The 57,671-nt window shown below is 73.6% G+C and carries 44 protein-coding genes (1 of these 44 running past the window's edge); 22 read left to right on the top strand and 22 right to left on the bottom strand.

The window, feature by feature from the left end:
• Positions 1 to 158: 158 nt before the first annotated feature.
• The 8 genes from ACZ3IG_RS31485 to eccD all read right to left on the bottom strand — a co-directional run bounded on the left by ACZ3IG_RS31485 (position 159) and on the right by eccD (position 9,557).
• Positions 159 to 524, bottom strand: coding sequence for a hypothetical protein (locus ACZ3IG_RS31485; RefSeq protein ID WP_467436338.1), 366 nt, complete (start codon positions 522 to 524; stop codon positions 159 to 161).
• Between the two features lie 7 nt (positions 525 to 531).
• Complete coding sequence (locus tag ACZ3IG_RS31490; RefSeq protein ID WP_467436340.1) at positions 532 to 981, bottom strand: YbaB/EbfC family nucleoid-associated protein; 450 nt, start codon at positions 979 to 981, stop codon at positions 532 to 534.
• 36 nt (positions 982 to 1,017) lie between these two features.
• Entirely contained in the window at positions 1,018 to 4,968 is a 3,951-nt protein-coding gene (locus tag ACZ3IG_RS31495) for an AAWKG family protein (RefSeq protein ID WP_467436342.1), read from the bottom strand.
• A gap of 92 nt (positions 4,969 to 5,060) precedes the next feature.
• The gene (locus ACZ3IG_RS31500) at positions 5,061 to 5,507 is read right to left on the bottom strand and encodes a type VII secretion system-associated protein (protein WP_467436344.1); all 447 of its coding nucleotides are present in this window, start codon (positions 5,505 to 5,507) and stop codon (positions 5,061 to 5,063) included.
• Positions 5,508 to 5,626: 119 nt separating this feature from the next.
• Positions 5,627 to 5,950 carry a WXG100 family type VII secretion target gene (locus tag ACZ3IG_RS31505; RefSeq protein WP_467436346.1) on the bottom strand — a complete coding sequence of 108 codons (324 nt, stop codon included), beginning with the start codon at positions 5,948 to 5,950 and terminating at the stop codon, positions 5,627 to 5,629.
• Between the two features lie 50 nt (positions 5,951 to 6,000).
• On the bottom strand, positions 6,001 to 6,339 hold the full coding sequence (locus ACZ3IG_RS31510) for a hypothetical protein (RefSeq protein ID WP_215165128.1): 339 nt from the start codon (positions 6,337 to 6,339) through the stop codon (positions 6,001 to 6,003).
• 170 nt (positions 6,340 to 6,509) lie between these two features.
• Positions 6,510 to 8,102, bottom strand: a complete 1,593-nt coding sequence (gene eccB, locus ACZ3IG_RS31515) for a type VII secretion protein EccB (RefSeq protein WP_467436348.1) — start codon at positions 8,100 to 8,102, stop codon at positions 6,510 to 6,512.
• A gap of 54 nt (positions 8,103 to 8,156) precedes the next feature.
• Positions 8,157 to 9,557, bottom strand: a complete 1,401-nt coding sequence (gene eccD, locus ACZ3IG_RS31520; protein ID WP_467436350.1) for a type VII secretion integral membrane protein EccD — start codon at positions 9,555 to 9,557, stop codon at positions 8,157 to 8,159.
• Between the two features lie 363 nt (positions 9,558 to 9,920).
• On the opposite strand from eccD, the gene eccCa reads away from it, so the two are divergent.
• The gene (gene eccCa / locus ACZ3IG_RS31525; RefSeq protein WP_467436508.1) at positions 9,921 to 13,868 is read left to right on the top strand and encodes a type VII secretion protein EccCa; all 3,948 of its coding nucleotides are present in this window, start codon (positions 9,921 to 9,923) and stop codon (positions 13,866 to 13,868) included.
• Positions 13,869 to 14,002: 134 nt separating this feature from the next.
• Here eccCa and ACZ3IG_RS31530 read toward each other — a convergent pair whose 3' ends face one another.
• Both ACZ3IG_RS31530 and ACZ3IG_RS31535 read right to left on the bottom strand, forming a co-directional pair.
• The gene (locus ACZ3IG_RS31530) at positions 14,003 to 15,184 is read right to left on the bottom strand and encodes a S8 family serine peptidase (RefSeq protein ID WP_467436352.1); all 1,182 of its coding nucleotides are present in this window, start codon (positions 15,182 to 15,184) and stop codon (positions 14,003 to 14,005) included.
• A gap of 41 nt (positions 15,185 to 15,225) precedes the next feature.
• Entirely contained in the window at positions 15,226 to 18,561 is a 3,336-nt protein-coding gene (locus tag ACZ3IG_RS31535) for a right-handed parallel beta-helix repeat-containing protein (protein ID WP_467436354.1), read from the bottom strand.
• Positions 18,562 to 18,843: 282 nt separating this feature from the next.
• On the opposite strand from ACZ3IG_RS31535, the gene ACZ3IG_RS31540 reads away from it, so the two are divergent.
• The 3 genes from ACZ3IG_RS31540 (at position 18,844) to ACZ3IG_RS31550 (ending at position 24,237) form a co-directional block, all read left to right on the top strand.
• A complete protein-coding gene (locus ACZ3IG_RS31540; protein ID WP_467436355.1) occupies positions 18,844 to 19,863 on the top strand; it encodes a hypothetical protein in 1,020 nt (339 codons plus the stop codon).
• Positions 19,864 to 20,086: 223 nt separating this feature from the next.
• Entirely contained in the window at positions 20,087 to 21,250 is a 1,164-nt protein-coding gene (locus tag ACZ3IG_RS31545; protein ID WP_467436356.1) for an exonuclease SbcCD subunit D, read from the top strand.
• Positions 21,247 to 24,237 carry an AAA family ATPase gene (locus ACZ3IG_RS31550; RefSeq protein ID WP_467436358.1) on the top strand — a complete coding sequence of 997 codons (2,991 nt, stop codon included), beginning with the start codon at positions 21,247 to 21,249 and terminating at the stop codon, positions 24,235 to 24,237. The genes ACZ3IG_RS31545 and ACZ3IG_RS31550 overlap by 4 nt, the downstream gene beginning before the upstream one ends.
• A 12-nt stretch (positions 24,238 to 24,249) precedes the next feature.
• Here the strand turns inward: ACZ3IG_RS31550 and ACZ3IG_RS31555 are convergent, their stop codons facing one another.
• On the bottom strand, positions 24,250 to 24,696 hold the full coding sequence (locus tag ACZ3IG_RS31555; protein ID WP_467436359.1) for an Lrp/AsnC family transcriptional regulator: 447 nt from the start codon (positions 24,694 to 24,696) through the stop codon (positions 24,250 to 24,252).
• Between the two features lie 121 nt (positions 24,697 to 24,817).
• Between ACZ3IG_RS31555 and ACZ3IG_RS31560 the strand changes: the two genes are divergently transcribed.
• Both ACZ3IG_RS31560 and ACZ3IG_RS31565 read left to right on the top strand, forming a co-directional pair.
• A complete protein-coding gene (locus tag ACZ3IG_RS31560; RefSeq protein ID WP_467436361.1) occupies positions 24,818 to 25,288 on the top strand; it encodes a rhodanese-like domain-containing protein in 471 nt (156 codons plus the stop codon).
• Between the two features lie 21 nt (positions 25,289 to 25,309).
• The gene (locus ACZ3IG_RS31565; RefSeq protein WP_467436362.1) at positions 25,310 to 25,834 is read left to right on the top strand and encodes an immunity 21 family protein; all 525 of its coding nucleotides are present in this window, start codon (positions 25,310 to 25,312) and stop codon (positions 25,832 to 25,834) included.
• Between the two features lie 277 nt (positions 25,835 to 26,111).
• Here ACZ3IG_RS31565 and ACZ3IG_RS31570 read toward each other — a convergent pair whose 3' ends face one another.
• Positions 26,112 to 27,800 (bottom strand): DUF885 domain-containing protein, encoded by a 1,689-nt coding sequence (locus ACZ3IG_RS31570; protein ID WP_467436363.1) that lies wholly within the window; start codon positions 27,798 to 27,800, stop codon positions 26,112 to 26,114.
• A 153-nt stretch (positions 27,801 to 27,953) separates the two neighbouring features.
• Here ACZ3IG_RS31570 and ACZ3IG_RS31575 point away from each other — a divergent pair, with 153 nt between their 5' ends.
• From ACZ3IG_RS31575 to ACZ3IG_RS31590, 4 genes are all read left to right on the top strand, one after another.
• Complete coding sequence (locus tag ACZ3IG_RS31575) at positions 27,954 to 28,277, top strand: CU044_2847 family protein (RefSeq protein ID WP_467436364.1); 324 nt, start codon at positions 27,954 to 27,956, stop codon at positions 28,275 to 28,277.
• Between the two features lie 121 nt (positions 28,278 to 28,398).
• Positions 28,399 to 30,231 (top strand): VMAP-C domain-containing protein, encoded by a 1,833-nt coding sequence (locus ACZ3IG_RS31580; protein WP_467436366.1) that lies wholly within the window; start codon positions 28,399 to 28,401, stop codon positions 30,229 to 30,231.
• Positions 30,228 to 31,232 (top strand): AAA family ATPase, encoded by a 1,005-nt coding sequence (locus tag ACZ3IG_RS31585; RefSeq protein WP_467436367.1) that lies wholly within the window; start codon positions 30,228 to 30,230, stop codon positions 31,230 to 31,232. The genes ACZ3IG_RS31580 and ACZ3IG_RS31585 overlap by 4 nt, the downstream gene beginning before the upstream one ends.
• Positions 31,232 to 34,081 (top strand): SAV_2336 N-terminal domain-related protein, encoded by a 2,850-nt coding sequence (locus tag ACZ3IG_RS31590; protein WP_467436369.1) that lies wholly within the window; start codon positions 31,232 to 31,234, stop codon positions 34,079 to 34,081. The genes ACZ3IG_RS31585 and ACZ3IG_RS31590 overlap by 1 nt, the downstream gene beginning before the upstream one ends.
• A gap of 51 nt (positions 34,082 to 34,132) precedes the next feature.
• Here the strand turns inward: ACZ3IG_RS31590 and ACZ3IG_RS31595 are convergent, their stop codons facing one another.
• Both ACZ3IG_RS31595 and ACZ3IG_RS31600 read right to left on the bottom strand, forming a co-directional pair.
• Entirely contained in the window at positions 34,133 to 35,431 is a 1,299-nt protein-coding gene (locus ACZ3IG_RS31595) for a GNAT family N-acetyltransferase (RefSeq protein WP_467436509.1), read from the bottom strand.
• Between the two features lie 191 nt (positions 35,432 to 35,622).
• Entirely contained in the window at positions 35,623 to 37,203 is a 1,581-nt protein-coding gene (locus tag ACZ3IG_RS31600; RefSeq protein ID WP_467436370.1) for an alkaline phosphatase D family protein, read from the bottom strand.
• Positions 37,204 to 37,474: 271 nt separating this feature from the next.
• Between ACZ3IG_RS31600 and ACZ3IG_RS31605 the strand changes: the two genes are divergently transcribed.
• From ACZ3IG_RS31605 to ACZ3IG_RS31645, 9 genes are all read left to right on the top strand, one after another.
• Positions 37,475 to 38,023, top strand: a complete 549-nt coding sequence (locus ACZ3IG_RS31605; RefSeq protein WP_467436372.1) for a hypothetical protein — start codon at positions 37,475 to 37,477, stop codon at positions 38,021 to 38,023.
• Positions 38,007 to 38,969 (top strand): bifunctional lysylphosphatidylglycerol flippase/synthetase MprF, encoded by a 963-nt coding sequence (locus ACZ3IG_RS31610; protein WP_467436374.1) that lies wholly within the window; start codon positions 38,007 to 38,009, stop codon positions 38,967 to 38,969. The genes ACZ3IG_RS31605 and ACZ3IG_RS31610 overlap by 17 nt, the downstream gene beginning before the upstream one ends.
• 89 nt (positions 38,970 to 39,058) lie before the next feature.
• Entirely contained in the window at positions 39,059 to 40,198 is a 1,140-nt protein-coding gene (locus ACZ3IG_RS31615) for an acyl-CoA dehydrogenase (RefSeq protein ID WP_467436375.1), read from the top strand.
• Positions 40,199 to 40,251: 53 nt separating this feature from the next.
• Entirely contained in the window at positions 40,252 to 41,388 is a 1,137-nt protein-coding gene (locus ACZ3IG_RS31620) for an SDR family oxidoreductase (protein ID WP_467436376.1), read from the top strand.
• Positions 41,385 to 42,674 carry an aspartate aminotransferase family protein gene (locus ACZ3IG_RS31625; protein WP_467436378.1) on the top strand — a complete coding sequence of 430 codons (1,290 nt, stop codon included), beginning with the start codon at positions 41,385 to 41,387 and terminating at the stop codon, positions 42,672 to 42,674. The genes ACZ3IG_RS31620 and ACZ3IG_RS31625 overlap by 4 nt, the downstream gene beginning before the upstream one ends.
• Positions 42,675 to 42,719: 45 nt before the next feature.
• Entirely contained in the window at positions 42,720 to 43,187 is a 468-nt protein-coding gene (locus ACZ3IG_RS31630; RefSeq protein ID WP_467436379.1) for an aromatase/cyclase, read from the top strand.
• On the top strand, positions 43,180 to 43,764 hold the full coding sequence (locus tag ACZ3IG_RS31635) for a flavin reductase family protein (protein ID WP_467436381.1): 585 nt from the start codon (positions 43,180 to 43,182) through the stop codon (positions 43,762 to 43,764). The genes ACZ3IG_RS31630 and ACZ3IG_RS31635 overlap by 8 nt, the downstream gene beginning before the upstream one ends.
• An 8-nt stretch (positions 43,765 to 43,772) precedes the next feature.
• Positions 43,773 to 45,137, top strand: a complete 1,365-nt coding sequence (locus tag ACZ3IG_RS31640) for an NAD(P)/FAD-dependent oxidoreductase (RefSeq protein ID WP_467436382.1) — start codon at positions 43,773 to 43,775, stop codon at positions 45,135 to 45,137.
• A 61-nt stretch (positions 45,138 to 45,198) separates the two neighbouring features.
• On the top strand, positions 45,199 to 46,440 hold the full coding sequence (locus tag ACZ3IG_RS31645) for a wax ester/triacylglycerol synthase domain-containing protein (RefSeq protein ID WP_467436383.1): 1,242 nt from the start codon (positions 45,199 to 45,201) through the stop codon (positions 46,438 to 46,440).
• Position 46,441: 1 nt separating this feature from the next.
• Here the strand turns inward: ACZ3IG_RS31645 and ACZ3IG_RS31650 are convergent, their stop codons facing one another.
• The 6 genes from ACZ3IG_RS31650 to ACZ3IG_RS31675 all read right to left on the bottom strand — a co-directional run bounded on the left by ACZ3IG_RS31650 (position 46,442) and on the right by ACZ3IG_RS31675 (position 53,162).
• Positions 46,442 to 47,317, bottom strand: coding sequence for an SAM-dependent methyltransferase (locus tag ACZ3IG_RS31650; RefSeq protein WP_467436385.1), 876 nt, complete (start codon positions 47,315 to 47,317; stop codon positions 46,442 to 46,444).
• A 115-nt stretch (positions 47,318 to 47,432) separates the two neighbouring features.
• Complete coding sequence (locus ACZ3IG_RS31655; protein WP_467436387.1) at positions 47,433 to 49,004, bottom strand: ABC1 kinase family protein; 1,572 nt, start codon at positions 49,002 to 49,004, stop codon at positions 47,433 to 47,435.
• 136 nt (positions 49,005 to 49,140) lie between these two features.
• Positions 49,141 to 49,863: a hypothetical protein gene (locus ACZ3IG_RS31660; RefSeq protein ID WP_467436389.1), complete on the bottom strand. Its 723-nt coding sequence runs from the start codon at positions 49,861 to 49,863 to the stop codon at positions 49,141 to 49,143.
• 86 nt (positions 49,864 to 49,949) lie between these two features.
• Positions 49,950 to 50,474 (bottom strand): RNA polymerase sigma factor, encoded by a 525-nt coding sequence (locus tag ACZ3IG_RS31665; protein WP_215173992.1) that lies wholly within the window; start codon positions 50,472 to 50,474, stop codon positions 49,950 to 49,952.
• Between the two features lie 195 nt (positions 50,475 to 50,669).
• Positions 50,670 to 52,478, bottom strand: coding sequence for an NAD(P)/FAD-dependent oxidoreductase (locus tag ACZ3IG_RS31670; protein ID WP_467436390.1), 1,809 nt, complete (start codon positions 52,476 to 52,478; stop codon positions 50,670 to 50,672).
• A 48-nt stretch (positions 52,479 to 52,526) separates the two neighbouring features.
• On the bottom strand, positions 52,527 to 53,162 hold the full coding sequence (locus ACZ3IG_RS31675; protein ID WP_467436391.1) for an HD domain-containing protein: 636 nt from the start codon (positions 53,160 to 53,162) through the stop codon (positions 52,527 to 52,529).
• A 334-nt stretch (positions 53,163 to 53,496) separates the two neighbouring features.
• Here ACZ3IG_RS31675 and ACZ3IG_RS31680 point away from each other — a divergent pair, with 334 nt between their 5' ends.
• Entirely contained in the window at positions 53,497 to 54,039 is a 543-nt protein-coding gene (locus ACZ3IG_RS31680; RefSeq protein WP_467436393.1) for an SRPBCC family protein, read from the top strand.
• Positions 54,040 to 54,166: 127 nt separating this feature from the next.
• Positions 54,167 to 55,036 carry an esterase/lipase family protein gene (locus ACZ3IG_RS31685; RefSeq protein ID WP_467436394.1) on the top strand — a complete coding sequence of 290 codons (870 nt, stop codon included), beginning with the start codon at positions 54,167 to 54,169 and terminating at the stop codon, positions 55,034 to 55,036.
• Here the strand turns inward: ACZ3IG_RS31685 and ACZ3IG_RS31690 are convergent.
• Positions 54,988 to 55,866: an alpha/beta fold hydrolase gene (locus ACZ3IG_RS31690; RefSeq protein WP_467436395.1), complete on the bottom strand. Its 879-nt coding sequence runs from the start codon at positions 55,864 to 55,866 to the stop codon at positions 54,988 to 54,990. The two genes, ACZ3IG_RS31685 and ACZ3IG_RS31690, sit on opposite strands and share 49 nt — an antisense overlap.
• A gap of 203 nt (positions 55,867 to 56,069) precedes the next feature.
• Here ACZ3IG_RS31690 and ACZ3IG_RS31695 point away from each other — a divergent pair, with 203 nt between their 5' ends.
• A complete protein-coding gene (locus ACZ3IG_RS31695; RefSeq protein WP_467436397.1) occupies positions 56,070 to 56,825 on the top strand; it encodes a GntR family transcriptional regulator in 756 nt (251 codons plus the stop codon).
• 149 nt (positions 56,826 to 56,974) lie between these two features.
• Here ACZ3IG_RS31695 and ACZ3IG_RS31700 read toward each other — a convergent pair whose 3' ends face one another.
• Positions 56,975 to 57,671, bottom strand: partial view of an ROK family transcriptional regulator gene (locus ACZ3IG_RS31700; protein WP_467436398.1) — the 3' portion only. Its footprint extends 458 nt past the window's final position; the window shows 697 of its 1,155 coding nt (coding positions 459-1,155); its start codon lies beyond the right edge, outside the window — the gene reads right to left on this strand; its stop codon occupies positions 56,975 to 56,977.

Consider the following 57,671-nt stretch of genomic DNA (forward strand, 5'->3'; position numbering starts at 1 on the left):
GACAGTTCCCGCACCCGCCGCGACAGCCGTCCGTAGGGCTTGCCGTTGGCGTAGGCCTTGTCCTCGTCGGCCTGCAGCATTTTCTCGCCGATCAGCACGAACAGCAGGTTGTTCAGCTGCGGCGAGACCTGGATGCTCATCGGGGGCCGTCGGGTCCGTCAGTGCCTGCCGCCGCTGTGCGTGCCGCCGGTGTTGCCGGTGTCGATGGAGGAGTCGTGGATCGCTTCGAGGTTGCCGCCCTGCGTGCCCAGGATGTTCTTCAGGTTGGCGAGCGTGCCGTCGCCCACGCCGACGATGGCGTCGGTCAGGGCCTTGCCGGTCGAGATCGCGCCCTCCCGCTGCTTCTTCTCCTGCGGGATCATCTGCTCGGCGTAACTGTCGTCCTTGCCGCACCAGTCGGCGGTGGCCGACACATCGGTGATGAACTCGTTGATGATGTCGACGGCGAAGTTGCTGATCGCCTGGATCTGCCGGGTGCCGGACGCCAGGGCCGCGGGGTTGGCGAAGTACGCGTTGTCCGTCATCGTCTCCTCAGTCCTCCGGGTCTTCGCTGATCTCGTCACGGAGCCGGCCCGCGCCACGGCGTCGGCCGTTCTTCGGTCCGTCCAGCACACCGGCCCCGAAGATCTTGTTCCAGTCCACGTCGAAACCGCTCAACTCGGGCGTCCCCGGGTTCGCCTTCGTGAAGGGCTCGAAGGTCGACATGACCCTGCGGGCCATCCGGGCCCGCGCCTCCTGCACCGCCTCCAGCACGCTGGCAGCCAGCTGACCTGCGGGCATCGTACGGTACTTGTCGTCCAGGAAGCTCAGCGCGGTCAGGTCGCCCTGTGCGGAGACGGTCACCTCGACGGCGCGGTCCGCCGAGCGGACCGTCGCCTCCGCGTGCGCCAGTTCGCCCTCGGCGCGTGCCACCGCGGCCTCGGTCGCCTCCAGTTCGGCCATCGCCTTGGCGAGCCGTTGCTCGATCGACTCACTGTTCACCCGGTCACCTCGACTTCCTTGCCGTACTTCACCGTCTCAGCGCCCGATGACCGCGGGCGCGCCGCCCTCGTCGGTGCCCCAGACGTCGTCGTCCTCGGCGAGCCACGCCTCCCGGGCCCGGTCGCCGCTCTCCGTCGACGTACCGCCCTGGCCGGGGCCACCGGGGCCGCCCACCGGGTAGGGAGAGCTGGAGGTGGTCGGCCGGGTGTAGACGATGTCCTCGTCCTCGTCGACGGCCGCCGCCCGCACACCGCGGCCCCCTCGGGCGCTGCCACCGGCCGGGTCGGTGAGGACGGCGCGGGTGCGCTCGCTGGTGCCCTGGCCTCCGCCGGCGCCCCCGCCCATGGGCGGCATGCCCCCGCCCATGCCGCCCATGCCGCCCATGCCCATCGGGTTGAGCGGGGTACCGCTCGCGGCCTGCTGGGTGGTGGCACCGTTGAGGGAGGCGAGGGTCCCGCTGTTGCCCGAGCGCAGTGAGCCGTCCTCGTACGGGGTGCTGTCGTAGTCCTCGTAGTAGTCGTCGAGGGAGGAGTCCGGGCCGCCCGACGAGCTGAGCGAGCCGCTCAGCCCGCCGCTGTTCAGCCCGGCGGAACTGGTCAGGGTGGACGGTGAGTCGAGACCCTCGGTGCTCGGGCCACTCGTGTCCAGGCCCTCGGTGTCCAGGCCCTCGGTGTTCAGCCCGTCCGTGTTCAGGCCGCTGGTGTCCAGGTCCTCGATGTCCAGGCCGCTGGTGTCGAACGGGGACGTGGACAGACCGTCGCCGTTGAGATCGGTCGTGGTGGTGTGACCGGCGGCGTCGGTGGTCGTGAGCTGACCGGTGTCCGGGTTGAGGACCTGCGTGGAGCCGTCGGGGAACTCGGTGGTGAGGGTGCCGTCGTCGTTGAGGGTCGTGGTCGACCCGTCCGGGTTGGTGAACGACTCGCCCGGGTCCAGCTGCTGCGTGGTGACGTTGCCCGACGGATCGGTGACGGTGAGGTCACCCGTGTCCGGGTTCAGCGACACCTCCGAACCGTCCGCGAAGAGGGTGCGCAGGGTGCCGTCGGAGTCGAGCTGGGCCGTGCTGCCCTCCGGCGTGGTGAACGTGCCCGCGGCCGGGTCGAGGTCGCTGGTGGTGACGTTCCCGGCGGGGTCGGTGGTGGTCAGCTCGCCGGTGTCGGGGTTGAGGACCTGGGTGGAGCCGTCGGGGAATTCGGTGGTGAGGGTGCCGTCGTCGTTGAGGGTGGTGGTGGAGCCGTCGGGGTGGGTGAACGACTCGCCCGGGTCGAGCTGTTGGGTGGTGACGTTGCCGGAGGGGTCGGTGACGGTGATCTGGCCGGTGTCCGGGTTCAGTACCTCCGTCGAGCCGTCCGGGAAGGTGGTGCTGATGGTGCCGTCGGAGTTGAGCCGCGAGGTGGAGCCGTCCGGCGTGGTGAAGGTGTCCGAGGCCGGGTTGAGATCGTTGGTGGTGACGTTCCCGGCGGGGTCGGTGGTGGTCAGCTCGCCGGTGTCGGGGTTGAGGACCTGGGTGGAGCCGTCGGGGAACTCGGTGGTGAGGGTGCCGTCGTCGTTGAGGGTCGTGGTCGACCCGTCCGGGTTGGTGAACGACTCGCCCGGGTCCAGCTGCTGCGTGGTGACGTTGCCCGACGGATCGGTGACGGTGATCTGGCCGGTGTCCGGGTTCAGCACCTCCGTCGAGCCGTCCGGGAAGGTCGTCGTCACCGTGCCGTCGCCGTTGAGCTGCGAGGTCGCGCCGTCCGGCGTGGTGAAGACACCGTCGGTCGGGTTGAGCGTCGACTCCGTCACGGTGCCGTCCGGGGCGAGGGTGCTGACCTGCCCCGTCGTCGGGTCGAGGGTCTGCTCGGTGCCGTCCGGGAAGAGGGTGGTCAGCGTGCCGTCGTCGTTGAGCGTGGTGGTCGAGCCGTCCGGGTTGACGAGGCTGGTGCCCGGGTTCAGCTGCGAGGTCGACGTCACGCCGTCCGGTGACGTGGTGGTGACCAGGCCCGTGCCCGGGTCGATGGTCTGGCTGGAGCCGTCGGGGAACGTCGTGGTCAGCGTGCCGTCGTCGTTGAGCTGAGTGCTGCCCCCGGTGGGGGAGTTCAGCAGCGACGACCCGCTCCTCTTGTCGTCGTCCGGGTTCGTCGACGTCACCGGGTTGCCCGTCAGCGGATTCAGCGCGGACAGGACGCTCGTCTCGGGAGTGGTGTTCCCGTTCAGCGTCGTGTCGTCGGTGATCGGGTTCCCGTTGCTGTCGAGCCCCAGGTTGTTGAGGTCGTCGGTGATCGTGCTGCCGTCGGTGTTGCCCAGGTCGTTCAGGCCGTCGCCGAGTGTGTTGAGACTGTCGCCCAGCCCCTCGTTGAGGTTGTCGAACCCGTCACCGAGGTCGTTCAGACTGTCGTTCAGCCCGCTGTTCAGATCGTTGAGGTTGTCGCTGAGCCCGTCGTTGAGGTTCTCGAAGCCGTCGCCGAGGTCGTTGAGGTTGTCGTTCAGGCCGTCGTTGAGGTCCTTGAAGCCGTCGCCGAGGTCGTTGAGGTTGTCGTTCAGGCCGTCGTTGAGGTCCTTGAAGCCGTCGCCGAGGTCATTGAGGTTCTCGTTCAGGTCCTCATTGAGGTCGTTGAAGTCGTCGCCGAGGGTGTTGATGTTGTTGTTCAGGTCATCGAGGTAATCGTTGAGCTTGTCGTTGTTCTTGTTGGCCTCGTCCTCGGCGAGGTCGGCCTCCTGCTCCGCGAGTACCTCGGAGAGCGTCTCGGAGTTCTTGTTGGTGACTTCCTTGGCGAACACGTCCTGCACGTCGGCCCAGGCGTTCTTCACGCTGCTGAGCGCCTCGATGGCCGGCTGCTTCAGCATGCTGTCCGCGTGGTTCGACCAGCTCTCCACGGCTGCGTCGGCGATCTTCGTCCAGGTGGTGTGCTGGGTGAGGTCGCCGTACGGGGAGGTCTGCTTGAACTCCTCGGTGGTCGAGTAACTCGTGTACGTGCCGCCGCCGCTGGGGCTGTAGTAGGTGCTCGTCTTGACGTTGACGTGGGGGATGTTGTTCTCGATCACCCACTCGGTGAGCTTGTCGAGGATCTGCTTGACGTGGTAGTGCGGGTCGTGTTTGCCGTCCTTGGCCCAGTTGGACCACGCCGTCTGGAGGCTGGTGACCGCCTCCTTCAACGCGAGCTGTGCGGCGGCCAGGGCGTCGCTCAGCTCCGATTTCGGGACGTAGCCGCCCAGCGTGCTGTTCTTGGCGGAGTAGTCACGGCCGCCCAGCTGGGAGACGTACCCGTCGTAGTTGGTCTTCAGCTGGTCCAGCAGGTGCCAGAAGAGGCTGGCCGCCTTCCCCTTCCACGCTGCCTGGTCCGAGCCCAGCGAGGTCATCCACTGGTTGACGATGTCCGAGTGGTGCTGGAAGAAGTGCATCGCCCGGTCGAAGGACTGCCCGGTCTCCTCGAACGACTTCAGCTCCACGGCGTTGTCGTCGATGACCGACAGACCGCTGTAACTCCAGCCCTTCGTCGAGTAGCTCGGGGACGACAGCAGCTGGTCCAGGGCGAGCTTGCTGCCCGAGATGTACTGGGCCATCGGCCCGGAGTCCCACTTCACGTGCGAGTAGGAGCCCTCGAACGCGCCACCGCTGGTGATCTGCCCGTCTCCCCACAGGGTGGCGCGGCCGTCGGAGTCGACGGTCACGCCGATCATCACGATCCGCGCCTTCTTCAGGCTCACGCTGTTGTGCGCGCCGTCCCCGCCCGCGTCGTAGAAGGCGAGGTCGTAGTCCTCACCGTTGTTGACCTGCCAGCCGCCGATGGCGGAGTAGTCCGCCTCCGACACCGCCCGCATGCTCTGCCCCTTGATGTCCATCCGGAACAGCTTCAGATCGGAGAAGTCGTCCCCGCTGTCACTGCTGAGCGTGTCGAACAGGGAGGAGCGGGGCGGAATCGTGTAACCGGTGAAGTTGGAGACGGCCTGGGCGAAGTAGTCGTCCGGGTCGTAGGTGGGGGTACCGGAGGTGCTGGTGCCGTCGGCCATGGGGCGGAGCTCCGCTGCTGAGGGGGTGAGGGGAGGAAACGGTGGGGACCGGGCGCGGGCCGGACGGCCGGCGGGGGCCGTCCGGACCCGCGTCAGTCGTCGTTGCCGGTGCCGCTCATGTCGTCGTCGACCGTGTCGAAGATGTCCAACAGCTTCTCGCCGTCGATCGAGGTGAGACTCTCGCCCTGCGTCTTGAGCAGCGTGGTGATCGTCTCGTCCAGAGCGTCGTCGATGTCGTCGAAGAGGGTCTTCTGGCTGGTGAAGATGGAGTCCAGGCTGGTGGCCTGGGTCTTCAGCGCCTCGACCAGCTTGCTGCCGCCGGTCGGGTCCTCGGTGTCACCGCCGCCCATCAGGCCGATCCGCAGGATCTTGGCGGCGCCCGCCGCCGAGCCCGTGCCGGTCTCCGCGACCAGGTTCTTCAGCGACCGGACACCCGCGTTGTCCTTGCGGATGTTCAGCAGGTCGGTGATGAATTCCGCGACGTCGTGGTTCTTGAAGTTCTTGAGCGCCTGCGAGTCCAGATGGGTCAGGTCTGCCATGAAGTGCCTCCGCTGGCGGGAGCGCCGGACCGGGCGTTGCGGCACGGCGACAGTACGGGGAGCTGCCGGTACCGCGCCGGCCGGAGGGGAGCCGGCCGGCGCGGTGGGAACGGGCCGGCTCAGCGGCCGATGGTCACCTCGGACCACATCTGGCTGAGCGAGTTCTCGCTGTACTTGTAGTTGCCGGAGATGTCGCTCAGGAGCTGCGCGTGCGAGGTGAGCAGCTTCTCCATGTTCTGCACCGCGGTGTCCCAGGCGGCCTGCTTCTGGCGGTAGGTGTCGGCGTCGTTTCCGTACCAGGTCTTGGACAGCTCGCTGAGCTCTGCCTCAAGGTTGGAGAGGGTCTGGGCGATCGCCTTGGTCTGCATCACCATGTCGTCCGCCGCGTTCGACATGTGGTTGTAGCTGACGTAGATGTAACCGTCGCTCAGGTTGTCTGCCACGGTCTGCCTCTTTCACACGATGCGGAAGGTGGGGGCGGCCGGACCGGCGGTCAGCCGACCAGCTGGTCGAAGGCCGACTGCGAGGCGTTGTACGCCTGGTTGATCGCGTCGTTCGACGAACCCTGGGTCTTGTTGTGCTCGACGAGGCTCTGGTTCAGCCGGTCGATGACGTCCTCAAGGTTCTTGAGGATGATGTTGCACTGGCCGTCCCACTGCGCGAGGAGCTGGCCGTACTGGCCGCCGTCGCTGCCCTGGTAGCCGGAGCCCAGGGTGGACTTGGTGCTGTCGACGTCCTGGCGGATCTTCATGATGCCGCTGAAGGCCGATTCGAGGGCCTGGATGCCGTTCCGGGTTGATGATTCGCTTGACTGCTGGCCGTCTCCCGCCATCGTCCCACCTTTCGTAAGTCGGATCTCCGTACGAGCAACGTGAGCCTAAAGTGGCTGTAGTTGCCAACACAACAAGCTGAGGAAGATCTGAGGTCACAGACGCACGACTTTCGGAGGGTTTAACCGGCGGGAAACCCGGCCGTACCCTGCCTGGTCAGGCGCCCGGCAAGTCAGCCACCCGCAGCGGAATCTGACGCGGTGCCGGCCCTCGCGGGACCCGTCGGCCCGGCGCCCTTCGCGGCCGCCTTCCCGGCGTCGTCCCCAGGGCTCTTCCCGGCACCGGCACGGGCGTCGGCACCGCTGCCGCCGCCGGCGCACTGGCCGGCCGCCGCCGCGGCCGCCGCGCCCGTTCCCCCGTCCGATCGCGCCGCCGCGGCCGTGTCCAGGTCCGGGCCGGTCGGCAGCAGCGACAGCAGCGTGGACGGCACGCGCACCGCCGACCCGTCGCTGTAGCCGAGCGCGGCGAGCGCCTCCGCGTCCGTGATGCGGTACTTCACCCCGTCGTCGCCCACCAGGAACGTGGTGTCACCGACCGACGCGCCGGCCGCGCCGAGCACCCGCACCAGCGTGCCGTGCCCGGGGCGCATCACCACCCGGTCCACCGCCACGCAGGCCGGCGTGGCCGCCGTCGCGTCCGCCTGCGCGACCGGCGCCAGCGCCGCCTGCTCGACCCGCACCGACGTCACCCGCACCTCGCTGCCGTCGGACTCCACCCGCGTGCACACCGCCTGCTCCGACGGCAGCCGCACCGCGCTCGGCGGGGCGTCCGGCAGCCCGGTCACCGACGGGTCCGTGCCCGTGGTGCCCGGCGCCTGGTGCGCCCGCAGGTCGGAGACACCGATCGCGACGGCCGTCGGGGACTGGCCGCCGTAGACGTCCTCGCGGATGTCCGGATCGCCGAGCAGCAGCGCCGACCGGGTCGCCGTCACGGCGTGCAGACCGTCCTTCTGGAGCACGTAGTCCTGGCTGCCGGAGCCCGCCGTCACCCGGAACACCTGCCCGACCTTCGTCTCGCGCCCGGCCAGCTCAGGCCCCGCCGTGCCCCGGCCGGCGACCCGGGGGGTGGCCAGCTCCGGGCCGCTCACCAGGGCGTCCAGGAACGCCGCCGACACCGGGCGCGGCGTCACCGCGCCGTAGCCCAGGGACTCCGCGGCGCCCGAGTCCTCGTCCAGCTCCAGCCGGCTGCCCTGCCACACCAGGTAGGTCCGCTCGTCCGGCCCCCGCACCACCAGCCCCGAGTCCGCGCCGATCGTGGTGGTCTCCACCGGCGCTCCCGGCACCACCGTCGTCCGCTCACCGGTGCCCGTCGAGCACACCTGCCACGCCGACGTCTCCAGGTCACCGGTGCCCGGCACCACGTCCGGGGCGCCGGTGATGCCCACCGGCGTGCCCACCGGCGTGCCCTTCAGGGACGCGGTGCCCACCGACGTGGTCTCCAGGTCGGCACCGCCGATCAGCATCGCCGACGCGTAGTTGCGCACCGGCCGCAGCCGGCCGTCGGTGTACAGGTAGCGGGCCCCGGTGTCCTTGTTGACGATCAGCGTGTCGCCGCCGCGCCACGCGTCGTTGCCGCCCGGCCGCAGCAGCCCGTAGACGAAGGCACAGGCGGCGACCAGGATGGCGACGATGATGCTGATCAGGGCGCCGCGGGTGGTGCGGCCCAGCGGGCTCTCCGGGGCGTCGGGGTCGGCCAGCAGCATCCCCGAGGTCAGCCGCCCCATCATGAACGTGTGCGCTTGCACCTGGTCGCGCTTGGACCGCACGGTTGCCTCCTGGCTGGTGAGTGGTTCGTTCTCGTCGCGGCGCCGGCCGGCCGGTCAGCCGTTCCAGCCGCGCAGGGCGCCGAACACGCCCAGCAGCCAGAGCGTCAGCGGCAGCAGGGAGATCGCGAGCAGCGAGTGCAGCAGCTCCGCCGCGCGCCCCCAGTACGGCACCAGGCGCCGCCCCGGCACCGTCCACACCGCCACCGTCAGCACCGTCGCCACCACCAGCAGGCCGGCCACCAGCAGCGCCCGGTCCACGCCCCGCAGGTCCAGGCCCCAGCCGAACGCCAGCAGCAGCAGACCCCAGGCGCCGGGCAGCACCAGCACCAGCCGCTGCGCGGTGTTGACCAGCCCCCGGCCGTGCAGGAGCAGCAGCAGCGACAGCACCAGCGCGCACAGCAGCGCCGGCAGGTTCGGCCGGTACGCCAGCGCCACCAGACAAGCCGATGCCAGCACGCCCGTCGCGCCGTACAGCGCCGTCATCCACTCCCCGGCCAGCTCGGTGCGCACCGCCACGTCGGCGCCCCGGTAGGGGTCGATGCCCTCCTGCAACTGGCCGGCGTTGGTCGGCAGCGCCGGCATCCGCATCCCGGCGAACCGGAACGACAGCGCCGGCACCAGACCGCCGAGCAGCACCGTCAGCATCGCCACCGTGCCCGCCGCACCGGCCGGCCGCATGTCGAACACGGTCATGACGGCGCCGCCCACCGCCACCGCGACCGCCGTCAGCGCCGACGCCAGGAACAGCGGCGCGCGCACCGCGGTCACCGCCAGGGCCAGCACCGCGCCGCCCGCCCAGGGCGCCGCCGCGCCCAACAGCCGGGCGCCCAGCACCTGGTGGGCCTGCGGACCGGTCAGCTCACCGCCCGGTACCAGCCAGCCCGCCAGCGCCAGGGCCGGGGAGGCCAGCAGACCGAGGACCGCGCCGGTCGCGCCGTCGCCCACCGCCCGGCTCGCCGAGGCCGCGCCGGCCAGCAGCAGCACCCCGGTGGCACAGGCCACACCCGCCCGCAGCGCCACCGGGCCGCCCGGCCAGGCCAGCAGGGCCAGCCCGGCCAGCACGGCCACGGCGACCAGGACGCGCAGCAGATGCCGCGCCGCCGCCTCGCTCCAGTCGTGCAGCCGGTCCCGGGTGACCGACGCGATGCCGTCCACCAGGTCGTCCAGCCGCACCTCGGGCAACGCCTCGGTGCGCGGCCGCAGATGCAGCGCCTCCCCGTCGGTCAGACCGAGCGAGGCGAGCGTGGCCTCCTCGTCCAGCGGCCGTCCGCCCAGGCGCTGGAGTATCCAGCCGTCGTGTTCGAGGCCGTTCTCCTCGACGTCCTCGCCGGCGTACCGCAGCACCGTCGGCAACAGGTCGGCGACCGGCACGTCGGAGGGCACGGCGAGGTCGATGGTGTGGCGCGGGGCGCGCACGGTCAGATGGCACAGATCGGCCACGGAGGTGTCGGTCATACCGGGGCTCACGTCTCCTGAGCGTCGGGACGGGATGTGGCGTGCGGGTGACGAACCACTGGGGGGTGGGCGTGAAGAGGAGGGACGAGCAGTGAACTGGTGGGGAGGGAGGGGGTGACGTGGACTTACGGAGTTGACGGGGTGCACACTACTGTCACTCCCCGAGGCCGTCGTCAAGGGGAGTCCCGGCAGCGTTCGGGGCACATCACCGGCCGAGCCGTGTCCCGCGCGGCACCGGCCGCCGGTCCCGGAGCCTTCCCCGCGTGCTTCCCCTCCGTACCACCGGGTGCGCGATGACCCGTTAGGAGCCCAGCGTTGAGCGTGGTCCTGTTCCGTCGTCCGGCCCGCCGCCGCGGACCCGACATGCCGAGCGGCGAGTTGACCCTGCAGGAACCGCCGACCCTGATGGAGACCGTGCCGGACACGTCCGCGATCTGGACGTACCTGCCGATGGCCATGATGTCGGTGTCCATGATGCTGATGTTCCTGCGCATGGGCGGGATGGCGTACGGCGCCTTCATGTACATCGCGCTCGGCATCATGGCGCTGGCCGTCGTCGCGATGCTGGTCGGCCAGTACATGCGCAAGGCCGGCGACCGCAAGCAGCGGCTGCGCGGCGAGCGCCGCGACTACCTGCGCTACCTCGCGCAGAGCCGGCGCACCGTCCAGCGCACGGTGGTCGAGCAGCAACTCGCGCTCGCCTGGCGCCACCCCGAGCCGACGGTGCTGCGCTCCATGGTGCGCACCACCCGGCTGTGGGAGCGCCGCCCCAAGGACGTCGACTACGGCGAGGTCCGCGTCGCCGTCGGCGACCAGCAGCTCGCCCTGCGCCTCAACCCCGTCTCCACCAAGCCGGTCGAGGACCTGGAACCGCTGTGCGCGCACGCCCTTCGCCGCTTCATCCGCGCCTACAGCACCGTGCCCGGCCAGCCCATCGCCCTCTACCTGCGCTCCTGGTCCCGGCTGCTGCTCCGCGGCGACCTCGCCGCCGGCCGGGACATGCTCCGCGCCGCCCTGTGCCAACTCGCGGTCTTCCACCCGCCGGAGGAGGTGTGGATCGCGGTCTGCGCCGACGACGAGCACCGCGCCGAGTGGGAGTGGGTGAAGTGGCTGCCGCACAACCAGCACCCGCAGGAGACCGACGGCGCCGGCCCCCTGCGCATGGTCGCCTCCGCCTTCACCGACCTGGAGAACCAGCTCGGCAGCGAGTTCGCCGAGCGGCCCGCCTTCGACCCGGACGCCGTGCCCGGCCGTGACGAGCCGCTGGTCATCGTCGTCGTGGACGGCGCCACCGTCCCCGCCGGCCACCGCTTCGACGGCCCCGGCTTCCGCAACGCCGTCATCGTCGACCTGTCCGCCACCCTCACCTGGCGCCCCGGCCGCACCACCCTCCGCCTCGACGTCACCCCCGACGCCGTCGCCCTGGTGCGCACCGACCGCAGCCGCAAGGAGCAGACCACCGTCCTCGGCCGCCCCGACCGGGTCGGTCCCCGCGTCGCCGAGTCCCTGGCCCGGCTGATCTCCCCGTACCGGATGAGCCTCACCGCCGACGCGGTCGAGCCGCTCTCCGCCGACGTGGAGCTGACCACCCTGCTCGGCATCCCCGACCTGCACCGCCTCGAACCGGACACCCTCTGGCGACGTCACACCGGCTCCGCCCGGCTGCGTGTGCCGGTCGCGGTCGGCGCCGACGGCCGCCCCGTCGAACTGGACATCAAGGAGTCCGCGCAGGGCGGCATGGGCCCGCACGGCATGCTCATCGGCGCCACCGGCTCCGGCAAGTCCGAGCTGCTGCGCACCCTCGTCCTCGGCCTCGCGCTCACCAACTCCTCCGAGACACTCAACTTCGTCCTGGTCGACTTCAAGGGCGGCGCCACCTTCCTCGGCCTGGACGAACTCCCGCACACCAGCGCCGTCATCACCAACCTCGCCGACGAGGCCGCCCTCGTGGAGCGCATGCAGGACGCCCTCCACGGCGAACTGCTGCGCCGCCAGGAGCTGCTGCGCGCCGCCGGCAACTACACCTCCGCCCTGGACTACGAGCGGGCCCGGGCCGGCGGCGCCGACCTCACCCCGCTGCCCAGCCTCTTCGTCGTGGTCGACGAGTTCAGCGAGCTGCTCGCCGCGCACCGCGAGTTCATGGAGCTGTTCGTGATGATCGGCCGGCTCGGCCGGTCGCTCGGTGTGCACCTGCTGCTCGCCTCGCAGCGCCTGGACGAGGGCCGCATGCACCAGCTGGAGTCGCACCTGTCCTACCGGGTGGGCCTGCGCACCTTCTCCGCCATGGAGTCCCGCGGCGTCCTCGGCGTACCCGACGCCTACGAACTGCCCTCCCAGCCCGGCAGCGGCTACCTCAAGAGCGGTGTCGAGGCCCTCACCCGGTTCCGCGCCGCCTACGTCTCCGGCCCCTACCGCCGCCGCCGCGGCGCCGTCGTCCAGGCCCGGGTCGCCAGCCAGGTCGTGCCCTGGTCCTCCGGGTACGTGGTGCCCCGCGCCCCCGCGCCCGCCGCGCCCACCCCGGAGCCGGAGGAGTCGGAGGACGGCGCCACCCTGCTGTCGGTGGCGCTGGAGCGGCTGCGCGACGCCGGACCGCCCGCCCACCGGGTGTGGCTGCCGCCGCTGGACGACCCCTCCCCGCTGGACGCCCTCCTCGGCGGCCTGGAGACCGTCCCCGGACGCGGCCTGACCGCACCCCGCTGGAAGGGCACCGGCAGGCTGCGGGTCCCCGTCGGCCTGGTCGACAAGCCCTTCGACCAGCGCCGCGACCCGCTGATCGTCGACCTCGCCGCGGCCGGCGGCCACGTCGCCGTCGCGGGCGGCTCGCAGAGCGGCAAGTCCACCGTGCTGCGCAGCCTCATCCTCGGCCTGGCCCTCACCCACACCCCGCGCGAGACGCAGTTCTACTGCCTGGACTTCGGCGGCGGCACGCTCTCGCAGCTCACCGGGCTGCCGCACGTCGCGGGCGTCGCGGCCCGGCTCGACACCGAGCGGATCAGCCGCACCGTCGCCGAGGTCACCGCCGTACTCACCCAGCGCGAGCAGTTCTTCCTCGACCACGGCATCGACTCGATGGCCACCTACCGGCGCCGCCGCGCCGCCGGGGAGTTCCCCGACGAGCCGCACGGCGACATCTTCCTGGTGATCGACGGCTGGTCCGCGGTCCGGCAGAACTTCGACCAGTTCATCCCCACGTTCAACCAGATCGCCACCGGCGGCCTCAACTACGGCGTCCACCTCATCGTCGCCACCGCCCGCTGGCTCGAACTCACCGCGCCCGTGCGGGACCAGGCCGCCACCCGCCTGGAACTGCGGCTCGGCGACACGATGGACTCCGTGGTGGACATCCGCAAGGCCGCCGCCGTGCCCCGCACCCCGGGCCGCGGCCTCACCGTCGACTCCAAGCTGCACTTCCTGTCCGCGCTGCCCCGCGGGGACGGCTCGGCCGATCCCGAGACGCTCAGCGAGGGCGTCGCCGACCTGGTCGAGCGGATCGCCGGCGCCTGGGCCGGGCCGCGCGCCCCGCAGGTGCGGATGCTGCCGCACCGGCTGCCCGTCGCCGAACTGCCCGCGCCGGAACTGGGCCAGGGCAACGCCCTCAAACTGGCGCTCGGTCAGGACGAGGAGACCCTCGGCACCGTCTGGCACGACTTCTCCCGCACCCCGCACCTGGTCGCCGTCGGCGACACCGAGAGCGGCAAGACCAACCTGCTGCGGGTGGTCGCCGACGCCATCGTCGCCCGCTACGCGCCCACCGAGGCCCGCATCCTCGTCGTCGACTACCGCCGCGACCTGGTCGAGGCGGTGCCGGAGGAGTACCGGCTGGGCCACGCGGTCTCCGTCGAGGCCCTCAAGCAACTGGTCGGCGGCTCCGCCAAGGCACTCCAGACCCGGCTGCCCGGCCCGGAGATCACACCGGCCCGGATGCGCGGCGCCGACTGGTGGAACGGACCCCGCCTGTTCGTCCTCGTCGACGACTACGACATGGTCGGCGGCGGCACGGTCATCGACCACCCCTTCGCCCCGCTCTTCGAGCACCTCGCCCTCGGCCACGAACTGGGCCTGCACGTCGTCGTCGTCCGCTCCGCCACCGGCGCCGGGCGCGGCCTGGGCGACCAGCTCCTGCGCCGCCTGGACGAGGTCAACACCCCGAGCCTGCTGCTGTCCGCCCCGCCGTCCGAGGGCTACCTCTTCGGCAACGTCAAGCCGCGTGTGCTGCCGCCCGGCCGGGCCCTGCACATCGTGCGGCGCAAGCCGGTGCTGATCCAGACGCCGTTGGCGGCGGGGACGGATGCCGGCCCGTCCGGCGCTTGAGGACGAGGCCGTTCAGGCCGAGGCGGGGCCCGGGGGCGCAGTTCCCGGGGACGGGACGGGACGGGCAGGGGCGTCGGGGGCGAGGAAGGACGCGGCGTCCTCCCGCCCTTCCGGCGTCCTCCCCCCGGCGTCGTTCAGCCGCCCGTTGGACGCCAGCCGTTGCGCCGCCCCCGGGGGATGATCAGCGCCAGCCAGACCACCGCGAGCACCACGGCGAGGCCCGCCGCCGCCGGCCACAGGGCCCGGCGGAACGGGCCGGCGGCCTTGTCCTGCGGCATGCTCACCGACGCGGCCCCGTGCTCCGGGACGGCGGCCGCGGCGGCGGAGGACGACGGCAGGACCGAGGTGACGGCGGCGTACGGGTCGACGCGGGGCACCTCGGCCGGATAGGCGGTGGACCGCAGCAGGCTCGCGGTCTGCGCGGCCGACAGCTCCGGGTGGACGGAGCGCACCAGCGCCGCCGCGCCCGCCACGAACCCGGCGGCCAGCGAGGCACCCGAGCCGATGTAGTGCCCGTCCTTCGCGGGGCCGATGCCGACGACGCCGTCCCCGGGCGCGGCGAGCTGCGCGCTGCCGGTGGTGTACGAGCCGACCGGCCGGTCGCCGTTCTTGTCCACGTCCAGGACGGACAGCACACCGTCCGAGGCGGCCGGGTAGAAGTCCCGGGCGGGCGGAGCCTCGGCGACGCCGCCGGTCGGCACGTCCGGCACGGCGGCGGCCACCAGCAGTACGTCCTTCTGCTCGGCGGCCTCGACCGCCGACCGCAGCGCGGCCGTGTCACCGGCGAACGCCGCCGACACGGTCACCACCTTCGCGCCGCCCTCGACGGCGGCCTTGATGCCCTCGGCGACCCGGTCGGGCGTGACGGCGCCGCGCTCGTCGCTGCCGCGCACCGCGAGGACGCGCGACTGCCGGGCCACGCCCGCGAACTTCACGCCCTTCTCCAACTGGGCGGCGATCAGACCGGCGACGAAGGTGCCGTGCCCGACACAGTCGGTCCCGGCCTCACCGACCGCGGTGACCCGGCCCTTCAGCGCGGGCGCGGAGGTGGAGACGCCGGTGTCGACCACGCCGACGGTCACCCCGTCGCCCGAGGCGAACTGCCAGGCGCGGCCGAGCTGGAGGCCGACCTGCTCCCACGGCACGGCGGTGGCCTGCCGGTCCGAGCCCTCGGTGCAGGGGGCACCGGCGGCCAGCTCCGCCTTCAGCACCGGCAGTTCCACCGTGTCGCCGCCGGCCGCCGCCGCGCTCCCGGCACCGGCGCCGCACACCCCGGCCGCCAGCAGCAGCGCCAGGGCGCCGGCGGCAGGCCGCACCGCCCACGTCGTCCGCGTCGTCCGCGTCGCGCGCACCGCCGTCACGCCCCCGCCGTCCGGCCGGCGGCCGGCGCCGGATCGACGAGGTCCTCCGGGAGCAGCAGCCGCAGGTCGTCGAGGCTGGGCGCGGCCACCCGGCTGAGCCGGCCCGCCTGCCGGGTCATCATCCGCTCCAGCACCTGGCGGGCCGTGCGCGCGTTGCCGAACGACCGGTCGCGCGGCAGCGTGTCGAAGTACTGCCGCAGCACCGGACCCAGCCCCGTCCCGCACTCGTAACCCGCCTGCACCGCGTGCTGGCGGACGATGGTGACCAGCTCGTCGGAGGAGTAGTCGGCGAACTCGATCTTCCGTGAGAACCGCGAGGTCAGACCCGGGTTGGAGGCCAGGAACCGCTGCATCTCGGCGGTGTAGCCGGCCACGATGACGACCACCTCGTCGCGGTGGTCCTCCATCAGCTTCAGCAGCGTGTCCACGGCCTCCCGGCCGAAGTCCGCGCCGGACCCCTCGCGCGGGGTGAGGGTGTACGCCTCGTCGATGAAGAGGACACCGCCCAGCGCCCGCTGGAAGACCTCCGTGGTGAGCTGCGCGGTGTGGCCCACGTAGCGGCCGACCATGTCGGCGCGGGAGACCTCGACGAGCTGACCGCGGGGCAGCACGCCCAAGGAGACGAGGAGTTCGCCGTAGAGGCGGGCCACGGTGGTCTTGCCGGTGCCGGGCGGGCCGGTGAAGACGAGATGGTGGCTGAGGCGCGGCACCGGGAGCCCGGCGGCCTCGCGCTGCCGGGCGGTGGAGACCAGGTTGACCAGGTCGGTGACGTCCCGCTTGACCGCCGAGAGCCCGACCAGGGCGTCCAGGCGGCTCAGCGCGTCGTCGCCGGCGTCGAGGCCGTCCGGACCGGCCTCGGCCTCACGGGCGGCCTCCTCGCTGATGTCCTGCGGCAGCAGCAGCGTGAGATCCTCCTCGGTGACCTGGCTCAGCGCGGCCAGCCGCACCGCCTGCCGGTCCACCATCTCCTCGAACACCTGCCGCGCCGCGCGGCCGTTGCCGAACCCGGCGTCCTTCGGTATCCGCTCGAAGTGCACCGACAGCGCCTTGCGCGTCTCGTCGTTCAGCACGTACTGATGGCGCCCGCACATGCTCTCCACGATCTCCACCAGTTCGGGCACCGAGTAGTTCTCGAACTCGACGGTGCGGGAGAAACGGGACGCCAGACCCGGGTTGGAACCCAGGAAGCTGCGCATCTCGCCGGAGTAGCCGGCCGCCACGACCACCACGTCGTCGCGGTGGTCCTCCATCAGCTTCAGCAGGGTGTCCACGGCCTCCCGGCCGAAGTCGGCGCCGGAGCCGCGGGAGTCGGCGGTCAGGGTGTAGGCCTCGTCGATGAACAGGACGCCGCCCAGGGCCCGTTCGAAGGTCTCGGTGGTCTTGATGGCGGTACCGCCGATGACCTGGGCGACCAGGTCGGCGCGGGAGACCTCGACCAGGTGCCCGGAGCGCAACGCCCCCAGCTCGGCGAGGATCGTTCCGTAGAGGCGGGCCACGGTGGTCTTGCCGGTGCCGGGCGGACCGGCGAAGACCAGGTGCCGGCTCATCGGCGGCGCGGACATGCCGAGCTGGGCGCGGCGCCGGGCGAGCTGGGTCAGGTTGACCAGGGTACGGACCTGTTCCTTGACGTGTCCCAGGCCGATCAGGCCCTCCAGCGCCGCCATCGGTCCGTCCGGCCGCCCGGGGCCGTCCGACTCCGGGACGGTGCCCGCCGGGTCGGTGCCCTCGGCCTCGCCGTACCCCCAGGCGTCGCGGGACTCGTTGCCGGTGCTGGTGAGGTTCTCCACCGCCAGCCGGCCGTCCGCCTTGGACTGCACGAGCCCGCCGCCCTTGTTCTCCCGCACCGTGCAGCCGACCACCGACACCGGCTCGTCGGTCTCCACCCGGATGCCGTCCCGGCCGTTGCCGTTGGCCTCGCACCCGTTGAGGTTGGCCCGGCCGCCGTCGCGGACCAGGAAGCCGTGGTCGGTGGCGGCGGCGGCCCGCACCCGGGTCGCCGTCAGCTCGCCGCCGCCGTCCACGACCACGCCGCAGCCGCCCGCCGAGACCAGCTCGCCGTCGCGCAGCGCCGCCGTGCCCTCGCCGCCGATCTCCAGGCCGGCCCCGCCGGGCGCGTTCACGGTCAGGCCCGCCAGGTAGACGTTGCCGCCCGTGGTGACCGCCGCGCCGGCGCCGCCCGGAGTCTCCACCGCGCAGTCCTCGACGCGGCCCCGGCCGCCGTCGGTCACCGCGACGCCGGTGCCGCCCGCGCCGGTGACGCGGGCCCGGCGCACCAGCGGATTGGCGCCGCCCTTGACGACCACGCCGGTGCCCTTGACGTCGACGATCTCCAGGCGGTCCAGTTCGGCCGCCGAGTCCTCCTCCAGCAGGACGCCCTCCGCCTCGCCGTCCCGGACGGTCAGCGAGGTCAGCGTCGGCGAGGAGGAGCCGGCCACGCGCAGCGCCGCGGTGCGGGCGCCGGTGAGCCAGCAGTCCTCGTACGTGCCGCGGGAACGGTCGGTGACGAAGAGGCCGTGGCCGGCCGTGCGGGAGGTGCGGCAGCGGCGCAGCACCGGGTCGGCGCCGTGCGAGACGATGATGCCCTGGGCGGTGGTGCCGTTGATCCGCACGTCGTCCATCTCGACGCGGGCGGCACTGGTCAGGTGGGCGCCGACCGCGGTGTCGTGGATGACGGTCCGCAGCACGCGCACCGCGCTGCGCTCCTCCAGGGCGAGGGAGGGCTTGTCGGTGGAGGACAGGTCGCAGTCCTCGACGGACACCTGGGCGTCGCCGTTGGCGAGGATGCCGTTGCCGCGCGCGTCGCGCACCGTGCAGCCGCGCACCGTCGCCCGGCCGCGCTCGCCGACCACCACACCGCTGGTGCCGAGGTGCTCGAAGGTGCAGGACTCCAGCGAACTCTCGGTGGCGGAGGTGACGACGACCCCGGCGCCGGTCCGGCTGGAGACCCGGCACTCCCGCATGGCGAGCGACCCCGAGCCCCGCGCGAGCACGGTCGCCCAGGAGGTACCGGAGAGATCGCAGCCCTGCATGGCGACCTGCCCGTGCGAGGCGTCCACCGCCGGCACGTCCTGGTCCTGCCCCTGTACCACCAGGTCGGTCAGCATCACCGCGTCGACGCGCAGCGATATCGCCGTCCCCGTGCGCGGGGCCAGCCGGACGCTGCCGCGCGACTGTTCGGCGACGATGGTCACCCGGGTGGTGACGACGAGGTTCTCCTCGTACGTTCCCGGACGGACGCTCAGCACCGCGCCGCCGCGCGCCCTGGCCAGGGCCTCGGAGATCGTCCGGGCGTCCCCGGTGCCCTCCGGGCAGACCGTCAGTACCTGGCGCACTCCGCTGACCTCCTCGTTTCGGCACCCATAGGTGGCGGCCGGACCCATCATGCCTTCCTCTCACCGGCGATCCCACCCCGGTCCGGTGGGCAATACGCCGGGGCCAGAGGGAGACATGGTGCGGCAGGGGTGCCGTACCCCCGGATTATGGGGCGTTCCGCAACGTCCGTACCAGCGTGAGGGCTTGCCGGGGCAGATAGTTAACGCGGGTGGAATGACGTGTCCCTTGTGAGTGTGCGTGAATGAGGCCGATCACAGGGACCAGCGACGACCGTGGGACGGATGGGACGGATGACGGACCGGACCGAATCAGCGACGAGCGCGGCGGCGGCAGCGGCGGCGGCCGCGGAGGAGAAGACGGCGCCGGCACCCCTGGCGGAGTCACCCGCCGGTGCCGCGGAGCCCGCCGCCGCACCGGAGGCCGTGAGCGGCGGCGGCACGGAACCGGCCCGCACGGAGGCCGCCGCGGCGCCCGCGCCGGCCACTGAGGCGGAGCCGGCCACCGAGGCCGTGGCGGCTTCGGCACCGCAGGACCCGGCCCCCGGCGAGGGAGCCGCGGCGCCCGCGGGCCGCCCTGGCCGTCCCCTGCTGGCGGGCGCCGCCCTGCTGGGCGCGGCGCTGGTGGCCGTGCCGGTCCTGCTGATGAACCGCGACGGCACACCGCAGCGGCCCGGGACGACCGTCGCCGAGGAGGCGGGCACCGTGCTGGGCGGCGCGGAGCGGTCCGAGGACGGCGCGGGGGCGTACGCGTCGTCGAGCGCGTCCCCGTCGAAGCCGGCCGAACCGAAGGAGCCCGCGACGCGGAAGGCGGCGGTGAAGGAGCAGGCCCCGGTGGTGGCGGCCCCGCCCGCCGCCCCTTCCCCCTCCGCGTCGGCGACGAAGAAGCCGGCCGCGACGAAGAAGGCCACCCCCGAGGCGACCAAGAAGACGACCAAGAAGGCGACGAAGAAGGCGAAGCAGCCGTCCCTCCCGGCCGACATCACGGTCACGGCGACCCGGGTGCTGCGGGCCGGCGAGTCCATCGAGGCGAACAAGACGCGGCTGCGCATGCAGACCGACGGCAACCTCGTGGTCTACGACGAGAACAACAAGGCCCGCTGGGCCACGATGACCTTCGGCGACAACTACCAGGCGGTCTTCCAGGCGGACGGCAACCTGGTCGTCTACACCGCCGACAGCCGCCCGGTCTGGGCGAGCAAGACCCAGGGCCACAGCGGCGCGGTCCTGCGCCTCCAGGCCGACGGCAACCTGGTCATCTACTCGGGCGGGGCACCGCTCTGGGCGTCGAAGACCCAGCACTGAGCGCTGACGAGCGCTGTCGGGCGTGGTCGGTCCCCGCGAGGTCCGTGGTGATCGAGGTGTCGGCAGGCATTAGCGTGGTGGGCGCCGGTGCGGGACTCCCGTGCCGGCTCATGCTGATTCCGGGTCGTTCTCACCAGAAACACGGACATACGAGAAACACGACACACGCGAGAAGCACGAGAGATACGAGAAACGCGAGAAACGCGCTGATCAGGGTCGATTCATGAGATTGCTGCACACGTCCGACTGGCACCTGGGCCGGGCGTTCCACCGGGTGAACATGCTCGGCGCCCAGGCCGCCTTCATCGGTCACCTCGTCGACACCGTGCGTGAGCACGCCGTGGACGCCGTGGTCGTGTCGGGAGACGTGTACGACCGGGCGGTGCCGCCACTCGCCGCGGTCGAGCTGTTCGACGACGCCCTGCACCGCCTCGCCGCCCTCGGCGTCCCCACGGTGATGATCTCCGGCAACCACGACTCCGCCCGGCGCCTGGGCGTGGGCGCGGGGCTGATCGGCCGGGCCGGTGTCCACCTGCGGACCGACCCGGCCGCGTGCGGTACGCCGGTACTGCTGGCGGACGCCGCCGGGCCGGTGGCCTTCTACGGGCTGCCCTACCTCGAACCGGCCCTGGTGAAGGACGAGTTCGGGGTGGAGCGGGCCGGGCACGAGGCCGTGCTCGCCGCCGCCATGGACCGGGTCCGCGCCGATCTCGCGAGCCGGCCGCCCGGCACCCGGTCCGTCGTCCTCGCGCACGCCTTCGTCACCGGCGGCCGGCCCAGCGACAGCGAACGGGACATCACCGTCGGCGGCGTCGCCGCCGTGCCCGCCGGGGTCTTCGACGGCGTCGACTACGTGGCCCTCGGCCACCTGCACGGCTGCCAGACCCTCACCGAACGGGTCCGCTACTCCGGCTCCCCGCTGCCGTACTCCTTCTCGGAGGCGACGCACCGCAAGAGCATGTGGCTGATCGACCTGGCCGCCGACGGGACAATCGGCGCCGAGCGGCTCGACTGCCCGGTACCGCGTCCGCTGGCCCGGCTGCGCGGCACCCTGGAGGAGCTGCTCGCCGACCCGGGACTGACCGAGCACGAGGAGGCGTGGGTGGAGGCCACGCTCACCGACCCGGTCCGGCCCGCCGACCCCATGGCCCGGCTCACCGAGCGCTTCCCGCACACCCTCACCCTCGTCTTCGACCCCGAACGGCCGCCGGACGACCCCGACGTCTCCTACGCGCGGCGGCTGGCCGGGCGCGACGACCAGGAGGTCGCCGAGGACTTCGTCGCCCATGTGCGCGGCGCCGGACCCGACGCCCGGGAACGGGCCGTCCTGCGCGACGCGTTCGACGCCGTCCGCGCGGACGCGACCGCGGGGGAGGGGGCGCGGTGAGGCTGCACCGGCTGGACATCACCGCGTTCGGTCCCTTCGGCACCGTACAGAACGTCGACTTCGACGCGCTGTCCGCGGCCGGACTGTTCCTGCTGCACGGACCCACCGGCGCCGGCAAGACCTCCGTCCTGGACGCCGTGTGCTACGCCCTGTACGGCTCGGTCCCCGGCGCCCGGCAGAGCGGCCAGGGCATGGGCCTGCGCAGCGACCACGCCGACCCCGGCACCCGTACCGAGGTCCGCCTCGACCTCACCGTCGCCGGCCGCCGCCTGGAGATCACCCGGCAGCCGCCCTGGGAGCGGCCCAAGAAGCGCGGCGCCGGGACCACCGTCGACAAGGCGCAGACCTGGCTGCGGGAGTACGACCCGGCGGCCGGGACCTGGAAGGACCTCAGCCGTTCCCACCAGGAGACCGGCGAGGAGATCACCCAGCTGCTCGGCATGAGCCGGGAGCAGTTCTGCCAGGTCGTGCTGTTGCCCCAGGGCGACTTCGCGCGCTTCCTGCGCGCCGACGCCGAGGCGCGCGGCAAGCTGCTCGGCCGCCTCTTCGACACCCAGCGGTTCGCCGAGGTCGAGAAGCGCCTGGCCGACCGGCGCCGCACCACCGAGGCCCGGGTGCGCGACGGGGACAGCGCGCTGCTCGCCGACGCGCACCGCATGCAGCAGGCCGCCGGCGACGCCCTGGAGCTGCCCGAGGCGGCACCGGGGGAGCCGGGTCTCGCCGAGGCCGTCCTCGGCGCCGCCGCCGTCGCCCGCGCCACCGCCCGGGAACAGCTGGCCGTCGCCCGCTGCCGCCTCACCGCCGCCGAGTCCGCCCAGGCCGCCGCCGCACGGGACCTGGCCGACGTACGCGAACGCGACCGGCTGCAGCGCCGGTTCGCCGAGGCGCGGGCGCGGGCGGCGCGGCTGGCCGAGCGGGACGACGCGCACCGCGCGGCGCGGGCCCGGATGGAGCGGGCCCGCAAGGCGGAGACGGTGGCCCCCGCCCTGGGGCTGCGGGACGCCGCCGACGCCGAGCACCGGCGGGCGCGGCAGGCCGAGGCACGCGCGCGTGCCCTGCTGCCGGACACCCACACCGAGTCCGGCGCGGCCGGGCTGGCCGCCGCCGCCCGCCGCGCCGCCGAGGAACTGGGCCGGCTGGAGTCGGCCCGCCGCGCCGAGCAGCGGCTGCACTCCCTCGCCGCGGAACGCGCGGAGCTGGACCGCGACGAGCGCGCCGACGACGACCTCCTCGCGGAGGCGGAGAGCTGGCTCGCGGGCTGGGACGACACCCGCGAGACACTCCGGACCGCCGTAGAGACCGCCCAGGAGGCCGCCGCCCGCGCCGAACAGCTCGCCGAGCGGCGCGAACCCGCCCGGCGCCGGCTGCGCGCCGCCCGGCAGCGCGACCGGTTCGCCTGCGAGACCGACGACGCCCGGCGCGCTGCCCTCGCCTCGGCCGAACGCGCCGCCGGGGCCCGTGCCCACTGGCTCGACCTGAAGGAACAGCGCCTCGACGGCATCGCCGCCGAACTCGCCGCCCACCTCACCGACGGCGCACCCTGCGCCGTCTGCGGGGCCACCGAGCACCCCGCGCCCGCCCGCAAGGACGCCGGACACGTCGACCGGGCCGCCGAGGAGCGCGCCCTCGCCGCCCACCAGCGGGCCGAGGAGGAGCGCGCCGAGGCCGAGCGGCGCCTGGGCGCCGTACGGGAAGCGCTCGCCGCCGCCACCGCCGAGGCGGGCGACGCCCCCACCGAGCGGCTGGCCGAGGAGGCCGACACGATCGAACGGGAGTACGCGCGGGCCCGGGCCGCCGCCTCCGCGCTGCACGCCGCGCGGGAGCGACTGCGCCACGCGGAGGGGGAACGCGAGCAGCGGATCACCGCGCAGCGCGAGGCCGCCGTCCGCGGCGCCGCCCGCGTCGGCCGCCGGGAGCGCCTGGAGCGCGAACGGGCGGTACTGGAGGAGGAGGTGGCCCAGGTCCGCGGCACCGCCGACAGCGTGGCCGCGCGCGCCGCCCACTGGGAGCGGCAGGCCGCCCTCCTCACCGACGCCGCCGACGCCGCCCGGGACGCCGAGGACTCGGCGCAGCGGCTGAAGGACGCCGACGCGCGCCTCGCCGACGCGGCCTTCCGCGCCGGGTTCGACACCCCGGCCGCCGCGGCCGGCGCCCTGCTGGACGACGCCGCCCACCGGGAACTGCAACGGCGGCTCGACGCCTGGCAGTCCGAGGAGGCCGCCGTACGGGCGGTGCTCGCCGAGGAGGACACGGCCGCCGCCGCGCACCTGCCGCCCGCCGACGTCACGGCGGCCGAGGCGGCGGCGGAGGCGGCGGCCCGGCGGCTGCGGGAGGCGGCCTCCGCGCGGGACGCCGCCGCCCGGCGCTGCGCCGAACTCGACCGGCTCTCCGCTCGGGCCACCGACGCCGCCCGCCGGCTGGCCCCGCTGCGCGAGGAGTACGAGCGGGTCGCCCGGCTCTCCGCCCTGACCGCGGGCACCTCCGCGGACAACGGACGCCGGATGCGCCTGGAGGCGTACGTCCTGGCGGCCCGCCTGGAGCAGGTCGCCGCCGCCGCGACCGTACGGCTGCGGCGCATGTCCTCCGGGCGCTACACCCTCGTCCACTCCGACGACCGCGCCGGGCGCGGACGCAGCGGCCTCGGACTGCACGTCGTCGACGCCTGGACCGGCCGGGAGCGGGACACGGCGACGCTGTCGGGCGGCGAGACCTTCTTCGCCTCCCTCGCCCTCGCCCTCGGCCTCGCCGACGTCGTCAGCGACGAGACCGGCGGGGCCCGCCTCGACACCCTCTTCATCGACGAGGGCTTCGGCAGCCTCGACGACCAGACCCTCGACGAGGTCCTGGACGTGCTGGACTCGCTGCGCGAACGGGACCGCAGCGTCGGCATCGTCAGCCATGTCGCCGACCTCAGACGGCGCGTCCACGCCCAGCTGGAGGTCGTCAAGGGGCGGACGGGGTCCGTACTGCGGCAGCGGGACGGCTGACGGGCGGCGCGGTCAGCGGCCCACCGGGCGGCGGGGCAGGGGCGAGGAGTAGACGACGCTGGTCGTGACCGAGCCGAGCGCGCCGATCCGCCCGGACACCTCCTCCAGGTGCCGCATCGAACGGGCGGCGACCTTGATGACGAAGCAGTCGTCGCCCGTGACGTGGTGCGCCTCCAGGATCTCGGGGGTGGCGGCGACCAGGTCGTGGAACGGCTTGTAGTTCCCGTGCGGGTAGCGCAGCCGGACGAAGGCCAGGATCGGCAGCCCCAGCCGTTCGGGGTCGACGACGGCCGCGTACCCCCGGATGACACCCGCCTCCTCCATGCGGCGCACCCGCTCGGTCACCGCGCTCGCGGACATGGACACGGCACGGGCCAGCTCGGCGAAACCGGTCCGGCCCTCCCGCTGGAGGACATCGAGGATGCGCCAGTCGGTGGCGTCCGGGGAATACACGGTCATCCCGGAGAAATAGCAGGGGATTCCCCGGCCGGGCAAGCCGGACGCCGGGGATCATGCCTTCTGGGCGCGGCTCGGCGCCCGTAGATTTCCGGCCAGGAACCCATCGGAAAGAGGCCGGACCATGACCGTCACCCCCGCCGTCCCGCGGACAGCCCCCGCCCCGCCCGCCGAGGCCGCCGCCTACTTCCGCGCGCGCCTCGCCTTCCACACCGACGTGGCCGACGTGGGCGCCGCGCTCGCGGCCGGCGGGGATCCGGGGTTCGTCGTCGTGGACTCCCGGTCCACCGCCGCCTGGGACCAGGGCCACGTACCGGGCGCCGTCCACCTGCCGACCGCGCTGGTCCCCGGCCGGGCCGCCCGGCTCCTCGACCGGGACGTACCGGTGGTCACCTACTGCTGGGGCCCCGGCTGCGACGGCGCCACCCGCTCCGCCCTCGCCCTCGCCGAACTCGGCTACCGGGTCAAGGAGATGCTCGGCGGCTTCGAGTACTGGGTGCGGGAGGGCCTCGCGTACGAGACCTGGCGGGGCACCGAACGCCGCGCCGCGGACGGCCTGACCGTTCCCACCGACGCGGCGGACTGCGGCTGTTGAGGGACGTGTAGGTTCTGCCGCATGGTGCGATACGCGGAGCCGGGCACGGCGGGGACGGTGGACTGGGTCGAGTCGGGCGGCGGACCGCTCATAGCGGTGCCGGAGACGGTCCTGCCGTTCTGGGCCGGCGCCGACGGCGAGGAGACCGCCTCCGACTACGACCGGGCCTGCGAGGTCGACGGACAGGCCGGGCTCCTCCCGGTCGGTGACGCGGCGGCGCTGGTCCTCGGCGACGAACCCGCCGCGACCGCGTTCCTGCCCGAGCACGGCACCTTCGTCCGCTGGTGCGCGGGCGACGACGAACGCGAACTCCTGGCGAGCGTGCCCGCCGCGCTCCGCACCGCCGAGTGGGGACCGGAGACGGTCTGGCGGGTCCCCGGCCCGGTGGTGCTGTTCGACGCGGCCTGGCCGGGCGGCGCCTGCGAGGGCACCGACCACGTCCGCATCCCCCTGGAACCCGGCCGCTACGGCGTCCGCACGGCCCACACCCAGCCCGGCCCGGAGACCTGGCTCGGGCTGGTGCGGCTGCGCCCGCTGACGGACTGACCGGATCACCGGCACGGCGACCCGCGAGCCGGCCGGTGTGCCGGCCCGGCCGTCGGGCCGGCGCCGGCCACGCGGCGGCACGGCGGCCCGGCGCGCACGAGGCGGTGGTGCCGTGCGGCACCGCCGCCTGCCGCACGGCACCGCCGCTGCCGCACGGCACCACCGCCTGTCGTACGGCACCACCGCTGCCGCACGACACCGCCGCGCCCCGGGACGCGGACCGCGGCGGTCACCGGGCCGGCCGTCGGCCCGGAGGGCGGTTCCCGGCGCCGCGGCCCTACAGCCCGGCCAGTTCGTCCACCAGGTCGTCCAGGCCCAGCGAGCCCTGCGACAGCGCGGCCATGTGCCACGCCTTCAGGTCGAAGGCGTCGCCGTGCCGCTCGCGCGCCTTCTCCCGGCCCAGCAGCCAGGCCCGTTCCCCGAGCTTGTAACCGATCGCCTGGCCCGGGATCGACAGATACCGGGTCAGCTCGCTCTCCACGTAGTCCGCGGGCCGGCTGCTGTGCGCCCCGAAGAACTCCTGCGCCAGCTCCGGCGTCCACCGCTCACCCGGGTGGAACGGCGAGTCCGCGGGGATCTCCAGCTCCAGGTGCATGCCGATGTCGACGATGACCCGGGCCGCCCGCATCATCTGCGCGTCCAGGTACCCGAGGCGCGTCTCGGCGTCGGTGAGGAAGCCCAGTTCGTCCATCAGCCGCTCCGCGTACAGCGCCCAGCCCTCGGCGTTGGCGCTGACCATGCCCACCGACGCCTGGTAGCGGGAGAGGTCGCCCGCCACGTGCGCCCACTGCGCGAGCTGGAGATGGTGACCGGGAACGCCCTCGTGGTACCAGGTGGAGACCAGGTCGTACACCGGGAAGCGGGTCTGTCCCATCGTCGGCAGCCAGGTGCGGCCCGGCCGGGAGAAGTCCAGCGACGGCTCGGTGTAGTACGGCGCCGCCGCGCTGCCCGGCGGGGCGATGCACGACTCCACCTTCCGGACCCGCTCGGCGAGTTCGAAGTGCGTGCCGTCCAGCGACTCGATCGCCTGGTCCATCAGGTCCTGCAGCCAGTCGCGGACCTCGTCGACGCCCTCGATGTGCCGGCCGTGCTCGTCGAGGTGGGCCAGCGCCACCCACGGTGTGGCGGCGCCCGGCAGGATCTTCCCCGCCTCCCGCCGCATCTCGCCCAGCAGCCGGTGGTACTCGGCCCAGCCGTACGCGTACGCCTCGTCCAGGTCCAGGTCGGTGCCGTTGTAGTAGCGCGCCCAGCGGGCGTAGCGCTCGCGGCCCACCGTGTCCGGGGCGCCCTCGATCCCCGGCGCGTACACGTCACGCATCCAGTCCCGCAGCTCCACCACGGCCGCGGTCGCGCCCCGGGCCGCCTCGTCCAGCTCCGCCCGCAGCGCCTCGGGCCCGGCGGACGCGAAGTCCTCGAACCAGCCCCGGCCCGCACCGGTGTCCGCCCACTCGCCGAGCTGCCCGACGAAGGTGGCGGTCGGCCGCGGCGCCGCGAACAGCTTGCGCTCCAGGCCCAGGGCGAGGGACGCGCGGTAGCCGGCCAGTGCCCGGGGAACCGCGCGCAGCCGCTCGGCGATCCGCGCCCAGTCCTCCTCCGTGTCGGCGGGCGTGACGGTGAACACCTCCCGCACGCTGTGCGCGGACGTACCCAAGTTGCCGACCGCGCGCAGCCCCTCGTCGGCCTCGTGCACGGCCAGTTCGGCCGTCAGCCGCTCGCGCAGCAGCCGCGCGCAGCGACGCTCCACGTCACTGTCGCCGCCGGGCCGCCGCTCCGCCTCGTCGAGCCGGGCGAGCGTGGCCCGCGCCAGTTCGGCGAGGGCCTCCTGACCGGCGGGCGAGAGATCGGGCAGGCGGCCGGCGCTCTCCGGTACGCCCAGATACGTACCGGTGACCGGGTCGAGGGCGATGAGCTCGTCGACGTAGGCGTCGGCGACCTCGCGGGGCAGCGGGCTCTTGGTCTCTGACATGCGGACATCCTCGTACGGATGCCGGTGCCGCGTCAGCCCGACAGAGGAGGCCGGGCCGCCGCCGGAAGCCCTGCGCCCGCGTGCCGCCCGACGCTATGGTGTGAGGAGCGACGGACGACGCCCCGTGCGTGGTCGCGTGCGGACGGGGGGACGATGCGACAGCTGGTGGAAGTGCGACTGCCGGACGGCGACGTGGTCTGGGCCCATGTCGAACCGCCGTCGGGACCACAGGACTCGGGTCTCCTCGGCAGCGGCGTACAGGCGCTGCGGGGCTTCGACCACACCCTGCGGTCCGTGGCCGCCAACGTCCGCCGGGCCGTCGCGGACGCGGCCCCGGACGGGGTCAGCGTGGAGTTCGGAGTCGAACTGGCGGTGGGCAAGGAGGGCCTGGTCGCCGCCCTCGCCGGTACCAGCGGCAAGGCGGCGGTCAAGGTGACCCTGTCCTGGGACGGCGGGCCGCAGGCGCCCGGGACCTGAGCATGACGACGGTCACGCCGCCCGGCCCCGACCAGGGCGGCGAGAGCTGCGTCCGGACCGGAGAGCAGAGATGGCGGCTGCGGAACGACTGACCCACTGGGCACAGAAGTGCCTGGTCAGAGTGGACGGTTGGAGACCGGGCAGCGGCTTCTTCGCCGCTCCCGGCTACGTCGTCACCTGCGCGCACGTGGCCGGCTCGGAGGCCGGAGCCGCCGTCAAGGTGCAGTGGGGCACGGCCCAACTGGCCGGCAAGGTCGTCGCCGCCTCCCCGGCCCCCGAGCGGGGCGGCCTGTGGCCCTACCCGGACCTGGCGATCGTCCGGCTGACGGATCCGCCGGCCGGTCACCCCTGTGCCTGGCTGACCGACCGGTACCCGCTCGGCGGCAGCTCGCTGACGGCGGTCGGGTACTCCGACACGTACCGGACCGTGGCCGAGCCGCTCACCTCCACCTTCGCCTACCAGGGTGACCAGACGCTCGACGGCGGGCGCATGCTGCGGCTGAAACGGGACGAGGTCACCGGCGGCATGTCGGGAGGACCGGTCCTCGACCTGGCCGCCGGCGGGGTCTGCGCCGTGGTCAAGGCCACCCGCTTCCCCGACACCGACATGGGGGGCCTGGCGACCCCCGTCGGCGCGCTGCGCCTGCTGGAACCGGCGGCCTACCGCGCGCTGATCCGCGCACACGACCTGTTCCACGCCCGGGACCGCCGCTGGCCGGCCGGTCCGCCGTCGCCGGCCGCCGCGCCCTGGCCGGCCGGCCTTCCCCGACGGACCCAGTGCCACCTGTTCGGCATGCTCGCCTCCTCGCCCCCGCCCGCCCCCGAGGAGCTGACCGCCGGTTTCCACCGGGCCGCCGGCCGCTTCGCCGCCGCCCCCGACCTGCCCCTGCGCGAACACCGGGACGTGGTGACGGAGCTGGAGGCGCTGGTCGCCCAGGGGCCGGTGCCCCGGGCCGTGCGGTACGTGGCGGCCCTCGGCCGTGCGCACACCGGCGACCTCGGCGTCCGCCTGCGCACCTGGACCGAGCTGCTGAGCGGAATGCTCGCGTGCGACCCCGAGGACCTGGCCGAGCCGGACGAGCCGCACCCGTCGGCCCCGGCCGTACGGCGGTCGGTCATGGTCCGGGTGCGGCCCTCCGCCGTCGACCGGGACCGCTACCACCTGGCGATGTGGCGCTACGAGGGCCCGGACGCCGTCTTCCCGGCCGTCCCGGAGACCGACGCCCTGCCGCTCCAGGAGGTGCTCGATCTGGCGCGCGCACGCGTCCCCGGGGAACTCGCCCTGCTCGGACGCACCGGTGACGACAAGGCGATGGTGGAGTTCATCGTCCCCCAGCAACTCCTGGAGCAGGAGTACGACCAGTGGCGGCCGTGGTCCCGCCGCCCCTGGTCGCGCCTCGGCCGCAGACATCCCGTGATCGTCCGGGACCTGGAGCGGTTCGAGGACGAGGAACTGCATCCCCCGTGGCGCCGGCGATGGAGCCGCCTCACCGGCCGCACCCCGGAGCCGGCCCTGGCGTGCAACGGGCACCGGGGGGACCACGAGATGCTCGAAGGCTGGCTGGAGAGCCGTCCCGACCTCGCGGCCCTGGTGCTGGCCGGCTCGATCCGCCTGGCGCCCTCCACGGCCGCCCTGGAGGTGGCGCTGTCCTGCGGAGTGCCCGTGGTGCTGTGGCAGCGCTCCCGGGAGGACGACTGCGCCGGCGCCCCGCCCGGCCCCACCTCCTCCTTCGGGTGCCGTGCCCGGGAGCACTGCCCGTCCGCGCAGGGCTTCGCCGAACTGCGCCGGGCCCTCGGGCAGGCCCCGCCGGACCAGTGGCCCGACCGCATCCGGCAGCTGCGCAACGAGGCCGTGGCCGGCGAGGCGGACGAACAGCACGCCCAGCACCTGGTCCTGCTGTGGGACGACCCCGGACGGCAGCTTCCCGACGCACCCCTGCGCTACGCGAAATGAGGTCAGGCTCGGTGAACGACTGGATGATCTACCGGGGCGGCGAGGAGCCCCACGAGGGCGTGGCACGGCTGCCGGAACCCCCGCCCTGGCGCGCCTTCTACGACGACGAGCCGACCCCCTTCGACCGGGACGCCGACCACGGCCTGTCCCGGCGCTGGCCGCAGCGGGCCGCCGCCTACCGGCCCGACGAGCAGACGCTGGAGATGGTGAACACCGCCCTCTACCTGCGCCGTCCCCTGCTCGTCACCGGCGACCCGGGGGTGGGCAAGTCGAGCCTGGCGTACGCGGTCGCCCGTGAACTGCGCCTCGGTTCCGTCCTGCGCTGGCCGATCACCAGCCGCAGCACACTGAAGGACGGCCTGTACCGGTACGACGCGATCGGCCGCCTGGAAGAGGTCAACAGCGGCGCGGAGCCGGCCCCGGACCGCATCGGCCAGTATCTGCGGCTCGGCCCGCTCGGCACCGCCCTGGCCCCCTACGCACTGCCCCGGGTGCTGCTGGTCGACGAGATCGACAAGGGCGACCTCGACCTCCCCAACGACCTGCTGGACGTCTTCGAGGAGGGCACCTACGAGATCCCCGAACTCGCGCGCCTCGCCGACGTCGTCGACACCGTCGGCGTACGGCCCGCGGACGACGGCGCCCGGGTGCGGGTCACCGGCGGCCGGGTCCGCTGCCGGGCCTTCCCCTTCACCGTCCTCACCAGCAACGGGGAACGGGACTTCCCGCCCGCCTTCCTACGCCGCTGCGTACGCCTGCACCTTCCCGCGCCCGACGAGGAGCGGCTGCGCGCCATCGTCCACGCCCACCTCGGGCCGGACGCGGCCGGCCACGCGGAGGCGCTCATCGCGCGCTTCCTCGACCGGCGCGGCACGGGCGAACTCGCCACGGACCAGCTCCTCCAGGCCGTGTACCTCGCCCGGCACGCGGCCGGTACCACCGACGCCGGCCGCGAGCACGTCGCGGACCTGGTGCTTCAGTACCTCAACCGGGCCCACTGATGAGCGTCGGGAGGTTCCGGTCGGTCCTGACCTCGCTGGGCCTCGACCCCACCCCCCGGGAGCTGGCCGAGATCCTGTGGCTGGCGGCCCAGCTGCCCCCCGGCGCGGCCCCCGCCGCCGCGCCGGGGGACACCCGGCAGCCGCCCGAGCACCGCACCGCCGCTCCGTCCGGGCCGGAGACGGAGGACGCGGCGGTCACAAAGGCCCCGCCACGGGTTCCCGTCCACGCGGCGACGGTGCCCGGCACCGCCCCGGCACCGGACGCCCCGGCCGGCCGCCCGGTACGGCTGCCGGTCGGCTCGCCCGTGCCCGAGCTGCCCCTGCTGCGCACCCTGCGGCCGCTCAAACGCCTGGTGCCCTCCCGCGTCTTCAGCGAACTGGACGAGGAGGCGACCGCCGAGCGCGGCGCCCGCCACCTCGCCGCCCGCGGCCACGGCGGCCTGGTCCCCGTGGTGCGGCCGGCACCGGAACGCTGGCTCGACGTCGTCCTGGTCGTGGACAGTCACGCCACCAGCCGGATGCTGTGGGCCTCCCTCACCGACGACGTGCACCGGCTCCTCGTCCGGTCGGGGGCCTTCCGCCAGGTGCGCGTACGGTATCTGCACCTCGGCCCCGACGGGCCGCTCGGCGTGAGCGCCGAACCCGGCGCCGGGGCGGGGCCGTTGCGCGGCACGTCCGAACTCCGCGACCCCTCGGGCCGGCGCCTCGTGCTCGTCCTCACCGACGCGGTGGCTCCCGGCTGGGGCCACCCCCGCGTGCACGAGGCGGTCCGGCAGTGGGCCGCCGTCGGTCCGGTCGCGGTTCTCCAGGCGCTTCCGGAGCGGCTGTGGCCGCAGACCGCCCTCCCCACCGTCCCGGCCACCCTCCGCCGCGCGGAACGCTCCGCGGCCAACGCCGACCTGGTCTACACCGGACACCGCCGCCGCACCCGGGTCCTGCCGCCCGGCAGCACACCCGTCCCCGTCCTGGAACTGACCCCCCGGTGGTTCGCACCGTGGGCCCGGCTGGTGGCGGGGACGGGCGACGGCGGGGCCGATGCCGCCGTCCTGCTCCTGGGCGAGGCCGTCCGCGCGGGCCGCGCGCCCGACTCCCGGCCGCCGCGGCAGCGGCTCCGGGACTTCCAGGCCGTGGCGACGCCCGAGGCGTTCCGGCTGCTGACCTGCCTGGCGGCGGTGCCGCTGACCGTGTCCGTCATGCGCGTCGTCCAGGCCGCGATGCTGCCCGGCAGCGCTCCCTCGTTGCTGGCGGAGGTTCTCTTCAGCGGTCTCCTGGTGCCGAGCGGGCCGGACCGGGACGGTCCCGCCGAGGAGCGGCCCTACGACTTCCTCCCCGGGCTGCGCGCCGAACTCCTGGCGGGACTGCGCGCGCACGAGGTGGACACCGTCCTGCGGGAGACCTCGGGCCTCCTCGAACGCAGTGCCGCCGGCGCGCCGGGCCGGGTCACCGGCCTCGTCCCGGACGCCCGGGGCCACGCGGGCCTGCCGGAGGACGGCCTGCCCTGGGCCCGGCTCCGCGCGAACGTCCTGGCCCGCGCGGGACTGCCCGGCTCCGCCGAGCCCCGCGGCCCGTCCCGCCCGATCCCCACTCACCGGCCCGACCCGTCAGTCCCCTCAGTCCCGTCAGTCCCCTTAGTCCCGTCAGTCTCGTCAGCCCCGTCAGCAGCCCCGTCAGTCCCGTCTGACCTGTCTGACCCGTTCGCCCCTTCGGGCCGTCGGCTGTCCGGCCCCTACCGGCTGGGCCGGTACCTCACCTCGGCGGACTTCTCCGAGGTCTTCCTCGGCCTCGACGACCAGGGGCACGACGCGGCCGTGAAGGTCCCGCCGACCGACTCCGACGGACAGCAACTGGAGCTCTTCCGGGACCTGGTGGAGACCGAGGCCGAGGCGCTGCGGCGGATGGCGGGCACGTACGCGCCGCGGCTGCTCGGCGCCGGCCCCCGCGCGGACGAGCCGTGGCTCGCCATGGAACTGGTCCGGTCGGTGTCGGGACACCCGGCCCTGAACCTCAATCACCGCCCCTGGGCGGAGAACGGACGTCCCGACGACCCGGTCGCCCTGCTGTACCTCGTCCGCCGGCTGGCCGAGGCGCTGGACCGGGCGCACTCCCGCGGCGTCGTGCACGGCAACCTCTCGCCCCACGCCGTCCTCCTGGTGCCCGACAGCGTGGTCCTCATCAGCTGGATGTACGCACAGCACGACGGCCTGCCCCATCCCCACGCCCGGTACCGGCCGCCGCGCGAACGGTTCCTGCCGCCCGAGGGGTACTCCAGGAGACGGCCCCTCGACGCCTCCTTCGACATCTACGGTCTCGGCGCCATCGTCGCCCACGAGCTGCCCCGCCGCCGGCGCACACCGCCCGGCGACGCCGTCCCTGGACCGGGCGACCCGGAGCCGCGCCGGGTCCTCGGCCGGCTCCTCGGCCGCTGCCTGGCCGAGCAGCCGGACCTGCGTCCCACCGCGGTCGAACTGCTGGAGGAGATCGGTGCGCTGGGCCTCGGGACCGAGCCCCGCGACCCGGTCCCCGGGGACGAGGGGGCAGGGCGCCCCGGCCGCGCCGCAGACGCCTCGGAGACCGGCCGGGTGCGGGTGCCGTGGGACATGCCGCTCGGAAGCCCGGCCGCCCGCACCGAAGCGGCCCGGGACCACTGGAACGAGGGACGCCGCACGGTGGCGGTCACTCTCCTCCAGGCGCTGGTGGCCGATCTCTCACGGGAACGTGGACCCGGCCACCCCGCCACCCGCACCGCGGCGGACCTGCTGCGCTCATGGCAGGAGCAGGAGCAGGAGCAGGAGCAGGAGCAAGAGCAGGAGCGCCAGCCGTGGTGGCGCCGGTGGCTGCCGGGCGGCTGAGCGGCCACCGCGCCGGTGACCGCGCGCCGGTGACCGGGCGCCGGTCCGCCGCTACTCCCGCCCGATCCGCTCCCCGTACGGCCCCCGCGCCGCCACCGCCGCCGGGTCCAGGCGGGCCGTGATGACCAGGGTGCCCTCCTCGATCTGGTAGTCGAGGGGCAGGCCCAGGCCGCGCATGGTGGCGACCATGCCGGTGTTGGACGCCTGCGTCACGGCGTAGACGTGCTCGCAGCCGGTCTCGGCGGCCATCGTCACGAGCCGGCCGAGGAGTTCGGTGCCGATGCCCCGGCGCTGCCAGGCGTCCTCGACGAGCAGGGCGACCTCGGTCTCGTCGCCGTCCCACAGCAGGTGGCCGAGGCCCACGACGCGGCCCGAGGCGGTGCGCACGGCGAGGGTGCGGCCGTAGCGGGGGCTCAGGAGGTGGTTGAGGTAGCGGTCCGCGTCCCGGACCGGTCCGTGGTAGCGCAGTCCCAGGGTGCGGGCGGAGCACCGGTCGTGCATCGCCTTCGCCGCTGCCAGGTCGCCGGTGTCGGCGCGGCCGACGGTGATGTCGCCGCTCTCGGAGAGCGTCAGGCCGCCCTCGGTCAGGCTCAGTACGTCCTGGCCGCGCGGCACCCGGGGGCCGAGCCGGGCGTCCAGCTCGACCAGGGCCCGGGCCCGGGCGAACTCCGTCGGGGTGAACGGCAGATACGGCCGCTCGATGCTGATCAGGCCGCCCTCGGGGGCGCGCAGCCGCATCGCGGTCTCCTCCAGGACGCCCTCCACCGGTATGTCCTCGGGGCCGCCTCCGGCGCCGTGCGCCGTCGGGGCGGGCAGCGAGCGGATCGTGCAGCGGCCCAGCAACTGCCGCAGGGCGAGGGGGAGTTCCGCGGAGTCCGCGGCGGTACGGGTGGCCAGGCCCAAAACCCGGGTGGGGGCGTCGACCAGGTCGTGGGCGTCGGCACGCTCGCACCAGGTGGCGCTGCCGCCCGCGGCCGTCACCGCACCGCTCAGCTCGGACGCGGCCAGCGGGCCCGGCGCGCGCAGCAGGAACTCGTCCACCGTGCCGTCGGCCAGCGGGTGCGTCTGGAGGCTGAGGATGTCCACTCGCAGACCGGCGAGGGCGGTGCAGAGCGCGGCCAGCGAGCCCGGCTCGTCCCGCACCGTCGTCCGCATCCGCCACAGCGCGCTGTCCTCGGTCCCGGGCGCGGGGCCGGCACCGGCGTCGGCACCGGACGGCGGCCGGGCGCCGGTATCGTCCGTCGGCGGTGCGTGACCGTGGCGTCGTGTCCAGTGTGTCCACAGGTTCGCCACCGCTTTCCGGCGGGGCGCGGGACGGTTCTGCTCGGTGTGGTGTGCCGCGTGCGACATGTCTCGACTCATGCAGCCACTGTGAAGGAGCGGTGTTGCGTGATCACGAACGCCTTGTGTCCGATGGGTAAAGAGTGCTTTTGCCCTGTTTTTGCGGGCCGCTCTCTTGCCTCTGCTTCGCTTGTCGGGGTCGCGCACCGGGGGATGACTCCAGTGCGCGACACCCTTACAGCGTACGGGAGTTGCTGGGGCTACTGGCCCACGCGCCCCGGCTGGAGCACCTTCGTGAACAGTACGGTGCCGTCCTGCTCGCGCAGCCGCACCGTCATCTCCGCGCTGTCGCCGTCGATGTCGACCTCGCCGAAGAACTGGTAGCCCTCGGCGGGCGAGACGTTCGACGCGGCCGGCGCCTTCACGAAGACCCGCTCCGGGCCGAAGGTGCCGTCCAGCGCGCTGGCCGGGAACGCGCCCGCGTTCAGCGGTCCGGAGACGAACTCCCAGAACGGCTGGAAGTCGGTGAACGCGGCCTTCGACGGCTGGTAGTGCTGGGCGGAGGTGTGGTGCACGTCGGCGGTCAGCCAGACCGTGCCGGTGATCCGCCGGTGCTTGATGAACCGGAGCAGCTCCGCGATCTGCAGCTCACGGCCGAGCGGGGCGCCCGGGTCGCCCTGCGCGATCGCCTCGAAGTTGGCCTTGCCCTCGGTGCCGTCGGACACCACCAGGCCGATCGGCATGTCGGCCGCGATCACCTTCCACACCGCCCGCGACCGGGACAGCTCCCGCTTGAGCCACTCCAGCTGCTCGCGGCCCAGGATGCCCTGCGGGTCGGTGGTCTGGTCGTCGGGGGAGTTGGCGTTGCGGTAGGTCCGCATGTCCAGGACGAACACGTCAAGGAGCGGTCCCTGGCGCAGCACCCGGTGGACGCGGCCCTCGCGGGCGCCCGGCTTCAGGGTGGAGATGGGGAAGTACTCGGAGAACGCGCGCCGCGCCCGCGCTGCCAGGACGTCCGCGTCCCGGACCGTGTACGCGCTGTCCGTGATGACCTGGCCCGGGTACCAGTTGTTGCGCACCTCGTGGTCGTCCCACTGGATGATCGACGGGACCTGGGCGTTGAACCGCCGCAGGTTGTCGTCGAGCAGGTTGTAGCGGAAGGCGCCGCGGAACTCGTTCAGCGTCTCGGCCACCTTGGACTTCTCCTCGGTGGTGATGTTCCGGTAGGTGCCGCCGTCGGGCAGGGCCTGTGTGGACGCTATGGGCCCGTCGGCGTAGATGTTGTCGCCGCTGCACAGGAAGAAGTCCGGGTCCAGCCTGCCCATGGTGTCGTAGATGCGGTAGCCGCCGATGTCCGGGTTGATGCCCCAGCCCTGCCCCGCCTGGTCGCCGGACCACACGAAGCGCACCCCGTCGCGGCGGCTGCCGGAGGCGGTCCGGAAGGTGCCGGTGACCGGCTCGCCGGTGCGGCGCGGGTCGTCCGGGTCGGCCAGCAGCACCCGGTAGTGGATCTGCTCACCGGCGGGCAGCCCGCTCAGCCGGGTGGTGCCGGTGAAGTCGGTGCCGGAGCCCAGCAGCGGGCCCCGCCATCTGCGCGGGTTGCGGAAGGACTCGGTCGCGGACGTCTCCACGATCATGCGGGCCGGCCGGTCGGACCGTACCCAGACCAGGCCCGAGTGCGCGGTCACGTCTCCCGCCTGCACACCCCAGCCGGCGCCCGGCCGCCCGGAGCGGGCGAAGGCCGGTGCCGCGCCGAGGGCGGTGGGCAGGGTGAGCGCCGCCGTGGCGGCGAGGGAACCGCGCAGCACGCTGCGACGGCCGGGAAGCGGACGGTGTGACATGGATGCGGCCTCCAGGCGAAGGGGACGTGAGCCGGCCGGCGGGCACCGGCCGGTCGGCACGTCACACCTACTGGGGGGCGAAGGCGCGCACACGAACCCCAAGTGAACAACCGCCGCACGCGCACCGGGCCCGTGGCCCAAGTCGCCATTGCCGTATGAGGGGTTGGGTCCGGCGAGGCGTAAACAGAAGTGACAGACCACAGCGAGGGGGCAGGCTGATGCCGGGCCCCGGAATCCGTACGCCCCGGCTACGCGCAATCCTGGAGCGCCCGTGGACGCCAAGAACCGGTTCGAGACGAAAACCACCTTCGCCCTCTCCCGACTCGAATGGCTGGCCTTTCTGGCAGTCTCGCTCGTTCTCGCCTTCCAGCACCGCACGGACATCAGATGGGGCGTGTTCGTGCTGCTGTTCGCGGTGATCGACGTGATCGGCTACCTGCCCGGGGCGATCGCCTGCCGGCGCAGCCCCGACGGGCGGATCGCACGCGGCTACTACGTCGCCTACAACACGATGCACAGCCTGGTCACCGCGGGTGCCGTCGCCGGGGCCTGGGCGCTGTTCGTCCGGCCCGAGTGGGCCCTGCTCGCCCTGCCGATCCACCTGATGGGCGACCGCGCCCTTTTCGGGAACTCGCTGAAACCCTTCGGCGTCGCCTTCGAACCGGCCGTCGATCCGGATTTCGCGCGATTCGAGAAACGGTATCGCCCGGTGTTCCCCGGCCATCCGTCCGAACCCACATCCGAATCTGCGTCCGAATCATCGTCCGCATCCTCGTCCGTTTCCTCGTCCGTGGAGGGCACGCATGCCGTCCGTGCTTGACACCCTCGCCGCGCACAGTGACAACCCGAGTTCCTTCCTCGCCCTCAACAGCGGGAACGAGTATTTCCACGACGACCGGTTCGACGGCACCTGCGCCTATCGGGTCTCGGGGCGTTACGTCCTCCAGTTCGGCGGTCCCTTCACGGCGGAGGAACACCGGGCCCCGCTGCTGGCCGCCTTCGTGGCGCACGCCGGACGGCGCCTGGTCGCCGTCCAGCTGCAGCGGGCGGACGCCGAGCTGTACGCGGCGCACGGCTTCACGGTCAACCAGATCGGGGCCTCCTACGCTGTCGACCTCTCCCGCTTCACGCTGCGCGGCTCGCGGTTCGTACGGCTGCGGAACAAGATCTCCCGGGCCCGCCGCGCGGGCCTGGAGGTCGTCGAGGTCCGGGCCGGCGACGACTGCGCCGAACTGGACCTGATCGACGGGAGCTGGCTGCGGCAGAAGGGCCGGCGCGGGAAGGAGCTGCGGTTCCTCGTCGGCCAGCGCACCGGCGGTCTGCAGCGCCACCGCCGGCTCTTCGCCGGCCGCGTCGACGGCGAGGCGGTCGGCTACATCAACTACTCCCCGGTCTACGGCAGCCGCCCCGGCTGGCTGCACGACCTCAGCAGACGGCGGCCGGACGCGCCGCCCGGCGTGATGGAGGCGCTCAACGCCACCGTCATGGAACGGCTGGTCGCCGAGGGCGCCGGCTGGCTCCACTTCGGCTTCACCCCGTTCACCGGACTGGACCCCCGGCACGAACTGCCGGGCGCGGGGCGCCTGTTCACCCGCTTCGCGCACTGGATGGCGGAGCACGGCGAGGCCGTCTACCCGGCCGCCTCCCAGCTGGAGTACAAGCAGAAGTGGGCCCCGCACGAGGTCCTCCCGGAGTACATCGCCTTCCTCGGCCGGCCCCGTCCCGGCGCGGTCTGGCAACTGCTGCGCGCCACCAACGCCGTCTGAGCCGCGTCCGCCGATCCCGGAACGGCCCCGGAACGATCCCGGAACGGCCCTGGAACGATCCCGGAACGACCCTGGAGGACCGCACATCTATGCGATTCCTGGAACGTGAACGCACCACCCTCGCCAAACTGCTCCCCGGCCTCGACCCGGCGCTGCGCGAGATCCCGCTGACGGAGCTGGAGCGGCCCGGCAGTCCGGGCATCCGGCTGTTCCGGAACGGCGGCGGCCCCGGACTGCTGGTCCCGGAGTCCCACCAGGGGCGCGGCGCCACCGCGCTCGACGCGCTGCGCGTCCAGCGGGCCATCGGCAGCCGCTCACCCTCGCTGGCCGTGGCGACCACCATGCACCACTTCTCCATGGCCACGCTGGTCGGCCTCGGCGGTCTCGGCGACGGCCTGGAGTGGACGCTCGTCGAGGGCGTCGCCGCCGGCAACCGGATCATCGCCTCCGGGTTCGCCGAGGGCCGCAGCGGCGCCGGCATCCTGGACCCGTCGATGACCGCCGAGGTCACCGGGGACGGCATCCGGATCAATGGCGTCAAACGCCCGTGCAGCCTGGCCCGCTCGATGGACGTCCTCACCGCCAGCGTCCTGATCCCGCGCGAGGACGGACAGGGCGACGAACTCGCCGTCGCGCTGGTGCCCGCCGAGAGCGAGGGCCTGTCCGTCGGCGGCTTCTGGTCCAGCACCTTCCTGGCCGGCGCCGAGAGCGAACAGGTCACCCTCACCGACGTCCTCGTCCCGCCCGACCTCGTGCTGCGCACCGGCACCGCCAGCGCCTCCGGCGACCGCCTGGACGAACTCCAGACCGCGGGGCTCGTCTGGTTCCAGGTGCTGATGACCGGCAGCTACCTGGGCGTGGCCGGCGCGCTGGTGGAGCGGGTGCTGCTCAACGACCGCATCCCCGAGCACGAACGGGTCCGCCTGTACGTCGAGACCGAGGCCGCGGCGGCCACCGCCGAGGGCGTCGCCCGCCGGGTGGACTCCGGAGACCTGAGCGAGTCCGCGCTCGCCCAGGCGCTCTGCGCCCGCTACGGCGTCCAGGACGCCCTCGGCCGGATCGTCCCGCGCGCGGTCGAACTGCTCGGTGGCCTCAACTTCATGACCTCCGACGAGGTGGGGTACCTGGCCGCCACCGCCAACGGCCTCTCCCTGCACCCGCCGTCCCGTACCCGGATGACCGGTCCGTTCGCCGCGTACCTCGCGGACGGTCCGCTGACGATCGCCTGACCGGCGGTCGGACGCACGAGAGCCCCCCGAGACAGCCGACCCTGGAGCCGACCATGCCGCGAGACCTCCCGCGTCCCACAGCACCGCCCACGCCCGGCCCCGCCGCCCTCCGCCCCGCCCCCCGTTCCGCCGCCCGCCCCACCCTGCTGCTCACCGGCGGCTCCGGGGTGCTCGGCCGGGCCCTGATCGACGAACTCGCCCCCGACCACGACCTGCTCTGCCTGCGCCACAGCCGGCCCCTGGGCGATCCGCGGGTCCGCGAGATCGAGGGCGACCTGCTCGCCCCGCGCCTGGGGCTCACCCCCCGCGCCTGGTACGAACTCGCCCTCCGCGTCGACGTGGTGGTCCACTCGGCCGCCGCCACCAACTGGCACGTCCCGCCCGAGGAGATCGCCCGCACCAACACCGTCGGCACGGACACCGTGCTCGACCTCGCCGCCCGCGCCGACGCGCCGCTCTACCTGGTCAGCACCGCGTTCGTCGCCAACACGCCGTCCGACGAGGACCGGGAGCGCTTCCCGGGCGCCGCCGCCTACCTCGACTCCAAGGTCCGCGCCGAACAGCTGGCGCGCGACTCCGGCGTCCCCGGCGCCATCGTCCGCCCCTCGGTCGTCATGGGCGACTCCGCCACCGGCCGGATCGCCGGACAGCAGGGCCTGACCAAGACGATCGGCGCGATGGTCCTCGGCCAGGTGCCGGTGCTGCCCGGCGCCCCCGAGGCACGGATCGACATGGTGCCGCAGGACTACGTCTCCCGCGCCATCGGCGGCCTCGTCCGCGGCGGCGTCGGCAGCGGCGAGTACTGGCTCACCGCCGGCAAGGAGGCGGTCGAACTGCGGGAGATCGCCGACATCTGCGCCGACTTCGCCGTCCGCGTCGGACTGCCCCGGCCGCCGCGCCCCCGGCTGATCCCGGTCGAGGCGGTGCACCGGCTGCTGCTGCCGATGCTGGAGGGAACCTCCCTGTCCGGCTCGGTCCGCCAGCGCTTCCGGTACTACGCGGAACTCCTGCTGGTCTTCCAGAGCGAACTGCCCTTCGACAGCTCCCTCGGCGAACCCCACTGCGGCACCCGCCCGACCCACGCCGACATCCGCACCGCACTCGTCCGCAACCTGGAGAGCTGGTCCCAGGACCGGCCCGCCGCGCGGCGCCGCCCCGCCGCGCAGACCCCCACGGAGGTGGCGTCATGACCGTATCGCCCCCGGCGCCCGGCACCGCGCCCGCCGTCCCCCCCGCGGACACCGACGAGGACGTCGTCGCCCTGTACCTCAAACACATCGGCTCCGGCCGCGCCGTCATGGGCCGGGTCATGGGCGGCATGGCCGAGGTCCGCTCCGAGGGCCCCTGGATCCACGCCGACGACGGCCGCCGCTTCCTGAACTTCGGCGGCTACGGCGTCTTCCTGCTCGGCCACCGCCACCCCGCCGTCGTCGAGGCCGTCCACCGGCAGATCGACACCCACCCGCTGGCCAGCCGGGTCTTCCTGGAACCCGTCGCCGCCCGCGCGGCCCGCGCCCTCGCCGCCCACACCCCGCCCGGACTCGACCACGTCCACTTCGTCAACTCCGGCGCCGAGGCCACTGAGGCCGCCCTCAAGCTCGCCCGCGCGAACGGCCGCACCTCGGTCGTCACCACCCGCAAGGGCTTCCACGGCAAGACCCTCGGCGCCCTCAGCGTCACCGCCAACGACACCTACCAGTCCCCGTTCCAGCCGCTGCTCCCCGACGTCACCCAGGTCGCCTACGACGACGCCGCCGACCTCGAACAGGCCCTGGCCGCCCGCCGCGACACCGCCTGCGTCGTCGTCGAACCCGTCCAGGGCGAGGGCGGCGTCCGCATCCCGCGCCCCGGCTACCTCACCCGCGTCGCGGAACTGTGCCGGACCTACGGCGCCCTCCTCGTCGTCGACGAGATCCAGACCGGCATGGGCCGGCTGGGCACCTGGTGGGGCGTCGACGCCGAGCAGGTCCGCCCGGACATCATGCTGGTCGGCAAGGGCCTCAGCGGCGGTGTCGTGCCCGTCGCCGCGATGGTCGCCACCGCCGAGGCGTACGGCCCGTTCAGCCGCGACCCCTACCTGCACACCTCCACCTTCGGCGCCTCGCCGATCGCCTGCGCCGCCGCCCTCGCCACCGTGACCGCGATGGAACGGGAACACACCGTGGCCCGCGCGGACGCCCTGGGCGTACGCCTCCTGGCCGGCGTACGCGAGGTGTGCGCCCCCTACCAGGACGGCAGGGTGCGCGAGGTGCGCGGCCGGGGCCTGCTGATCGGCATCGAGTTCGCCGAGGAACAGGCGGTCGGTGAACTCCTGCTGGAGATGATCGCCCGCGGCGTCCTCGTCAACCACTCCCTCAACTCCACCCGGGTGCTGCGCCTGACCCCGCCCGCCGTGGTGGACGACACCGCGCTCGACCTGTTCCTCACCACCTTCGCCGACGCCCTCGGCAGCACCTTCGCCCGGATGGCCGGGTGACCACCACCGCAGCAGTCCGGAAAGACGGGAAGGACCCCACCCCCCATGCCCCACGTGGTACTGCACGCGCTCACCGACACGGTGGACCCCGCCGAGGCCTACCGCCGCATCAGCGACTTCCGCCGCTACCCCGACTTCACCGACACCGTCCGCGAGGTGAGCGTGGAGCCGCCGCTGCCCGACGGCTCCACGCTCTCCGACTGGACCGTCCTGTTCCGCGGCGGCCTGATGCGCTGGCGGGAGCGCGACACCTACGCCCCGGACACCCACAGCCTCGCCTTCGAGCAGATCACCGGTGACTTCCAGAGCTTCTCGGGAAGCTGGCGCTGCGAGCCGCACGGCCCCGGCACGCGCGTCGTCTTCACCGCCTCCTTCGACCTGGGCATCCCCACCCTCGCCGAGATCCTCGACCCGGTCGCCGCCTCCACCCTGCGCCATCTCATCGGCGAGATCGTCAAGGGCCTGCTCGGGGCGGAGGTGACCGATGAGAGCGCCGACACCTCCCGTGACTGACCGGGCGGCCCCGCTCCCGTCCCCGCCCCCGTCCCCGTTCCCGTTCCCGCCCGACGCGGAGCCGCTGTGCGAGGAACCGGGCCCCGGCGCCGCCCGCTGCCTGGGGCTGTACGCCAAGCTGGCCGCCGGGGTCACCGTGGTGACCGCGCGCGGCGAGGACGGGCCACTGGGCATGACCGTCTCCGCCGTCACCTCGCTCTCCGCCCGCCCCCCGCTGCTCCTGGCCTGTCTGCGCGACGGCTCCCGCACCCTCGCCGCCGTCCGCGCCCGCCGCGCCTTCGCCGTGCACCTGCTGCGCGAGGAACAGCGGGAACTGGCCGGCCGGTTCGCGTCCCCGACCACCACGGCCGCCGAACGGTTCGCGGGCACCGGCACCCGGCAGGTGCTCGGCGTGCCCGTACTGGCCGGCGCGCTCGCCTGGTCGGTGTGCCTGACCGAGGACGTACGCCGCTACGGCGACCACCACCTCGTCGTCGGCCGGGTCGCGGCCGTGCACGTGGGCGGCGGCCGGCCGCTGCTGTGGCACGACCGCCGGTTCGGGGCCCTGACCGAACCGGCGCCGGACGACACCGCATGAACGAGCCCATGAACGAGCCCCCGGCCGGCACCCCGGCGGGCCGGTACCGGACGTCCGGGCCCCCGGCCGGCACCCCCTGCTGGGACCCGGCCGAACTGCCGCCGCAGTTCCCGCTGCACGGTGTGGTCACCGCGGACGTGGCCGTGGTCGGCGCGGGCCTCGCCGGGCTGTCCTGCGCCTACCACCTCGCCGAACGCGCCCCCGGCCTGGACATCGCCGTGGTCGACGCGCACGGCCCGGCCGCCGGGGCCAGCGGCCGGGGCACCGGCCTGCTCGGCCCCCGCGCCGGCCCGGCCGTCGACCGCGCGGTGCGCCGGTTCGGACCGGACACCGCGCGCCGGATGCACCAGGCCAGCGTCCGCGCGGTCCGCGACGTCCTCGACCTGTGCGCCCGGCTCGACGTGCCCCGCGGACCGCTGCCCGGCGAGCAGATCATGGCCGCCCGCTCACCGGCCGGCCTCGCGGCACTCGCCCGCCAGGCCCGCGCCTGCCGGCGGATCGGACTGGACGTCCCCGTCCTGTCCGCCGCCGGCATCCGCGACCGGGTCGGCGTCCCCTACCCCGCCGGACTGCTGCACCGCCCCGCCGCCACCCTCGACCCGGCCGCCCTGACCGGCGCCCTGGCCCGTGCCTGCGCCGCCAAGGGCGTCCGGTTCTACGGCGACAGCCCGCTGCTGACCGTCCGCCCCGGCGAACTGGTCGGCCCCGAACTGGTCTTCCCGCACGGCCGCCTCTACGCCGGCCAGGCCGTCCTCGCGGTCAACTCCGCCGCCCGGTCGGTGGGCCTGCCGGTCGGCACCGTCCTCCCGCTGGAGGTGTACGCCGTCGCCACCGCGCCGCTGAGCACATCCGCGTACGAGGCACTGGGCGGGAGCGCGGGGTACGCCGTGGTCGACGCCGTGCCGATGGCGCCGTACTACCGGCTGCTCCCCGACCGCGGTGTGGTGGCCGGCGGCGGCACCGTGACCGTCCCCAACGGGCTCGGCGCACCCCGGCTGCGGGCGGCGGGGGAACGCGCCTGGGCCTGGCTGGAGGGGTGGCTGCGCTCCCTCCACCCCGAACTGGCCCGGGTCCGCGTCACCCACCGCTGGTCCGGCCGGATCGGCATGACCGGCGACGACCTGCCGGTGGTCGGGCCGGTCGACGGCTTCCCCGACGTCTGGTACATCGGCGGCTGCGGCGGACACGGCCTCGCCCTGTCCGTCGCGCACGGCGCGCACGTGGCCGCCGCCCTGCTCGGCGACCCGGACCCCGGCGAACCGCTGCCCTGGCACCGCTCCCGGGCCCCCCGTCTGCCGGTGCGCGGCCCCCTGCGCAGCCTGCTGCGCGCCTACGTCGACACACGCGGCCGCCTCACGCGCCGCTCGTGCTGAGGGCCGCCCCGAAACGGCAGGCTGATTCCCGTACCCCACCGAAAGGTTGATGATGCGACCGATGCGTTCCGGCCGAGGCACCGACGGCCCCCTGCCCCCCACCCTGCCCCTGGGGACAGTGGACCTCGCCTACCGCCTGGCCGCGCGCGGACGCCCGCTGCCCCTGCCGTTCGTGTTCGCCTTCGACGGCCCCGCGCCCTCGCTGGACTCGGTCCGCGCCCGCGTCGCCGAGCGCGCCCCGCGCATCCCCGCGCTCAACTACCGCCCCGCCGCGAGCGGCAGGGTGTTCCGGCGGACCGGCGGCCTCGCGGTCGAGCGGCACGTACGGGAACTGCGGCTGCCCGACGACACCGACGGCACCGCGACCGGGCGGCTGCTCCTGTCGCGGCCCATGACCACCGGCGACGGGCCGCTGTGGGAGGTGTGGCTGGTGCACGGCGCGGCGGGCGGCCACGCCCTGTGCTACCGCACCGACCACACCGTCCAGGACGGCGTGGGCGCCGTCCACGCCGCCCGCGCCCTGCTCGACGACCGTTCCGGCGCCCAGCCCGCCGAGCGGCCCGGCGCCCGCCCGGTGCCGAGCGGTCTCGCCGGCGTCCTCGGCGACGTCGCGGCCGGTTTCGGCGCCCCCACCCCCAAGCCGGGCTTCGACGGGCCGGTCGGCGGACGCAACGGCGTCTGCCACGCCACCGCCCCGCTGGCCCGGCTGCGCACCCTCGGCCGGGCCCACGGCGCCACCGTCAACGACGTGTACCTCGGGGCCCTCGCGCACGCCGTCCGCGCCTGGCACCTGAAGGCCACCGGCACGGTCCACCCGCCGCTGCCGGTGGCGGTGCCGATGTCGGTGCGGGCACCGGGGGAGGAGCACGCCCCCGGCAACCGGATGGTCACCGCCCGGCTGCTGCTGCCCTGCGACGAGCCCACGCCGGTGGGTGCGGTCCGCCGGGTGGCGGCGCGCACCCGGCGCCTGAAGGAGAGCCGCCGACGGGACGCCTTCCGGGTGCTGCTGGCCGCGACCCCCAGGGCGGTCGGCGCCCGGATCGGCCTGCGCCTGGTCAACGGCTCGGTCGTGGCCGGCCCCGCCAGCAGCGTCGGCTTCGGCGCCCCGCTGCGCCACCAGGGGGCGCAGTCGCGGTGGGCGGCCGTCTACTCCGGGCTGGCCTCCGGCATCCGCTGCCTGGTGACCCTGACCAGCCAGCACGACACCGCCTGCCTGACCGTCGTGCACGACGAGAACCTGCCCACCGCCGACCAACTGCCCGACCTGTGGCTCTCGTCGCTGCTCGAACTGGAGCGGACGTGACTCACTTCGGCGCGGCGAGCGTACCGGTGGTCAGGAAGACCGTCTGCGCGGCGGCCTCACCGAGCAGCGGCAGATACGGGGACAGCCGCCGCACCGCGTAGGGCAGGGTGAACAGGTCCGCCACCGCCGCCTCCCAGCCGTGCCCCGCCCACCAGCGCTCCGGCTCGGTGAGCTGCCACTGCCAGGCGATCCCGGTGGTGGCCAGCGCCTCCTGGAACGGTGCCGCGAACGAGGAGGCGGCGGCCTCGGCGTTGACGCACTCCGCGCCGAAGACCGAACCCGGCGCGGAGAGTTCCGTCAGGGTGGTGACCACGGACTCCGCGTCGCCGGGCGGCAGGTGGTAGAGGAGTGTCTCGGCCAGCCAGGCGGTGGGCCGCCCGGGGTCGAAGCCCGCGGCGACCAGGTCCTCGGCCCACGCCCCGGTGGGATCCACGCCCACGGTGCCGCGCCGGCCGCAGGAGGGCGGGGCCGAGTCGAGCACCTGCTCCTTGAAGGCCAGCAGCGCCGGGTCCTCCACCTCGAAGACGTGCACGCCGCGCGGCCAGTCCAGCCGGAACGCCCGGGTGTCCAGACCGGCGCCCAGCAGCACCACCTGGCGGCATCCCGAACGGGCGGAGGTCAGCAGGTGCTCGTCGAAGAAGCGGCTGCGCACCACGGCCCAGTCGGGCAGCAGCCGCTGCAACGGACCGTCGCCCGGCGGTCCGCCCGGCGGGAACCCGGCCGCCCGCAGGAAGTCACCGGCCCACGGATCACGGACGTACGGCGCCGCACGCCCGTACTCCGCGGCGTGGGCCGCCGCCGTCCACACGGCGACCTTGGACAGCCCCTCGGGCAGCGGCACACCTGCGGGGAGTGTGGGCGGTGCGGCGTCCGTCATGGATACCTCCGAATCGGTGGGTGTGATGGAACGGGCATACGAGACGGGCGTACGGAACAGGTGCCCGGAACAGGTGCCCGGGACGGGTGTACGGGCGGCAGGGAGCGGCCGGTGCTCAGCGGGAGTGGCTGCGGCCCAGCAGATAGGCCATCGCGCCCAGCGCCAGCAGGCCGCCGGAGGGACGGACGGGACGCTGGCCGCCCATCGCGGTGGGCGTCCGCGGCTCGTGCACGTTCAACGCGAACTGGCGGTTGGCGACGTCGGCGAGCACCCCGCGCACCTGCTCGGGGCTGGTGACCGCGGTGAGCAGCAGCTCCATCGAGTTGCGGGCGAACTGGTGGCGGCCGAGGAACTCCCGGCCCAGCGCGAGCAGGATGCGCGGCACCTCCCCCTGGAACACCTCCGGCAGGGTGATCTCGGGGGCCAGATGGCGCACCGACCCGTCCAGGTTGGCGAAGGACTTGCCGAGCAGTGACACCGCCGGCGGCGACCCGATGCCCCGCCGGGACGCCTTGGCCAGCACCGTGGTCAGCGCCATCCCGAAGTTCATCTCCTCCAGGGAGAGATGGGAGACCTTGGGCACGAAAGCGGCCATGTCCGCGGCGAACGCGGGCATGTTGGCCCAGGAGGTCATCCGGCCCATCTCCGCCCAGTGCTGGGCGAGCCCCGCACCGTCGTTCTGTGCCAGCGTCATGAACAGCGGCAGCAGCCGCAGGCTGGTACGGCGGTCCAGGCGGCCCACCATGCCCCAGTCGATCAGCGTCGCGGGCGCCCCGGGCGCGGCGAAGACGTTGCCCGCGTGCGGATCGGCGTGGAAGAAGCGGTGCACGAAGTACCCGTGGTACATGAAGCGCAGCAGGTCCTTGCCGATCTCGACGCGTTCGTCGTCGGCGAAGTGCGCCCGGTCGAGATGGCGCACCGAGACGCCGGCGGCCAGCGACTGGACCAGGACCTTCGGGCCGGCGTGCAGCACCCGGGGCACCTCCAGGGTGCGGAAGGCCCGTACGTGCTCGCGGGCCTCGTCCATGTTGCGGGCCTCGCCGGTGAAGTCCAGCTCCGGCTCCATCGCGTCGAAGACCGAGCCGAGCATCGCCTCGATGTCGATGACCTCGTTGAAGCGGGGCGCGACGCGGGCGACGATCCTGGCCGCCTTGCGCATCAGCGCCATGTCGGCGAGAACGCCCTCGCGGATGCCGGGCCGCTGGATCTTCACCACGGCCGGCCGGCCGCCGGGCAGCGTCACCCGGTAGACCTGGGCGAGGGAGGCGGCGCCGAGCGGTTTGACGGTGTCGATGTCGTCGAAGCGCAGCTTCCAGTCCGGGCCCAGGTCCTGCGCCAGGACCGGCTCGAACTCGGAGAACGGCTGGACGTCGACCTGGTCGTGCAGGTTCTGCAGTTCGTCACGGATGGACTGGGGGACCATGTCGGGCCGGGTGGAGAGCATCTGGCCCAGCTTCACGTAGAAGGGGCCGAGGCTCTCCAGGGCCTGGCGCACCGCCTTGGCGCGCCGTTGTTCGCCCCCGGCGGCGTCCTCCGGTGCCCCCTGAAGGGCCTCGGCGGACGACACCGGGGAGTGGGTGTCCCGCTTCCGGCGTCTGAGCCGGGTCGCCTGGCCGACCTCGTCGGCGACGAGACTCCCCAGAACCCTGACCACGAGACGCAGGCGGTCTCCGACGGCGGACGGCATGGTGCGTGTTCCTCCTCGATCGGCACGGTGGAGCGGCACGGCGGGATCGGCACGGTGGAGGCGACGACCGTCAACCGGGGGGTCTGGCGTGACCGGCGGAGCGGGACGGTGGTGCGGACGGTGGGGTGCGGTCGGGTCAGCGGTTGAGCGGATCACCGCCCCGGAAGCCCGGGAGCCCCGACGCCGCGGTCCCCGAGGCCGCGGTCCCCGTGACCGCGGTGGCCCCCGGGAGGTTCGTGGCCCCGGTGACGCCCTTGGCGACATCTCCCGCCGCCTTGGCCGCCCCGGTCGCCACGGAGGCCGCCTGACCGGCCGTCGAGGCCAGCTGGCTGACGGGGTTGTTCTGCAGGACCTGGACCAGCTGTGTGATCATCTGGCCCAGCTGGGTGAGCTGGCCGGGCAGCGAGGCCATCGACGACATCAGGTCGCCCGCGCCGGCGGCGGCCTGCCCGGCCCCGCCCGCCAGTTGCCCCAGTCCGGCGAGGGCGCCCAACGGGTTGGCGGCCTGGGCTCCGGCGAGTGCCGCGAGCGGATTCTGGGCAGCGCCCGCGACGCCGGTGAGCGCCGCCAAGGGGTTGTGCGCGCCGCCCGCGCTTCCGGTGAGCGCGGCGAGGGGATTCGGTACGGCGCCCGCGGCCCCGGTGAGCGCCGCCAGGGGGTTGTGCGCGCCGCCCGCCAGGGCGAGGGGGTTCGCCAGGGCGCCCAAGGCGCTCGCCGGCAGCCCGGCCAGCGCGTCGACAGGGTTGCCGGAGCGGCCCGGCTTGTCGTCCCGGTCGAGGAGGTCGTCGAACGCTTCCTTCCCGCTGTCGGCCATATCGCCGATGAGGTCCTTGATGATGTCCTGGATGCTCTTGGACATGAGAGGAGCTTCCTTTCCTTTTCCGCGGTGTACGCAGATGGGATGGCGGGCCCACGGCGGCGGATGTTTTCCGGAGCGTGGGACAGTTATCGTGCGCAGCCCTCCAGGGCCCTCGCACACGCCGTTTTCAGGCGTGCTCGACCTCGGGTGAACGCGGCTTCCGCCGCTTTCACGGAGATGTTGTGTATGCGGGCGAATTCCGCTGTGGAAATTCCTGCGGCGCGGGCGAGTATGACTTCCTGTTCCCGGCCGCGCAGTTTTTCCGCCTGGCTCAGCAACCATCTGCCGAAATCCTCGTCGCAGACGTCTTCCTCGGTGGTTTCGGGGAAGTCCAGGAGCGCCGCGCGCTGCAACAACCTGCTGCGGCGCTCCATGTCGCGGTAGAAGTCGATGCAGAGCCGAAGTGCCACAGACGTCAGAAAAGGGCCCAGCCTATTTCTGTCCAGCGTGGCATGTGCGGCTGCTCTGGCCATGGTTTCCTGAACACAGTCCTCGGCATCCTGAAAACTCGGCAGTCGGCGTCGAACCAACCGCATGAGGCGGTCCTGATGCTGGAAGATGTCTTCCCAGGAGCATGCAGCGGGCGATTGGCAAGTGGAATGTGGTGCCATTGTGGATTGCAGCCCGTTGTCTCTCGAATTTAGGCAGGGAAATCGGCGGCCGGGTTTCTCGTCCGGCGGCCACGCGCCTTTCCTACCCGAGCGTTCCGGGCGGCAAACCAATTGTGTGGACGCACTGTTCGGATGTTCCGCAGAAATGATTTTCCGCGCTCAGTCCCGCGCTCAGTCCCGCGCTCAGTCCCGCGCTCAGTCCCGCGCTCGGTCCCGTGCCGGAGCCGTTCCGGGAGGCCGGCCGGCCGCCGAGCGCGGGGCGGGCCGCCGGGTCCAGTCCCGGTTCCAGTTGAACCACATGTCCCGCAGGGTCTGGTGCACCTGGGTGGCGCCCGAGCGCAGTTCGGTGGCGTACGTCTGGGCGGCCTCCTTGCCGACCATCCGCGCGCCCCCGGTGAAGTACGAGCCCCGCACGTGGCGCGGCGAGCGGAACTTGCCCCACAGCAGGATCTTCATCAACGGCCAGAGCGTGAACACCCCGGCGGGGCACCGGTCCTGGGGGTCGAGCGTGCCCCACACCTGCGGGCACAGCCCGCTCTGGCGCAGCAGCTCGTAGATGCGGTCGATGGTCCGCTCCTTGGTCCACTCGCCGTCCCGGTAGGCCAGCACGGCGTCCCGGGCCTGCTCGAACAGCCGCTCCACCCACGGATTGTCAACGCCCTGGAGCCCTCGGTAGGGCGGCAGCTCCAGCGCGTCGAAGCAGGCGGTGTCGTGGGTCTTCTCGAAGGTGACGGCGGCCTGGTTCTGCGCGTTGGTGCCGTACAGCGTGGTGATGGTCCACACCCGGTTCCAGGCGTTCCACAGCTCGAAGTCGTCGAAGGAGATGTAACTGCACGACACCAGGTCGTCGTAGAACCGGAACATGCGCTTGGTCCAGTGCTCCAGGTACTGGAACCGGGCGGTGTCGAAGTCGTCCTGGCGCACCGCGTCGATGAGCCGGTGGCCGAGCGCGTTGAGGGACATCACCGTCACCGCGAGCCCACTGGAGAACAGCGGGTCGATGAAGTCGCTGGCGTGCGGCAGCAGGCACCACCGGTCGCCGACCACCTGCTGCGAGGAGAACTGCGTCCGGTCCGTCGACACGTACGGCCGCACCGACCGCGCCCGCTCGAACTGCCGTGCCACGCTGGGGAACCGGCCGACGTGCTGCCAGAACTCCTCCTCGGCGCCGACCCCTTCGGGCCGCGGGTACGCGTCGAGGTCGAGGTTGATCCCGACGCTGCACAGCCCGCTGGTGCCGGAGGTGTGGTTGTCGAACGGGATGACCCAGAGCCAGCCGCCCTGGAACATGTGGTGCAGCGTCCCCTGGCTGAACGGGCTGGGCATGCCGTGCTGTTCACGCGGCGGCGCCACGGTGTCGAAGGGCCGTACGTCCACCATGTGCGTGAAGATCGTGCGCGACCGGGTGCGGTACGGCGGCTCCTGCCGCAGCCCCAGCCGCTCGGGGAGCATCGCCCGCATCCCGCCGGCGTCCACCACGTAGGAGGCGCGGAAGCTGCCCTTGTCCCGGGTGACGAGCGTGGCGTGGTCCTCCTCGAACTTGACGTCCTCGACCATGGTGTGGGTGTGCGCGGTGACGCCGTAGGACACGGCGACGTGGAACATGTAGGCGTCCACGTCCTGGCGGAAGAAGTGCGAGTCGGGACCGAGCGGCGGGCCCCAGGTGGGGTACTGGGTGCACTCCTCGGCCCGGGTGGGCTCGCCCTCCCGGTGGTAGACGAAGCTGAAGTTGCGTTTCACCCCGCAGTTGGACGAGACGTGCCGGCGCAGCGCCCCGTGGGTCGCCAGGTGTTCGATCTCGGGGACGCCGTAGCGGCGGGCCAGGACCCGCAGGCCGAAGGTGGTCTCGGGGACGGTGGACTCCCCGATGGCGAACCGGGGGTGCCCGCTGCCCTCCAGCAGCAGGGTGCGCACCCCGTGCCGGGCGAGGATCGCCCCGAGCATCGTCCCGCCGATGCCGCCACCGACGATGGCGACATCGAAATCCCGCTGGTCCTCTTGCATGTCTACGGTCCTTTCGCGACGGGAGGAGCGAGTGGCCCGGCCCGGCGGTCACCGCGGGGCGGCATGCCGGGCCGGCAGCACCCGGCGAGGCCCGCAGGCCGCCACCCGGGCGCAGAAGGAGAGGGCGAACCAGGGGGTCGGGGCCAGCCCGGCGAGCAGCCGCCGCTCCCCGGGCGCCCGCCGGGCACCGCGTCCGGTGATGTCTAGCCAGGCACCGAAGTGCAGCAGCCGGGCCTCGGGCCCCGCGTCCGGCTTGGGGAACGGCCGCATGTGCTCGCGTACCGCCCGGGTCAGCGCCCGGCGACGCTCGTCGTCCACCTGGCGCCCGGCCAGGAACCGGTCGAGCAACTCGGCGCCGCGGGCGGCGAATCCGCCCCGGCCGAGCGGTGCGCGGCCGACCAGTCCGGTGTCGTGGAACACGGCGGCCGCCAGCAGCCCGGACCGGTCGTAGGCGGTCCCGGCGGCCCGGGCACGGGCGTCGGCCAGCAGGAACGTCCGCAGGGAGTGCAGCGCCACGCCGGCCGGCAGCAGCCGGGACGCCTCCCGCAGGGCGGCGTCCGCCAGCGGATCGCCGAGCAGCTCCGCCAGGGCCGGCCGGCCGAGCAGCGGCTGCCACGCCCCCGGCAGCGGCGGCGGGCCGGCCGCCTGACGGCCGGAACCGGGAACATCGGGCCGTGCGGCCATGACCAACCCCCTTCGCCTGCGGCCCCGCTGATGTCTTCCTCACCTTTCTTTACGCTCGGGTTCCGCCCGCTCCCGCGTTCTCCCGGCCTTTGGCCGGTCTTCGCCCCCCGACGGTCGAACGCGGGTCCGTCCCGCCCAACAGGCGTCCACCACAGGCGAGTCGGGCCACGGCCGCCGCCCGTGGGTCGGTCCCGCGCGATGACGGAATCCGGCCATTCACCGGAACCGGGAGTGAGAACAGCGGCGCGCACGGCGCCCCGCGCGCTCTGGCGCGCGTTCCGGCTCCTTTTCCGGCGAATTAGCGCCGGACCCGGATTCCGGGCATTCTGCTTCTGTGATCGCCGTGCTCAATGTCCACGAACGCGCGCTGCCCGCCCCGCCGGAAAGCGTGGGAACGCTCATCGACACCCTGGGTTCCCGGGACGACCGCCTCTGGCCGCCCGACTGGCCCCCCATCCGCTTCGAGGGGCCGCTGGCCGTCGGTGTGCCGGGCGGCCACGGCCCGGTGCGCTATGTGGTGAGCCACTACGTCCCCGGCCAGTGGGTGCGGTTCCGGTTCACCGGCCCCCGGGGCTTCGAGGGTTTCCACGAGTTCGGCGTCGAGCGCCTGGACGGCCGGCGGTCCGTACTGCGCCACACCCTGGTCATGCGTCCACGGGCCCCGCTCTGGCCGGTCTGGGCGCTGTTCTTCCGCCCGTTGCACGACACCGTCTTCCGGGAGTGCCTGGACCGCGCCGAACGCGCGCTCACCGGAACCGTGACCCGCCCCGTCCGGTGGAGCCGGTACGTCCGGTTGCTCCGCGCGGTGACCGCCCGCCTCGCCCCGCATGTGGCCGCCGGTCCTTATCAGGTGCTCAATACGCACCCGAAGGGGTGAACCCTATGTACACGTCCGGGGGAAATCTTTCACCCGGACGAGGGATCGTACGGAAAATCCCTGGACGGGAGACTGGGAAGTCGCCGGAGAAAACCGCCGGGCTCCTTCTCAGGATCGGACAAGCGCCGTGGGCTTTTCCACACCCCGCATTCCCGGACTCAACACCGACGACATCACCAAGGACATCACCGCACTGCCGCACCGAGTGACCGCCCTCACCGAGGTCGCCGGCGCCGCGGTCGTCGCAGCCGTCGACGTCGAGGCGGGCGAGGACGACTGGCACCTTCCGCTGACCGAAGAGCACCCCCGACCGGTGGTGCTCGTGCACGGCACGTTCGGCAACCGCGGCTACACCTGGTCCACGGCGGCCCCGGTGCTGCGCGAGCGCGGCTACCGCGTCTTCCGCCCCGACTACGGCAAGCACCTCAACCCGGTGATCTTCGGCCTGGGTGACATCAGGAAGTCGGCTGAGCAGCTACGGGACTTCATCGACGAGGTACTGCGGCGCACCGGCGCCCGGCAGGTCGACATCGTCGGCTTCTCGCAGGGCGGCATGATGCCGCGCTACTACCTCAACAAGCTCGGCGGCGGCCCGAAGGTGCACAACTTCGTCGGCATTAGCCCCAGCAACCACGGCATCACCGCGCAGGGACTGATGAACCTCGCCCGGCAGATCCCCGGCGCGGTCCAGCTGGTCGAACAGGGCGTGGTCGCCATGACCGTCCCGGCCTGGCCGCAGCTCCAGCACGACCACGCCTTCCAGCGCGAACTCGCCGAGCTGGGCGAGACCACCGAAGGCGTCCGGCACACCGTCATCGCCACCGCCTACGACGACGTGGTCACCCCGTACACGTCCTGCGCCCTGGCGGAGAGCGAGGGCCGGTACGTCCGCAACATCGTCCTCCAGGACATCGACCCGGACGACCGCACGCCGCACGTGAGCATGCCCTACAACGCGACGGTGCTGAGCGAAGTACTGGCGGCCCTGGAGTCCTGACCCCGGCTGCCGTCGAGGAGGACGCGGGCCACCAGTGCGGGGTCGTCGTTCATCGGCACGTGGCCGCAGCCGGGCAGCCGGACCAGCCGGGCCCGCGGGATCACCGCCTTGGCGCGGACGCCCTGCCGGGGTATGAGCAGCCGGTCCCGGGTGCCCCAGGCGACGGTGACCGGCAGGCCGGGGACGTCGTCGGTGAAGCGGACCTCGCGGCCGGCCCGCAGCGTCGCGGCGAAGCTCTCGGCATGAGCCAGGGCGAGTGTCTCGGCGACCACGGCCTGGGGGGAACGGCGCCCGGGGCGGGCGTATATCGTGCCGGTCAGGGCGGTGCGGCCGGCCGCGGTGCGGGACAGCCGCTCGACCAGCGGGAGCGGCAGACGCCGGGCGGTGGCCCGCATGCCCGCCAGCACCCCGAAGGCGTAGCGCCGTTCGGCCTCCGTCCAGAAGCCCGCCGGGGACAGGGCCGTGACCGACCGTGCGCGGTTCTCGCTGCCGAGTTCCAGGGCCAGCAGGCCGCCCAGCGAGTTGCCCGCCACATGCGGCCGGTCCAGGCCCAGTTCCGCGCAGAAGGCGGTGAGCACGGCGGCCGTCGTCGGCAGGTCGTGCGGCAGGCCGTCCGGCAGCGCCGGGGAGGCGCCGAACCCGGGCAGGTCGGGCGCGATCACGTCGCGCTCGGCCGCCAGGATGTGCAGCACCGGGTCCCAGGCCTGCCGGTGGTGGCCGATGCCGTGCAGCAGGAGCAGCGGTTCGCCGCTGCCCACGCGCGCGTAGGACACGGTGACGGGGCGCGGGCCGTGCGGGGCGGGGACGGTGAAGGAGACGGTCGCGGACATGGGCACTCCTGGTCGTGGCGCGTCTGGGGAACGTGCGTAGACAGAGTGTCAGCAAAGGCTACCGACGGGTAGACCCGCGGCGCGCATCCGGTATTGGTCTTGACCAAGGGTGAGGGCCGCCCTAGGGTCGCAGAGAAGTGCAACAACCTTTAATAAACAAGGGCGTTAAACGCCGCCGGACCACGGCGAGTGCGGAGGACAGGGTGGGGACCACGCAGCTGGAACCGGTACAGGAACCGAAGTACTGGCACTTGAGGACGGTACTCAGCGAGGCGCTGGACTCGGAGTTCTCCGTCGGCGAGATCCTGCCCAACGAGCGTGATCTCGCCGCCCGTTTCGGCGTCGCCCGCGCCACGCTCCGCCAGGCCCTGGAGCAGCTCGAACTGGAGGGCCGGCTCCAGCGCCGCCGCGGTGTCGGCACGACCGTGGCGCCGCCGCGCGTGGGCGTCGCCGTCGGCACCCGGGACCAGGTCTGGCCCGGCGTGGCCGACGACGCCTGGCAGCCGCTCGACAGCACGCTGGCGACGCCACCCTCGGCCGTCGCCGAGGCGCTGGGCACCGACCGCGACGAGGCCGTGCACACCGTGCGCCGCTCCCGCGTCTCGCACGGCCAGCCGGTGGCGGCGGAACTGCTGCACGTCCCGCAGGCGTCCGTTCCCGGCCTCGGTGACGCCCCTGCCGGAGCGGCACGCGCGCGTGCGGTCCTGCGCGAACTGCACCGCCTGGAGCTGGCACACCAGGAAAGCTCCGTGGAACTGGGCTCCGCCCGGGCCGAGGAGGCCAGGGAACTGGACCGCCTCCCGGGCGCCCCCGTCCTGGTGGTCACCACCCGCTACCGCACCGAGACCGGCACGGCGGCGCTCAGTGTCGCCACCTATCGGGCGGACACCTGCCGGCTGACCTTCGGCGACGCGGGGGACGTGCGGGTCCACGACGGGGTGGCGAGCGGAGTCGGCTGAGACGGGCGGGCGGGCGGTGGCCGGCCGATCAAGGGCCGGCCCGCCGCCGCACGGCGACCAGCCCCGGCCGGCCGACGCCGGCCCCCAACTCGTGCCCAGCCCGCGCCCGCGAGCGACGGCCCCCGATCAGCGGACCACCGCGGGGACGGTCACCGCCGGGCCGTCGTGCCCTCCACCGCGAAGAGCTGTTCCTCCACGTGGTCCAGGGCCAGCCGCAGCGCGCCCGTCGGTACGGCGGCCTCGCCCAGCCGGGACAGGGCGACCCGCGGGGGACGCAGACAGTACCGGGACAGCTCGCGGCGCAGCGGTTCCAGGACGCCGTCGAGGCCGGCCGCCCAGCCGCCGATCACCACCAGCTCCGGGTCGAGGGCCAGCACCAGCGCCGCCACGTCGTGCACCAGGCGCCGGATGAACCGGTCGACGGCCGCACGGGCCCGCCGGTCACCGTCCCTGGCCTGGGCGAACACCTTCGCGACCGCCTGCTCGTCGAGCGGGTGCAACGGCTCGTCGGTGGTGGACAGCAACGTCTCGGGCGTCACCTCACGGCCCAGCAGATGCAGCGCCCCGATCTCCCCGGCCGCCCCGCCGAAGCCCCGGTGCAGCCGCCCGCCGATCAGCGCGCCCGCCCCCGGGCTCAGCCCGGCCAGCACGAACACCACGTCGTCCGAGTCGGTGGCGGCACCCTGCCAGTGCTCGGCGACCGCCGCCGCGTTGGCGTCGTTCTCCACCAGGACCGGGCACTTGAAGGAACGGCTCAGCCGCTCGCCCAGCCGCAGCCCCGTCCACCCCGGCAGCGCCGTGCCCAGCCGCACCGTGCCGTCCGCCTCGACGATCCCCGGCGTCGCC

The sequence above is a fragment of the Streptomyces sp. NPDC016677 genome, assembly GCF_055562815.1.

Bases quoted from the DNA above. Each gene is read 5' to 3' on its own strand.
- ACZ3IG_RS31620 (WP_467436376.1), top strand. From the start codon at position 40,252: ATGCCGCGAGACCTCCCGCGTCCCACAGCACCGCCCACGCCCGGCCCC.
- ACZ3IG_RS31660 (WP_467436389.1), bottom strand. From the start codon at position 49,863: ATGTCCAAGAGCATCCAGGACATCATCAAGGACCTCATCGGCGATATG.
- ACZ3IG_RS31675 (WP_467436391.1), bottom strand. From the start codon at position 53,162: ATGGCCGCACGGCCCGATGTTCCCGGTTCCGGCCGTCAGGCGGCCGGC.
- eccCa (WP_467436508.1), top strand. From the start codon at position 9,921: ATGCCGAGCGGCGAGTTGACCCTGCAGGAACCGCCGACCCTGATGGAG.
- ACZ3IG_RS31640 (WP_467436382.1), top strand. From the start codon at position 43,773: ATGAACGAGCCCCCGGCCGGCACCCCGGCGGGCCGGTACCGGACGTCC.
- ACZ3IG_RS31485 (WP_467436338.1), bottom strand. From the start codon at position 524: ATGACGGACAACGCGTACTTCGCCAACCCCGCGGCCCTGGCGTCCGGC.
- ACZ3IG_RS31690 (WP_467436395.1), bottom strand. From the start codon at position 55,866: ATGTCCGCGACCGTCTCCTTCACCGTCCCCGCCCCGCACGGCCCGCGC.
- ACZ3IG_RS31625 (WP_467436378.1), top strand. From the start codon at position 41,385: ATGACCGTATCGCCCCCGGCGCCCGGCACCGCGCCCGCCGTCCCCCCC.
- ACZ3IG_RS31610 (WP_467436374.1), top strand. From the start codon at position 38,007: ATGCCGTCCGTGCTTGACACCCTCGCCGCGCACAGTGACAACCCGAGT.
- ACZ3IG_RS31565 (WP_467436362.1), top strand. From the start codon at position 25,310: ATGGTGCGATACGCGGAGCCGGGCACGGCGGGGACGGTGGACTGGGTC.
- ACZ3IG_RS31600 (WP_467436370.1), bottom strand. From the start codon at position 37,203: ATGTCACACCGTCCGCTTCCCGGCCGTCGCAGCGTGCTGCGCGGTTCC.
- ACZ3IG_RS31615 (WP_467436375.1), top strand. From the start codon at position 39,059: ATGCGATTCCTGGAACGTGAACGCACCACCCTCGCCAAACTGCTCCCC.
- ACZ3IG_RS31500 (WP_467436344.1), bottom strand. From the start codon at position 5,507: ATGGCAGACCTGACCCATCTGGACTCGCAGGCGCTCAAGAACTTCAAG.
- ACZ3IG_RS31630 (WP_467436379.1), top strand. From the start codon at position 42,720: ATGCCCCACGTGGTACTGCACGCGCTCACCGACACGGTGGACCCCGCC.
- ACZ3IG_RS31670 (WP_467436390.1), bottom strand. From the start codon at position 52,478: ATGCAAGAGGACCAGCGGGATTTCGATGTCGCCATCGTCGGTGGCGGC.
- ACZ3IG_RS31540 (WP_467436355.1), top strand. From the start codon at position 18,844: ATGGGACGGATGACGGACCGGACCGAATCAGCGACGAGCGCGGCGGCG.
- ACZ3IG_RS31650 (WP_467436385.1), bottom strand. From the start codon at position 47,317: ATGACGGACGCCGCACCGCCCACACTCCCCGCAGGTGTGCCGCTGCCC.
- ACZ3IG_RS31645 (WP_467436383.1), top strand. From the start codon at position 45,199: ATGCGTTCCGGCCGAGGCACCGACGGCCCCCTGCCCCCCACCCTGCCC.
- ACZ3IG_RS31570 (WP_467436363.1), bottom strand. From the start codon at position 27,800: ATGTCAGAGACCAAGAGCCCGCTGCCCCGCGAGGTCGCCGACGCCTAC.
- ACZ3IG_RS31510 (WP_215165128.1), bottom strand. From the start codon at position 6,339: ATGGCGGGAGACGGCCAGCAGTCAAGCGAATCATCAACCCGGAACGGC.
- ACZ3IG_RS31545 (WP_467436356.1), top strand. From the start codon at position 20,087: ATGAGATTGCTGCACACGTCCGACTGGCACCTGGGCCGGGCGTTCCAC.
- ACZ3IG_RS31560 (WP_467436361.1), top strand. From the start codon at position 24,818: ATGACCGTCACCCCCGCCGTCCCGCGGACAGCCCCCGCCCCGCCCGCC.
- ACZ3IG_RS31495 (WP_467436342.1), bottom strand. From the start codon at position 4,968: ATGGCCGACGGCACCAGCACCTCCGGTACCCCCACCTACGACCCGGAC.
- ACZ3IG_RS31575 (WP_467436364.1), top strand. From the start codon at position 27,954: ATGCGACAGCTGGTGGAAGTGCGACTGCCGGACGGCGACGTGGTCTGG.
- ACZ3IG_RS31590 (WP_467436369.1), top strand. From the start codon at position 31,232: ATGAGCGTCGGGAGGTTCCGGTCGGTCCTGACCTCGCTGGGCCTCGAC.
- ACZ3IG_RS31655 (WP_467436387.1), bottom strand. From the start codon at position 49,004: ATGCCGTCCGCCGTCGGAGACCGCCTGCGTCTCGTGGTCAGGGTTCTG.
- ACZ3IG_RS31595 (WP_467436509.1), bottom strand. From the start codon at position 35,431: ATGTCGCACGCGGCACACCACACCGAGCAGAACCGTCCCGCGCCCCGC.
- ACZ3IG_RS31665 (WP_215173992.1), bottom strand. From the start codon at position 50,474: ATGGCACCACATTCCACTTGCCAATCGCCCGCTGCATGCTCCTGGGAA.
- ACZ3IG_RS31585 (WP_467436367.1), top strand. From the start codon at position 30,228: ATGAGGTCAGGCTCGGTGAACGACTGGATGATCTACCGGGGCGGCGAG.
- eccD (WP_467436350.1), bottom strand. From the start codon at position 9,557: ATGACCGACACCTCCGTGGCCGATCTGTGCCATCTGACCGTGCGCGCC.
- ACZ3IG_RS31555 (WP_467436359.1), bottom strand. From the start codon at position 24,696: ATGACCGTGTATTCCCCGGACGCCACCGACTGGCGCATCCTCGATGTC.